The sequence below is a fragment of the Paenibacillus sp. T2-29 genome (assembly GCF_052921365.1).
This window is the reverse complement of record NZ_JBREVE010000019.1, coordinates 1-57,671: the sequence shown is the minus strand read 5'-3', so window position 1 is coordinate 57,671 and position 57,671 is coordinate 1. Positions and strand designations below refer to the sequence as shown.

The following is a 57,671-nucleotide window of genomic DNA, read 5'->3' as shown; positions in this document are numbered from 1 at the left end:
GAAGTGTCCAAGAATTTGGGAACTCCTATGAAAGGCATTGAAATTTCCAAACTGGCATCGCATGAGCGCATGCAGGATCGTGGTTGGTAAGAAAGAAGGGACCGGCATGAAAATAGGAGTATTATCGCTGCAAGGCGCTGTGGCTGAGCATATACGAAGCGTTGAACGTGCAGGTGCTGAAGGTATAGCAGTGAAGAAGATCGAACAGCTCGATGAGCTGTCCGGTCTTATCATTCCCGGTGGTGAGAGCACAACTATCGGCAAGCTAATGCGCAAGTATGATTTTATAGAGGCTATACGTCAATTTTCCAATCAAGGCAAGCCTGTATTTGGCACTTGCGCGGGATTGATTGTATTGGCCAAAACGATTCAAGGACAGGAAGAAGCACATTTGGGACTAATGGATATTACAGTATCGCGTAATGCTTTTGGTCGCCAACGAGAAAGCTTTGAAACAGACTTGAACATTAAAGGGATTGAGGAGCCGGTTCGTGCGGTGTTTATACGCGCGCCTTTAATACAATCTGTCGGAATGGGAGTAGATGTGCTGTCTGAGTATAACGGCGAGATTGTGGCAGCCCGTCAGGGTCATTTGCTGGCTTCATCCTTCCATCCGGAATTAACAGACGATTTCCGGTTACATCAGTATTTTGTGGATATGGTCCGCGGATAGCGGAAAGTCAGGTTTGTAGTGTAGGAGGGATCACCTGTGTTAGATATAAAGATTTTGCGTAATGAGCTTGGTCGGGTTGAGAAAGCTTTACAGAACAGAGGTAAATCTCTGGATCTGATTAATGGTTTTACAGATCTGGATGTAAGCCGTCGTGAGTTGCTTCAGGAAAGTGAAGGACTCAAAAATCGTCGGAATGTCGTATCTGGTGAAGTAGCCAAGTTGAAGAAGAATAAGGAAAATGCGGATGATCTTATTGCTGAAATGCGCCAGGTCTCCGATCGTATTAAAGAATTGGATGAGCAAGTGCGTGAACTGGAAGTTCAGATCGACGAACTGGTGATGTCGATTCCTAATATCCCCAATGAGACTGTGCCTGTAGGCGCTTCGGAAGAGGATAATGTGGAAATTCGTCGCTGGTCAGAGCCGCGCGAGTTTTCTTTTACACCCAAAGCACATTGGGAGTTGGCTCAGGATCTAGATATTCTTGATTTTGAGGCTGCAGCTAAGGTGACGGGTTCTCGTTTTACGTTCTATAAGGGACTGGGAGCGCGTTTGGAACGTGCGCTAATTAACTTTATGATGGATCTGCACAGTAGTGAGCATGGTTATGAAGAAATGCTACCTCCATACATTGTAAATCGGGACAGTCTGTACGGAACGGGTCAGCTTCCAAAGTTTGAAGAAGATTTGTTTAAATTGCGTGATACTGAGTATTATCTCATTCCTACGGCCGAAGTTCCGGTAACGAACTACCACCGTGAAGAGATTATGAATGCAGATCAGCTTCCTAAATATTATGTGGCATACAGCTCTTGCTTTCGCTCAGAGGCAGGATCTGCAGGACGTGATACACGTGGCTTGATTCGTCAGCATCAGTTCAATAAGGTGGAAATGCTCAAGCTGGTCCACCCGGATACCTCTTATGAAGAATTAGAGAAAATGACGAATAACGCTGAGCGTGTTTTGCAGCTGCTCGGACTTCCATATCGGGTGCTGGCACTTTGCACAGGGGATATGGGGTTTACGTCTGCCAAAACGTACGATCTGGAAGTATGGTTGCCTGAGAGCGGCATGTACCGTGAGATTTCTTCCTGTTCCAACACAGAAGACTTCCAAGCACGTCGTGCAAACATCCGGTTTCGTCCAGATGCGAAGGCAAAGCCTGAATTTGTACATACGCTGAACGGTTCAGGATTGGCTGTAGGGCGGACTGTAGCTGCTATTTTGGAGAACTATCAGCAAGAGGACGGAAGCATTGTGATTCCCGAAGTGCTGCGTTCATATATGCGAGGCATTGAGGTTATAACTCCTAAACAGTAAGCCTTGCATTCTTAAAAATTCTGTGGTAAAATAATTTTGTTGCGCCTGAGTTGTTTGATAGAGGGAAGCAGCTTTATCCATTTACCACCTGGAGAGGTACCGAAGCGGTCATAACGGGGCGGTCTTGAAAACCGTTAGAGTGCAAGCTCACATGGGTTCGAATCCCATCCTCTCCGCCATATTCTAAATAAAACCAAGCCATTCAAATACGATAGCTGGTACATTAGGTTCTATATGCTAATGATCAGGAATCGTGAAGAATGGCTTTTTTGTTGTATAAAAAGCCTGTTTTTTTCACACGTTATCAGATGTGGAGGTGCTGGCATGAATCGAGAAATGACAGTAGATCAGCAAAAGCTGGTAGAGGCCTGGCAGGAACAACTGCCGATTCTTTTGAATTCAGGGGATAAAACACAGGTACAGGCAGATGAAGCCGATAACCGGGCTATACGAATCCATATCGAGGTAGAAGGCCGACAAATGTACTCCTTTGATTTTGCGTGTACGTATGTAGATTCCCGGGAAGTACAGGTTAGCTTAGTCGATGTAGAGCGTGACGGGCGGTCTGTGGATGAACGAACAGATATCATTCAACAGCTGGTGTCCGATTATACTCGGCACATTCACCAATGTGCTCAAACATTACAATCATTGACACACTCGTAGTCATGAAGGAATGAGGAGGAAGGCTACATGACAAAGGCCAAAAATGGACTTGATAAAAACCTGTCCAACGTTGTCGATGATTTGGAGCAACGTCCAGTAAATAGTCATCAGGCACAGCAAGTGCAGCAGGATCGTAATGATCGTCGTCATCAGGATTCACTGAATCACGATAAAACGGAAGATCTGACCCATCTATAGTCCTATTTTAAATGGTAATAAACGGATTTGTTGATGTACCAATAATTTAGACTTAGAGTGGAGGATGCGTAAATGGGCAAGCCTAGAGCTGTTCCTGTTCCCGAGGCCCAGGATTCTGGCGGAAGTAATGAAAAGCGTGAGCGTAGTCATCAACAAGAGCCCCTATCCGGTTCCAAGAAGGTGAAACAGCGGAATCACGTCGATCACCACAACAGACAAGGTTCATAAGCAGTCAGACTTTTCTCCTAAAAATATTACAAAGTATAGTACACCCTGGTTAGAGAGCCAGGGTGTCTTTGTGCTTATTGTAAGAAAATTTTCCAATAAGTGTTTCGCCGTTTGTGAATATGAGTTAAAATAGAGGGTGTGTATTTTTTTATAGCATAAAAAAAGGGGTTAATTTGAGAGGAGAGAATCTACACAATGAGTAAAAAGTTATCCGTCTTGGTCCTCACTATGGTGTTGCTTATGACGGTAGCGCTGGTAGGTTGTAGCAAGAAGTTAGAACCGAAGGAAGCTGTTACGACCGGTACAGCAAATGCTATGAAGCTGAATTCCTATGAATCCAAAAGTCAATTTACCGTTAAGGAACTGACAATTACCTCCGCTTCTGTTCCAGCTGAGCAAAGTGCAATGGTAACTAGCATGCTGAAAAATGCTGATATTACAATGGATGGTGTATACCAAAAAGAGCCTTTCCAATCTGAAATGACGCTGGGCATTCATTTGAAAGGTGATCTTTCTACCAGCTTTACGATTCCAATGGTAATGACTAAAGATAAATTGTACGTTAAAATTCCTAATATTCCATTTTACCCGCTTCCACAGGATGTTGTAGGTAAATTCCTACTCATTGATCCACAAGAACTGGCTAAACAATCAGGACAAGAGTTTAACCCTGCAACTATGGATCAGGAAAAATCGCAAAAATTTGCGAACGAAGTGATTGCTGCGATTATGAATGAGTATGATCAAGCTACGTATTTCTTTGATATTGATCCTAAAGATGCTAAATTGCCACAAGGCGTTGAAGCTAAACAAGTGGTTCAGTTTAAAATCACGAACGACAATGTGAAGCAAGCGACTAATACATTTATTACTAAGGCGCTTCCTAAGGTCCTAGATATTATGTCTAAAGACGAATATGCTAGCATGCTTCAAGTGAAGAAGGAAGAACTGGCTGAAGCGAAGAAAGAACTGCAATCCAACACCAGCGAAGTCAGCAAAAAGCTGGATGAGTTGAAGAACTATTTGACAGTGAAACAGTTTGACATTAACACTGCTCTGAACAAGGATAACGTTCCTGTGTATCAAGATCTGAATGCGAACGTGGAAGTGAATGATCCTTCTACGAAAGACAATGTGAAATTGTCTGTAACAGGCTACTCGCAATACAGCAAAATCAATGAAAAAGCAGCATTTAAAGTGGGTATTCCAACAGCTGATCAAGTCCTGACTATTGAACAGCTACAACAAAAAATGCAAACTGTATCTCCTTAATTAGGAGGTAACATGATTACAAACATCATTACTTCGAATGTGATGTAAGAAAACCGCTCGGCGTAGGCCGGGCGGTTTTTTTTGTTTATGAATAAGTTATCCTCCGTGCGGTTATTGAGATTCGTCACACGTGATCCTCAGCTAGAATTCCGAACATCTGATGATCCTGCCATTCGCCCTGAATCTGTACCAGCTTGCGAGCAATACCTTCTGGCTGAAAGCCACACTTCTGTAATACGCGTTGTGAGCGATCATTATGGAGAAGGGTGCCCGCTTGGAGGCGATGTAGAGATAAGGCACGGAAGGCATACTGTATGATCAATTTTAAGGCAGCCGTCATATGCCCTTTTCCCTGCTCATGTTGATCCATCATATAGCCGACATCGGCGAATTGTCCAACTCCACGCACCAGATTGGAAATAGAGATATAACCTATCAGCCGTTCTTGTTTTAGGAGAAAGATACCAAACAAGTATCCTCTGTCTTCTTCCGCTTGGCGCAATCTCTCACGGATGTAATCCTGCTGTTTCTCTAAAGTGAAAATGAATCCTCATACAGCGGTTCATAGGGCGCATGAGAGTCCCTATTTCGAAGTCTAAGGGCGAGAAGAGCTTCTCCATCCTCCAAGCTTAGGGGACGTAAAAAGATACCTTGAGGCGTATTATACAAGCTCATAGGCATGGGGTGATCTCCTTTCATGAGGAATTAGCAGTGAGATGAAGAGCTTTAGACTTTCCTCCTCAGGATGATGAAGGAGGAGACAATTTGGCAGCCGCTCTTTTTTGCCGGAGCTGCCGAAAAAAGTTTGTTAGCATGGAGGCACATTCCTCCTGAAGTACACCACTGGTTACTTCTGTACAATGATTGAACCGAGGCTCCTGCAATAAATTCATTAGCGTGCCTGCGCAGCCCGCCTTGGGATCTGTGGTACCGTATATGAGATGGGGGACGCGTGATTGCACAATGGCTCCAGCGCACATCGGACACGGCTCCAAAGTGACATACAGCCTGCAATCCAGCAGGCGCCAAGCTCCCAAATGCTCACTGGCCTGCCGGATGGCAACCATTTCTGCGTGTGCAGTTGGGTCGGTGTCGGTCTCGCGCAAATTGTAGCCGCGACCGATGATTTCATTATCTTTTACAATGACAGCTCCGATGGGGACTTCACCCAACGCTTCTGCCTTATACGCTTCCTGAATGGCTTCTCTCATCCAATAGGCGTGATCCATAATGGTCACTGGGAAAATACTCCTTTCAAACGCGGAATTATCCAACGAACAAGTATTCCGTTGTTAACATGATGTGAATAAAATTGTGGATAACACCATACTTGTCCACAGGTTTATCCACAGTTTATAATAACATCTGTGTATTTGTGGACTATATGTGGATGATTATCTTAATACATTGTAGGTAAATGCTCGCCTATTGACAACATTGTTCACAGGATGTGTATTTATGTATATCCGGTAAATGTAAATGCTGGTATCCCAGGCACTATTACGGTATCATTGAGTTAGCAATTGCCAGTAATCGCCAGCATACGGCAAGAGGTGAGAAATCAGTGTGTCGATAAAAATCAGAATAACGATCATTTTGTCGGGGTCGGTCCTGTTTATCCTATTGTTAAACATCGCACTCAATTACTACACGACCCACGAAAATCTAAGAAGTGACAGTGAAACCAAAATGGTTCTGACGGCTAAAATCATCGGAGGAGCTATTGAACAAACCCGACATAGTTGGGAGGCTGTTGACAAGCAGCTCGGATATAATCTGTGGCTCTCTGCTACGTTGGCTGCCAATCAGCTTGATCCCGACATCCGAAATATCCAGCAGGAACAGCTACAACAGATAGCTACACTCCACAGGGATATTAATATCTCTTTGATGATCCGAGATGGACAGGGGTATAAGGTTGTCAAATCTTCGAATCCTAAAGAGCTAACGTCATCCGATCCATTAATGGGGTATTGGAAAAATGCAGTTGACCAATTATATGAGCATGGACAGGTGGCCATGGCGCATGGTCAGAATCTGGATCATTTTTGGACCAGTTCTTTTGATTACACAGATTCAGCCTCCTCACATATTAATAAATGGGGATTTTATTATGACCAAAAACGCAACTACTTAATTCGAGTATCCTTCCAGGATACTTCAGTCCAGGATTTTATACCTATCTTGAGTCCAGCTGAGATTGTGAAGCAGACTCAGCAAGTGGATTATCGCATTTTGGAGATAACAGGAATCAACCCTGCAACCTTTGGTGGCGCTACGATGGACAAGAACGGTAACGACCGAAAACACTATTACATGTACAACGAACCGATCCAATTCGGCACGTATCAACTAACGAGAGTGCCTGAGGATCGTTTGGCCGTGTCAAGGGCGATCCTTTCGGGAGAGAGTATCGTACAAGATTGCTATATTAAAGGCGAACGAGTGCTTGTCAGTTACATACCTTTTTATCCGACAAACCGTGATGCCTATGTCATTCGTATTGTCATGAATTATGATACAATCGCTTCTGTTATATCTAAGCAATTGATTAGTTTAGTTGCTATTTCCATTGTTCTATTGGAGGTTGTGATCATTGGAAGCTATGTGCTCGCCAGCCTATTTGTCCGTCCGATTCAGTCGATTTTGGGAAAAGTGAACGAGATGGCTGACGGCCATTTTGATACACGGCTAGAAATTAAGGGCGGCCATGAGCTTGCACGGCTGGGTGAGCGCATCAATGCGATGGCCTACAACCTGGGGATGTATACGAGAAGACTTGAACAGATGTATGAAGAAAACCGTTCTGTAAAGGAGCATCTAGAATCGGTTATTAATCAGACGGCAGATGCGATTCATGTAACCGATCAGGAGGATCGTGTTATTCGGGTTAACCATGCCTTCGAAGCTTTGTACGGATGGACTAAGAAGGAATTGGTTGGCCGTAAGCTGGAGTTTGTACCTCCGCAGCAACAGGAGGAGTATGAATTTCAGAAGGAGAGCCTGCTTCAGGGAGAAAGCATCGTATCAAGTGAGACCCTACGAATGCGTAAGGATGGAAGTACAGTAGAGATTAGTATGAGTACGTCCCCTATTCTGGATGAACAAGGCGAAATCTTAGGCTTTATCTGTGTTTCGCGTGATATTACGGGGCGCAACCGGATGGAAGAACTGCTGCGTAGATCAGAGAAGCTGACAACCGTAGGGCAACTGGCGGCAGGCGTAGCGCATGAGATTCGTAATCCATTAACCACGCTACGTGGCTTCCTACAACTACAGCAGCAAAATCAAGTGTTGAATATGAAACACAACGATATTATGATGTCTGAGCTGGATCGCATTAATTTGATCGTTAGCGAGTTTTTAATACTCGCGAAGCCACAGGCAGTGCATTTTCAGAAAAAAGATGTTCGTTATATTGTGAGTGATGTTATTTCTTTACTGGATAGCCAGGCGCATCTGTTGGGTATTGTATTCAACCTTCAGGTCACGGACGAGCCTGCCTTGGTATATGCTGAAGAAAATCAGTTAAAACAGGTATTCATTAATTTACTTAAAAATAGCATGGAGGCTATGAGTAAAGGTGGCATCATCACAATTCATTTGTTCTTAGAGGGAGAAAGCGTTAAAATCTTCATACGGGACCAGGGAACAGGTATTCCCGCAGAAATGCTATCCAAGCTGGGAGAACCTTTTGTCACAAACAAAGAAACAGGTACAGGACTAGGGCTTATGGTCAGCCAGCGTATTATACAGAGCCATAAAGGCACACTGGATATTGAAAGCACAGAGGGAGAGGGAACAACCGCCCTCGTGCAGCTTCCTATCGCCAAGCCTGAGTAATGAGCTGGGGGCAGAAGGAAGTGTGTTCGTAGAAATGGAGGGTACACAGGTTGCGCATTAACAAATTTATCAGCGAAACTGGCTTTTGCTCGCGCCGGGAGGCGGACAAGCTGGTAGAGAGCGGCCGCGTGACGATTAACGGCGAAGTGGCCGTGCTGGGCAGTCAAGCGGAGGAAGGCGATGACGTCCGTGTGAACGGCAAGCCACTGCGCGATAAGTCCGATCACGTCTATATTGCATTGAACAAGCCAGTGGGCATTACAAGCACGACAGAGAGCCACATTAGAGGCAATATTGTCGATTTTGTGGGGCACCCGCAGCGGATATTTCCAATTGGACGCCTGGATAAGGATTCGGAAGGTCTCATTTTATTAACCAATGATGGGGACATTGTGAATAAGATCTTACGGGCAGAAGGCAAGCATGAAAAAGAGTATATCGTAACAGTGGATCGTCCAGTCACACCATCCTTTGTGCAGGGGATGTCCAGCGGTGTAAAGATACTCGGTCATCGAACGCTGCCCTGTGAAGTAACACGTGTATCTGAGTATGTATTCCGTATTATCCTGACAGAAGGGAAAAATCGTCAGATCCGACGTATGTGTGCTGCCTTCGGTTATGAAGTTAAGAAACTGCAGCGCCTGCGAATTATGAATATTCGTTTAGGATCCCTTCAGAAAGGCGCCTGGCGTGATTTAACAGAGGCTGAAAAGCTGGAACTGGGCCAGATGCTTGATTATACACTTAGCTAATGCCAGAGGCCTTCTTATAGCCTACAGCGCTTGTCCCCGTATATGACAGGGCTAGAGAACAGAAATCCCTAAAGTAAAAGGCACCAGCTGCATAAAAAATGCGGCGGTGCCTTTGTTCATATAACATATTCATGATGATCAACCTTCATTCGAGCTTGAGGTAGGACTAATAACTTGTGTACCGTTCTGATATTTGCGAAGAACGGAAATTTCGACACGACGGTTTTTGGCGCGTCCTGCTCCAGTTTGATTGCCTGCCAATGGTCGATACTCGCCATATCCGATGGATACAAACTTGGTAGGATCGAGCTGCGGATTGAGCAACAAAATACGCAAGAAATTGAGCGAACGCTTGGCACTCAAATCAAAGTTGGACGGGAACTGACTATTGGAAATAGGTACATTGTCCGTATGACCGGATACGATAACATCATAACCAGGAAACTGCTGGAGCATGCTGGAAATGGATTTGGCCAGCTTTCTCGCTTCTGGCTTTACTTCGGCCTGCCCGGATGAAAACAGGGCATTATCACTAATGGTGATCATCAGCTGGGATTGGTTCAGCTTGGTGTTCAGTAGGGTGGACAGGCCGTTATTTTGAATATACTGATCCATTTGCTTTTTAAGCTTCTTTAAATCTTCTTCTTCCCGCTGGGCGAGTTGCTTTTGCAGATCAGAGGTGGAAGTGGCTTTCGATTTTAAGGGTTGTGATACCTCTTCTTTATTTTTGCCCATATCCATGGATTGTGACGACGGATTCGCGGCTGAGTGATCCAGCACGCCAGTACCGCCACTAAAAGCTGAACTCAGGGATTGAGCCATAGTTTCAAATTTTTTGGCATCGAGCGAGCTCATACCGAATAAGACAATGAAAAGAGCCAACAGAAGGGTCATTAAGTCGGAATATGGCAACAGCCAGCTTTCGTCAGCATGCTCTTCATGCGGTTCATGTCTCTTTTTACTCACTGGAATCGCCATCCTTCTGGGTCATCGAAGCCCGTTCGGTTGGAGTTAGGAAGATTGCTAGCTTCTGGCTGATGGCAATCGTCGAGATACCAGATTGAATGGAAAGCAGACCTTCGACCATCATTAACTTAAGTTCCACTTCTTTCTTGGATAGCCGTTTCAGCTTGTTGGACATTGGATGCCATAGGACATAACCTGTAAAAATACCGAGCAACGTTGCAATAAAAGCGGCTGCAATGGCATGGGACAGTTTTTCCATGTCACTAAGGTCGGCCAGAGCGGCGATCAGACCTACAACCGCACCAAGTACCCCGAGTGTTGGAGCGTACATACCGGCTTGGGAGAAAATCAGTGCGCCAGCGCGGTGTCTATCTTCGGTAGCGTTAATGTCTTCCATCAGAACATCGCGTACGAACTCCTGATCATTACCATCGATAATCATTCGCATACCGCCGCGCATAAAGGGATCGTCGATCTCTTCGACCTTGGATTCCAGCGCGAGCAGACCTTCACGACGGGTAATGGATGCCCATTCGGTAAATGTACCGATAAGCTCCTTGCGATCCAGCAATTTCTGCTGGGTGAAAATAATTTTAAACAGCTTTGGCACTCGTTTCATGTCATCCATCGGAAACGCCATGAATATACTTGCTGCTGTTCCGACGAAAATAATCATGTAAGCAGCGGGATTATTGACCAGATTGACGACTGGCGCGCCCTTCAGGATCATCCCGACGACCAGTGACAAAAGCCCGAGCACAAGTCCAATAATGGTTGTAATTTGCATGATACACCTCATCCATGAGAATAGATTTTGAATCCTTTCATGCCGCATGGGTCGTCCTTGCCCCAAGCGCGTCATTATGAGACGGATTATAGTATTTATCGACAAAACTCTCTTTTTTGTTAAGGGCCAATTTCCGGTATAATAAAGTGATTATGTATTGAATCGCTGAACCATTGGAGGAAATAGCATGGGAGTAAAGCATGGGCGCGAGTATGAACAAATTTTGAACGATTTGACAGAGGCTGTGGGACGCATCCCAGATAGCTATGAATTTTTTGAAATGGAAGCAGAAGATTGGGACAGGCTGAACCCGATGGGGCGTCAGGAAGTCAATGAAGCTTTGGCAGAAGACCTATTTTATGCACTGGGTACGGAGCCCATAATCACTGTAGGCAGCGGCGTTGTGATTTATGAGCCGGAGCAGCACCGGATCTATGTACTCATCGGAGATGAGGAGCTGACGTCGGTCCCTTTGATTTGAAGGCCGTCTTATGGATTTATCAACGGGGCCGTGGTAATATGTACACCAATATATCGTAGTTTTGGCCGCATGTAAGCGGCTAAAAGGCTTCCGTATAAACGGGGAGGAGTTCGTAACATGCCTTTTACACAAGAAGAGATTGAAGCACATCTGGAGAAACTGGAGGGCTGGGAACTGGAGGAAGGACGTTGGATCGTTCGGAAATATAATTTTTCCAGTTTTATGAAGGGAATTGCATTCGTGGATGAAGTTGCCGCTATATCTGAGGCATTCAATCACCATCCATTTATTACGATTGATTACAAGACCGTGACTCTGCGTTTGACCTCTTGGGACGATGGCGGTATTATGGCCGTAGATATTAAGGAAGCCCAACAATATAATGAAGCTTTTGAAAAAATGCGCAGCAGTCATTGATTTTATAATGATCTGTTGTATATATTAAGAGCGCCTTCGCTATACAACATCGCGGTTGTATAGCGAAGGCGCTCTTATTTATAGAACCCGGTTCTGTTGTTCAGGACGATATACCATACAATAGAACGGTTTTCTGCCATCTGGAGTCTGACGTTCATAGGTATCCGTCAGCTCAAATCCAGCTGTCTTGTAGGCTCGTATAGCCCGCTGATTCCAGGTGAGAACCTCTAGGTCAATTTCATTCTGTGGATGACGTCGTCTGGCTTCCTCCGCAATGGCCCGGACAAAATCGGAGCCTGTGCCATGTCCGCATCTTTCGGGATGCATTCCAAGACCCAGCCGGGTCACACCGACCATAGGAAAATATTGAGCAAATCCCGTCAGCTCATTCTCTTCGTCCAGAACGGCAACATATTGCTCTTGGCGAAGCGTGGGACTTCCAAATTCGACTTCAAGTGCCTTCATTTGTTCCCAGGGAAGCCAGCCGTATATGTTGTAGGGAGGATCATAGCGCCACTCACAGATTTCAGCCGCTTGATGCTCGTCCATCGGTACAATCCGGTAGTTGGATATTGAGGCCGGCACTTTTCCATTCCTCCTTATGCAGGTACTTCAATCATTAACCACAGATTGTAGACAAGTTGTAGGAGAATGGCAAGCGTGTTTATTTCGTACCTAAGTCGGGTATACATTCAATAAGAAGGATTTACTGCTCATATGCTCCCCCAGCGGTGGCGGTAAAACCGACGGTGTTCGCTAAAACTGAAACCTTTTGAGGTGTCAGTTCGTCAGTAATGATAATAATTACTGATGTAGTGGACATAAAAAACCGCAATTCGATTCCGGCCAGAATCAAATTGCGGCTAGGGTTAGCTTGCTGTGCGGTAGTTATTCTACGTTGTCGTCATCAGGAATATCTGAAGCTACAGAATGGTAAGCGTCTGTGCTCATAATTCTTTTTGCACCGACATAACGGTTAGCGTAATAATTTTCGTTCAGTGAGCTAACTACTACACCACGTGAAGTCGAGGAGTGGGCGAATTTCCCTTCACCTACGAAGATACCTACATGGGAAACGCCTCTTCCTGTGGTGTTGAAGAACACCAGGTCGCCTGGTCTCATTTCATCGCGGGATACAGAAGCTCCCATTTTGAATTGTGATCCAGATTGATGCGGCAGTTTAATTCCCAGTTTGTTGAATACATACATTGTGAAGCCGGAGCAATCGAATCCCTCGAGTGTAGTACCTCCGCTTCTATAGTTCGTTCCTTTGGCATCTTGGATGACCTGGTCCATCTTAGAGTCTGCAAATGCACTGCTGCCACCGAATGTAAAAGATGTAAAGGCAATGGCGAGACCCATGGCTGCGATCGTTAGCTTCTTCTTCAAAAAAAATATACCCCTTCCAATGCCTGCGAGGTTAGCTTAAGGATTCGGTAGAAGGTTCCCCTATGACCACTCTGTTGCGAGATCAATTCACCCAAACTGGTTCCCCCGCTTCCTAGGTGCCAGGAATTAGGCTTAACTTAAGATGTGCACCTTGGAGAGCAGTATTCACGACAACGATGTTTTTAAGATAAAGGTTACAATAAAGATTACAAAGTTGTTACTATCAGTTCACTGCGATTATTGTAACAAAGACAGCAGGCTTTGGCAAATGTTTCATCGCAAAAAGTTACAAAAAAAATCTGTTCCTAACGCCCTAGGAACAGATTCTGTTAACAGTATTCAGTTATGTGCCGTTTGCACGGGAAAGAAAAAAGTTTTTTCGACAGCTAAAAATGCAGGAGAAAGCATAAAGAGAGGGATTAGCCTCTGCTGGAGATATCGATGTGCCATAGACGATACTGCGAACTGATATGCCACAGCCTGACCAGACTGGTAACAAAATGATACGATTGCTGGAGAATTAGCGCCAACATACCAGTCCAAATCATCGCTACGGTGCCAAATAGACCGAAGACCAGCAGCACACAAGCACCAAGCAAGAGAGATACGCTTACAGCCGGAAGAAGCTGGCGAAAGAAGGCGAGCAGGGACGATAGTATGGCGTGACCACTGACCGTGCCCAGTTGCATATACAGGATGCACTGCCGAATGAACCAACCGTAAGCCACCCACCCAATGGCATAGGGCAACAAATGCAACAGGTAAGAGGAAGATTGCAGCGTTCCTGCTACAATAGGATAGAGTCTCGGTACCACCCAGAAGGCGGGAAGCAGCAGCAAACCCAACTCGATGATGTAATACAACAGAGATGACATACCGTGACGTTTCATCCCCTTGAAGAAGGACAGGCTTTGCGGTTCAGACGCATCGGTATACAGGCTTTGATATATGCCAGCTCTAATGAAGGGAGTGATTAGGACGCGCAATACGGTCGCCCCTAATAGTATCCATAAATACACATGTACTTCCTGGCTGTCCATCAAGGCGATCTGCCCCTCCATCCAAAACAAGGTCTTTCCCAGCTCGTTTTGGCTCTGATCAGGATAACGCAGCAGCAGCGGGACAACGGCCGACTGTACCAGCCGATAGAGAAATACTCCCCACAGCAGACGATACAAAAATAAAATGATAACGATATAAAAGCGTATGCGCACTAGCGCCCAGCCTTCTTTTAAAACAGTCCGCATCTATAGACACCTCACCATGACAGACTTCCAAGCAGTGTCTCCAACAGCTTGGTTACACTCACACTCCAACGGGTTTGTTGCTTTTCGTCCAATTCAGCCTTCAGGCTATTATTAATATGCTTGTTCTCCAGTGCAATAGTGTATAGAGGATCAACGGTCACATAGGACACGGGAGAGGTGCTTTTGAGTCGGAAAGATGTACTTTTGCCCGTACCGTCCCATGCCTTAAATATTGTGGTGCCATCCTTGAAGGTAAATTGAACAGGGATCTTGGGATAATCCGCTCCTTTTTTGCTAAGCGTCACGATTGCTTCATATCCATTCTCCAACTTGCGGTTCGTGATGCGATCGACAGAAAAGTCCGCCATCTGGCCGTCATATACATATTGTTCAAAATAGTGGCTCCATGAGCGTCCAGTCACCCTTTCCACGACACGCTGAAAATCCTGTGAGGTCGGATGCTTGAATCGGTAGGTCTGGACATAGGTTCGCATAATCCGGTCCATTTTTTTCGTACCCACCTGACGTTCAATACCTCGTAGTACCAGCTTGCCTCGTGAGTAGGCATTTTGTGCATACTCAGCCGACGATCCGTACTTCCAGGATTCGCGGTTTAGGGGCTGTGGAGAAGCTACCTGTCCGGATTGTAATGGCAAGTTGGGGATAAGCCCATATTCTTGCTCCATGAGCCGTTCTTCTGCATAGGAGGTGAAGCCTTCATCCAGCCAGGGCTCCTCAAATTCATTATTGGCTACCATTCCGTAGAAATATTGATGCCCAATCTCATGAACCAGCGTCCGTTCCAGATTATAGCCGGGATTCAGTTGGTCCGCAGCTGCGGCCGTGATGAGTGTCGGATATTCCATGCCGCCGGCTCCACTGCCTGTTTTGGGTGGAACGACGATAGATAGAGTGGAATATGGATAAGGCCCGTACCATTTGCTGTAGTACGAAAGGGCGGCCTTGGCTGCGCTCATATAACGTCCTTTGAGTTCCTTATGGGACGGGTCTAGATAGAGCTTGATTTTGACACCAGGAACTTCAGTAGAAGAAAAGGGTTCTTCTACGGCTACAAAGTTGGGTGAAGCGGACCAGGCAAAATCGTGTACATCATCGGCATAAAATTGATATATTTTCTGGCCGTTCTGTCGTACTGCACCACGGGTGGGAAATCCGGTCGCTGCTACGATGTGTGTTTCAGGCACCCGAATTCGTATGCTGTAAATTCCAAAATCGGCATAGAACTCGGAGTTGCCATGATACTGATGGAGGTTCCAGCCCTCGTCGGCGCGTCCACGTTGTCCTGCAGTCTCATAGACGCTGAGCTTTGGAAACCACTGTCCAGCCATTACAAAATCATCTGTCGCACCCATACGAGCAAAAATGCCAGGCAGTTTGACTTCAAACTTCATATATAGTGTGATTTCTTCGCCACCTCGTACTGGCTTGGGCAGACGTACCTTCATGAGCGAACGGTCACTTGCGTTACCGTCATCTGGTTGTACATATTGAGTACGGTGCATGAGAGATAAACCATCTTCTGTTTTTAGTTCGGTCAGCGTCATGGAGCCAAAGCCGTCCTTGGGCATGGTGTCTCCGCGCAGCTTTCCCCCGGATTCTTTCATAAAGGTGGTTTCCATAGAAGAGAAGGCATTCGGGTATAGATGAAGATACAGATCATTCACAGTTTTCTTGCCCGGATGTCTCCAGGTCAGTGTCTCAGTGCCTCGCAAAACCCATCCTTTTTCCAGAGATACATCAATGTGATACTCCACCACCCGTTTGCTGAGAATTTCCGAAGCGGGCTGTGGAGGGTTCTTGGGCAGGTCGGGCATGATGTTGGCCCCTAGAGGCTTGCCCATATCTGGCGCAAGCGCAGACTCAGACTCGGAGCCGTATAGTGGTTTGCCTGCAGACTGAGGGGCGGATTGCGATTGGGGTTGCCAGGCAAACCATAACGTCCCTGCGAGGAGTCCGAGGGCTAGTGTAGACAATAAAACGATTTTGGCGCGTGCTGGGGTCATACAATGGATACCTCCCGTTGACAAGCATCTACAGCATGTATATGTTTGCTTTCGCGAGATTATTAGTTAAAATATTTATAGTGTAGAATGAGTGTGAAGACGGAAATTGGAGGCCTAGTGACGCATGAGTGAAAATCAGCCGGACGGCAAAAAGCAGATTGCACTGAATATTGTCAGTGGCAAGAGTAAACATAAGGGCTTCGGCGCAGGCTCGATCGACCTGAACAGCATGTCCCCGGTCATCATTGACCGAGGAGAGGCAAAAATTGATATCGGTGCCATGCATGCCAAAAGTAAAGTAGAACGTGGAATCAAGTTCTCTACGAATAAAGAAGACGTACCGAACGGACGCCAGGTATGGCTGGTATGGGTAGCTGTGGACCGTACGCCTGAAGGACGTATGTACGGTGGCGCGACGGCCTGCGAGATGCTGATTGACGACGAAGCTAAACGCGGCTGGAAAATTCTTGCCGATCATGTTAATCGTATGGATTATGCACTCAAGCGCCGTTTCATGCTGGATGATCTCGGCAGCGAAGATAAAGCAGCGCTCAAAAGCCTGCTGATTTCGCATAATCAGGAATGGTGGGACGCTTCGCCAGAGGAATTGAAGCAGGCGCTCGAAGGGTAAGCCTAGCGTTAACAGTGCACACAACTGCTTAAAGAGCAGTCGGCAGTAAGGTTCAGAAGTAGACCGATACCTTGGTTGGGGTCGGTCTACTTCTTTTTCATGTAAGTTATGAACATCATCGCCTTGACATCATAGAAAGGCATTCACTATAATTCAAATAGAAATCGGTTTCACTCCGGTTTTTATTTAATGAATTCGTGGAACCGGTTCCTGAAAGGATATAGTTTTTTTCCTATCGCTGTTTATGAATGTAATCTCTAAATAAGGTGGCATCGTTATGTTTAAATGGTTGAAAAAGAAGGCGGCTCCCCGTATTGAAGAATTCGACATGGTAGCGCCAATTAAAGGAAAAGTGGTTTCTCTAGAAGAGGTTCCAGATCCTGCGTTCTCTACAAAAGCTATGGGGGATGGCATCGCTATTCATCCATCTGAGGGTAGGGTCACCGCTCCTTTTGCCGGAAAAGTTGCCCATGTCATGGAGAAAAGCAAACACGCTCTGATTATTGAACATGAATCTGGCGTACAAGTTTTGATACATGTCGGGATTAATACCGTCTCTCTCAAAGGGCAGGGGTTTAACCCTCATGTCAAAGTAGGAGATAGCATTAAAGCTGGACAATTATTGATGGAGTTTGATCTGGATGCGATTCAACAGGGTGGATTACCTGTAATTACTCCAGTAATCGTTCCAGACGGGCAAGAGATGATCAGTCATGTGGAGATATTAGAAAGCTCATCTGCTACTTCAGATGTACCTGTATTAAGGGTTCATTTAAAAGCCTAGCTTTCATTCAGAAAAGACTAACCAGGAATTCCTGGTTAGTCTTTTCTTTAGATGATTCACTGACTGGTCAAGGGACTGGTATGAACATGTGAACAAAAGCTAGGATTCACATATTTCAGATATCCGCTGATTACAATTGCCTTCGTATAGCCCTCCATGAAAACAAATCACTTTTTTAATATCATATGGCAGCAGGTTTTTAAGAGATTCTTTGGCGATATTGAAATCACAGCAGTATTGCGGGTCTGGAGCCAGTAATTTGCCGCTTACTACACGTAGAGCATCTCCTGCAATCAGGGTTTGACTGGATTTATGATAGAAACTTAGGTGTCCTGGTGTATGACCAGCAGTATCTATAACTAAGATCCCCCCACAGAAGGGCAATTCCTCTCCAGCAACGATGGTGGAGTTTACAATAGCCTTTGGGGGATTTTCAAGTGTACGCCGGAATGCATGTCTCCACTCTACCGGAACGGATTCAGGCATGGAGCTTACAGCTTGATCTATTGCTTCTGGGGTTAGCTTTATAAGCTGTTTTTCTCCCTGTATATAAGGCTTTTCGATAGAACTGGCTAATACTTGAACTAGGGAGGAAGAAGCCCGGATTATATCTGCTAAACTGCCAATATGGTCAAGATCCTGGTGTGTTATTAATATGGAGGTAAGTTTATGGATTGCTAATCCGGTATCTAGAATAGCTTCATTTAAAAGTGAGAGTTGCCCGGGGTAAGCTGTATCAACTAAAATCATGTTGTCTTCGTCCCACATTAAAGTGGGGTGAATGCTCTCTATACTTCCCATGATATTAGCAGAAACCTGGAGCATGTGTATTCCTTTGTCTAATTGCATCGAATCCCTCCCATAAGAGTTGATATAATACAAAGGAATCTTATCATGAAATTCAAGTATGTAAAACTATATTATAGCATAAAAATAATTATTTGTAAATATATAAAATACTACATTTGTGTGACGGTTAGGAGCGATGACGTGAAGAAAATTTATTTTGTTAGACATGCCCAAGCAACCGGACAGGAACCAGATGCCCAACTCACCGATGAAGGTGCCCGACAAGCTGAGCAGTTGGCTGATTTTATGGAGAATATAGGTGTGGAATATATTGTGTCCAGTCCATGGAAACGAGCCGTACGAACTATTCAGCCCTTGGCTGAGCGTAGACATTTGCAGGTATATACTGATCTACGTCTTCAGGAACGTGTACTATGCCGTGATCATCTGGATCATTGGCTGGACGTGCTGGAACAGACATATCTGGACGAGGACTTGAAGCTGGAAGGAGGAGAATCATCCCGTGAAGCAGCAGATCGAGGAATCCAGCTTGTTCAGGAGCTTATAGAGCGGGCGGAAAAAACGGTTATCATTGTAACTCATGGAGCTTTACTCTCTCTTCTCATTCGACATTACGATCCGCAGTTTGGTTTTGAGGAGTGGAAAAAACTATCCAATCCCGACGTGTATTTGCTAGAACTGAATGAAGCAGAAGCCAAGATTCACAGAGTGTGGAATATAGATTGAAATAAGTAGGATAGGTTCACTATAAGTACAGAATGGTTTCAAAAGGGGAGACGTGTATTGAATACAAATCGTTTTGTAGAATTAGAAAAGGCATTGTTTCAGGCTTGGTCTTTGGAGTCTAGCTCTAAATGGACAGCTAATAATCCTGCAGCCGGACAATGTGGAGTCACAGCGCTTGTCGTTCAGGACAGGCTTGGTGGTGATATTTTGAAGACCTGGCTGGATAGCGGCTGGCATTATTACAACCGAATCGGTGAGGACATTATAGATTTTACAAAGTCGCAATTTTTAAGCCTTCCACAGTATCAGCATGTACACTCTAACCGGGAAGAAGCATTTTCAGACACCAATGCAGAGCAGTATGCAGCCTTAAGCCGGAGACTAGAAGAATCTCTTAACGAAAAGGTATAAGTGTATTTAAGATGTATCCATAGCCAAATAGTTTTTAGGGAGTAAGGAGGGAGTGCAATTAATAAATATTTAGCAGTTGCGGTGATCCTTCTTGCGATTGTGTGTGGCTTGCTACTGAATACTTCTAAACAAAACCCAATAATATTGGATCAACAGGAATCAACCCCACAAAGTAAAAAGTATTCAGGCGAGAAGTATGTATCGAAATATAGTTATAAAAAAGTTAATGATCCAAAGGCTGCATTGATGACATCCAATATTCTTCATGCTACATCGCTGGAGGAGGAGAGCAGTGCTCAGTTTAGAGGAGCGCTAATTACTTTATTCGGACAGCCTCAAAGGACATCGCAGAATTTCGAAGAGGCATATGGGTACATAATTAAGGCAACAAATTCGACTGGACAAAGATGGATATTGACTGCATACGAAGGACCAGGCGGTCCGGCTATAGGAGGGGACACCGAGAAAGATTCTATAGAAGAAGTCGCGCAGGACTTGTTGAATCTAATTGAGGCCACAAAGCCCGCAGATTTCGAAGATGTGGGTTATTATGAGGATACTGGATCTACTATTCGTTATGGATGCAAGGCACAAGTCTGTTTTTATCAGGAAAGCACTACAGAGCAGCATGCGACGGATGAGTAGAATGACGGAGTAAACAGTAAAATTCAGAAGTAGATCGGTACCTTGTCGAGGGCGGTCTACTTCTTTTTTCATATAGGTAAGCAATGTTGCTTTAGGGTAAAATCTAATTTAGCCAATGGCTGGGAAAGCTTAGAGAAGGGGGCAGTTTGGTTTTGCTATTGCCTTTAGCCGAATTTAACTGCGCTTGTGTAAGAAAGATACTTCCTTCCAGATTAGCCCCACTTAAGTCAGCATCTCTAAAATCTGCACCGATAAGGTCAGTCATACTCAAATCAGCCTCACGTAGGTCAGCAGCAATCAGTAGAACGCCTCTCAGGTTGGCACCTCTCAGATTCACGCCTCTTAAATTAGCCCCGATAAGGTCTCTATTCTTGATTTTTTTACTGAGTTGGTTCTCCATGTTTTTCTTGAATTTTTCTCGCACTAACTCACTTGTTTGTACAAGTAAATCATTGACTAACGCCCTATGGGTGGGTACATGAAGATCTATAAGGGATTTTGGATCTTGATCTGTAAGCTGCTCGGTTTTTTCCATCGCTTTATGTAACTCGGTATAAATGGAGTGAGTTTCTTTTAAGCTAAGGGCTTCATTTAGGTAATACAGCATTTCATGAAGCTGTTGCATGATGGGAAATAGATTGAACATTTCATCAGCTATTGCCGGGTTGTCTCGCCAGCTTTTTCCGTTGTATACAACTTGGGAAATTTTTTGACCTGCCCCAAAGCAATCATATACTGTACAGCCTCGCAAGCCGTTATTTCTTAGGTTCTTATGAATGTCGCAGCGATAATCCGCATTTAGGTGTTGACAGGGAGTTCCTCCATCCTTGTTAAAGGCAAAATCAGCAGATTTGGCATAAGGCAAGGCAACACAGCATAAACCAAAACATTTTTCACAATCGGCAGTATACAATAAACACACATCCTTTTATTAGCACCTACTACATGTAATAGTACCAAAAAAAGATGAAGGAGTGTATTGCTAAGTAAAATAGTCGGTTACCCTTTTGCTAAATTCAATTGCCATGAAACTCCATACTTGTCTTCTACCCAGCCAAATTGTTGGCTTACGGGCGAGGCTTCAAGGGGCATTAAAACTCGGCCTTCCTGAGACAGCTGACCAAACACGCGATAGATTTCTTCTTCCGAATCACAAGTGACGAATAGCGATAGAGCTGGGGTAAAAGGGTGTTTGTCCTGATGGTTATAGTCTATGGCCATAAAGGTTTGCCCTTTGAGGTTGAACACGGCATGTAGCACGGTCCCATCTTCCTGATGAAAAATACTCATGATACCAGACGGCTTAAATACAGAGGTATAATATTGCATGGCTTCCTCTGCTTGACCGGGAAACATGAAGAACGTTGTGATTTTTGGACTAGAATCCTGCATCAGATCAGCTCCCTTGAGTGGATTATAGATGATAACATTTTTTCTCTTTTATAATAGAAATATTCACGATTAGAGAAGTACTTCATAAAGAAAGATAGGCATAACTGAGAAAGGGGAAAACTGGATGATAGACGCGACAGCAAGGATTATTGATATGTTGGGCTCAGGCAATAAAGTGGATGCCAGCATCATTTCTGCCTATACGGATGTAGTTGCCCAATATGGAACCGTGAAGGATGCCTGGGAGTTATATAGGCTTTTTGTAGAAGATCCTCATCATTATATTAGGGGGCTGCTTCTTCAGCCGATCATGAGATGCGGAGATGTTGCTTTGGCGCAGGATATGTACGAGCGTTATGTTCGAAATCAGACATCCTCGGAACATATACCTGATGGTGTGCTGCATGTGTTAGGTTATTTGGGTTATGTGGAAGCTGCGGCTGATCTCGTCGCATGGGTGAACGGGCCATATGGGGCAGCATCTGTGGATGCTTGTTTGGGGCTCGTACATCTTCCATGCGAATCGTTCCGTGAACGACTGGCGACTGAATTGGAACAAGCAGTGGATCAGCATCTGTTTGATGAATTCTTACCCCTACTAAGCTTTAAATGTACTACTGAAGATATGATTCCACGATTGGTGCATTGGGGAGAGCGACATGCTTCCGTAGACTGTAATGCAGGAATTATTGCTGGAATTTCTTTGTTTGGAGAAGAGCAGAAGGATACAATTCGGTCTATTTTGTGGAATCCGCTTTGGGAGGCTCATGGAACAGCTACGGGAAGTTGTGTGTGGTCCTATATTGCTATGCAGCATGTAGGGTTGACCTTTAGAGAGCTTATTCAGGATATAAAAAGCTACGATGCATCCAAAGCAGGTGTACAGGACTTGGAGTACCGTTTGGAAGTGTTGTATGAAATGTTGGAACTGAAGCTCAGCTATAGAGTTCAACCGATCCGGTTCGCTCGCCGTAACGAGGAATCATTTGCTCAAATCTATAGCGATTTGTTTAGCTGGTCCACGGAGCATAAGGATGACTCTATTATAGGCTGGATGAACGACAATTTAGGGTATAAGCACCGGCTGCTGAAACAGTATGATGAGCTCAGGAAACGAGTCGAGATTAAAATGGTGCATGAAATTGAGCTGGAGCATGTCCAGACGGGGAGTTAATCGGGGCGAGATATAAGAAGTTTTGGTATAAAAGGACGAAATGACGGAGTTTGGCGGCGATATGGGGATTCGCCCAGTCCACGGGCTGATGTCCCGCATAGGATACATCAGCCTAGAACACAAGGAGTGAAACACATGTCTTTACTGCCACAAGTTCCTTTCGGAACGCAACCGGGTACTCCGGGTCCATTCACACCGTCGGGTCCTTCAATTCCACAATTTCCTGATATACAGGATTCGTTCCCGTCCCCGGTAGGTCCGCCACCAGGCCCAGGCTCCTTTTCGCCACAGCCGTTCTCACCGCCGCCGCAAGGGCCGTTCGGTCCGCAAGGTGGGCAGCAAGCTCAAGCACCAACTTCTCCACCACCGCAATTTACGCCACCGAAACCGCTAGTTTCGGCCTATGCGGTTGACCCAGGAGCCATTTTCGGTTGTTTGTACCGCAACACGTTTGTATGGCTGACGAACGGAGAGCGCTTCTGGATGTACCCTGTCTTTGTAGGCAGAACATCCGTAGCAGGTTTTCGGTGGAGTGGCCGCTTTTGGTTTTACTATGGTGTAGACACCAACCGTATTGAGTCATTTAGCTGTTTTTGGTAATAGCGCTGCTTTAGGAAAGAACGGGGCTTAACTGTGTAATGGCTGATGGCACTGGCAAGAGAGCTAAAATGGGCGAATAAGATAATTGAAGTAAAGATAAAAAAGACTGGGAGAGCGCATCATGGCGTTTTCCAGTCTTTTTTTTGCTATTACTCCATCCACCATCGCTTAAAATTGCCCCACCAGGATTTTTTTTCGGCCTGTCGTTCCGCTTGGTCAGTAGGTGTCGATGCCTGTGGGTTATTCTGCCCCGATAGGGTCTCTTTCGGCTCGGTACCGCTAACGAATACCTCCAGCCGCTTGTCGGGACTGTCCGGCGCAGCAAGCTTGCCGCTAGCCGGATCAATATAGGCGCTGACTACGCCGTCAGGGATCGGGAATATTTTGGGCGGCACATTCTCCAGCGCTTTTTCCGTATATTGTGCGAAAATTGGTGCCGCCCGCCGGGCATCCTGGGTGCTGATGGCCTTGCCCTTGTCATATCCGACCCAAACAGCGGTGGATAGCTCCGGGGTGAAGCCGACCATCCACGCGTCCGTGTTGGTCGTGCCGCTCTTGCCGGCAACCGGGCGCTTGATCAACTTCGCGACTCGGTTGCCGGTGCCGCCTTCTTCGAACACGCCTTCCATGAGGCGTGTGAGGACATAGGCAGAGGCGGGCTTCACCACCTGAACGGGTGCGGCTTGCGGCGCTTCGTACAGCGATCGCCCAGCCGCATCGGTGATGCGCAGCACCGCCACCGGAGCTACCTTTTGCCCGCCACTGCTGATAACCGAGAAGGCCGAGGCCATCTCGAACGGGCTGACGGGCGACACGCCCAACGCCAGCGAAGGCACGGGCTTGAGCTCGCTCGTAATGCCCATTTTGCTGGCGAGGTCCATGACCTTATCCGCTCCTACCTGCAGAATGGTGCTGACGGCATAAATATTATCAGATGCCGCAATGGCGCGCCGCAGATCTATTTCACCCAAATATTTATCTCCAAAATTTTTGGGCTTATAAGTTTTGCGGTTGTTGTCGTAGTGGAACAACGTCGGTCGGCTTTCGAATTTGGACGTACTCGTCAATTGGCCGGAATCCAGCGCGCTGAGATACATAATCGGCTTGAAAGACGAGCCTGGCTGCCGGGTTGTGGCCAGTGCATGGTTGTATTGATTCCCGACATAGTTCGTTCCGCCGACCATGGCCTTGACATGTCCATTGCGCGGGTCCATGGAGATTAGTGCAGTTTCCAGTCCGTTGCTGTTCTTCATGCCCTCATTGACAGCCGCCTCGGCTGCCTGCTGCATGTGCATGTCCAGCGTCGTATAAATGCTCAGCCCGCCATGCTCAAGCACCGCTTCGCTAATCCCAAATTGATGAGTCGCTAGCTGGCGAACATAATCGCGAAACCAGGGAGCAGCTTCCACTGTCCGACGCTGGCTCTCGGGCCGCAGGGCCAGTATTTCCTCATAGGCCTTGCTGGCTTCAGCCGGTGTAATTTTACCGATGAGTGCCATGGAGTCCAGTACAATTTTCTGCCGATCCTTTGCGTTTTTCATATGATTATATGGTGAATAGTAGGTCGGACCTTTCGGAATACCTGCCAATAGGGCGCTTTCGGCCAAGTCCAGATCCTTTGCGGATTTACCGAAATACATCTGCGAGGCCGCCTCAATGCCATAGGCGCCATGACCATAGTAAATTTCATTTAAATACATTTGCAGCAGCTCATCCTTGGAATACTTCATTTCAAGCTGTGCAGTATAGATGGCTTCCTTGGCCTTGCGCGTCCACGTTTTCTCGTGAGATAAGTACAGATTGCGCGCAAGCTGCTGAGTCAGTGTGCTGGCCCCTTGCGACATATCCCATCGGGTCAAATTAACGATTACCGCCCGGCCCAGACCTTTGAAATCAAAGCCAAAATGATCGTAAAACTTCCGGTCTTCCACAGCCAGTGTAGCTGCTATTAAATCGGGCGAAATGTGATCAAGCTGGACAGGAATAGATTCCTTTCCTCCGGCAGAGAAGGTAGCAATGACTTGCCCCTGACTATCGAGCAGACGTGAATTCCGGTCTGTATCGGCGAGCGGAAGGCTGGTTGTGTACAAATAGGCGAGCAGAATGCAGGCGGCGATGACCGTCAGAATCGTGAGAGACATCAGGCCTTGAAAGCATCGAAGCCAAAGCGGTTTACGCTTGGAGGATCGCCCGGTAGTATCGGTCATCATGCCACCTCCTTCCATAGTTGATGTTCTCAGTATAGTCAATCCGAAAGTGTCTATTCATCAGATGCATATACGTATCTATTTTAAACAAGATTAAGCCCTAAAAATGCTTTTACAGTCCATTCGGGTATCGCTTATAATGCAAAAAGTGTGAAATTCAAGTGTGTTTGGTACAATAAATATAGCAAACTCGGCGTTTGCGTGTTGCAGTTATAAGGAAAGTCCATGTTTATGCTACCGGATTGCCGGACACATACTTTGATCAGAAAGAAGGTTGGAATGATGGATTTGTGGTTTACGGAGAAGCAGACTCCCTCTTTCGGCATTACAGCAAAAATCAAACAAACCTACGTCTCTGAGAAAACAGATTTTCAGGATCTGGCAATGATCGAGACGGAGGAATTCGGCAATATGCTTGTTCTGGACGGCATGGTGATGACAACGGTTAAGGATGAATTTGTATATCACGAAATGGTAGCACATCCGGCTTTGAATACACATCCGAATCCGAAAAAGGTTTTGGTTGTGGGCGGCGGGGATGGCGGCGTTATCCGTGAGGTCATCAAGCATCCTGAAGTGGAAAAGGCTGTATTGGTGGAGATTGACGGTAAAGTCATTGAATATTCTAAAAAATATTTACCTGAAATTGCCGGGAAGTTGGACGAGCCCAATGTGGAAGTACTGGTGAATGACGGCTATATGCATATTATCGAACACAAAAATGAATACGATGTGATTATGGTCGATTCGACGGAGCCGGTTGGTCCGGCAGCACCGCTGTTCGAACGTGGGTTTTACCAAGGTATTTTTGAGGCGCTGAAGGAAGACGGCATTTTCGTGGCGCAGACGGATAATCCTTGGTTCAAGGCTGACCTGATTCAGAAGGTCAACAAAGATGTAAAAGAGATTTTCCCGATTGTGCGTGTGTACGGTGCAAACATTCCAACCTATCCAAGCGGTCTTTGGACATTCACATTGGGCAGCAAGAAGTATGATCCGCTCGAAGTGGACGAGAACCAAATTCCAGAAATGGACACCCGATATTACAGTCCGCGTCTGCACAAAGCGGCATTTGTATTACCTAAATTTGTGGAAGATTTAACAAAGTAAACATTTTAAGAAGCGTCTTAGTGATCTTTATCGCCAGTATAGAGCGAAAAGAGCGCTATAGACGCTTTTTTTGTGTTAAATCAGATTGTAGTAGGCATGAAAATATAGTGGACACTGAATTTCCTTTTAAAATAAAAGAAGGAAATTTAAGGGTGTATGTAGAACATACAAAAAACCGGACATTTAACAGATTTGTAATCGACAGGGGAGGTTTGGTTATGAAAATACATAAATTGGCGATATACCAAAGAGGGGGGAACTTTTTTGATCAGACGCTCTTTTTATTACCTGTGGGGGTCTCAGACGATTTCCAACGCAGCAGATATCATCTACATGTTGAGTGTGGTGGTGTTGGTATTTAGTTCAAGTAATTCCTTAATGACGACTATTTTAATCCCGTTGTTTCGTTTGTCAGCTCAAGTGATTAGTGGGCTTGTTGCACCGATCGTGCTCGGTCGATTTCGGCTGACGCAGGTTCTGCTATTTTCCCAGTTTGGGCAGTTTATCATTTTTACGTTGCTGCTGCTTTATTTGTGGATCGTATCTGAGCAGAGGTCGTTTCTGTTTATTTTTGTGATGGTATTTGGTATGTCTTTTTTGGATGGATGGACCAATCCTGCGCGTAATGCGCTTGTACCCCGTTTGGCCACTGGTGAAGGACTTATGCGGGCTAACGGCATGGTAGCGGTCAGTGATCAGGTGGTCAAGTGTGCAGGCTGGGCGTTGAGCGGAATGATTGTCGCTTGGCTGGGCTCCCTGAATACGCTTGCAATTGCCTCCTGTTGTTATCTCGTGGCTGTAACTGTCACGTCCTTCATTCGTGATCCGCTGGATCAAAGGGAATCAAACCCCGAATCTCCAGAGTCCTCAACAGATGCAGTAAAACCCGCAAAGGAAAAAGGCTCCCATTGGAAAGAGCTTGGGGAAGGATGGAAAATCATATGGCATAACCGTCGTATTCGTTCTCTAATGATTGTCGACAGCGTGGACAGTATTGGGGGAGTCTCCTGGCTAGGCGTATTTATTTTGGCGTACGTCAGTCAAGTGCTGCATCGGGATGCGAGCTGGTGGGGCTTTATGAATGCGTCCTTTTTCTCTGGCACCATTTTGGGTGGATTGATTGTGGTTGGCTTGGTCAAGCGATTGCAAAAGAACAGCTTTTTGTACATGCTCGGAGCGTTGCTGGTGTATGTACTGATTACCATTGTATTTGCGCTGAATACCATTCCCGTGGCTGCGCTTGTTCTTTTTGCTGTGTCAGGCTTACCTGTTCAAATGGCAGGCATTATTCGCCGCACCTTGCTGCAAACCAGTGCACCGCCAGCCCAGCTGCCCAAAGTGATGGCGGGGATTGATGTGCTTACAAATCTTGCTTTCGGCCTGGCTTTATTATTCATGGGCTGGTATGCTGACCGATTCGGTATGGTGCAGGTGTATTTGCTCGCTGCGGCAATGACTACCATTGCTGTTCTGATCGGCTGGTGGTATCGACGTGACTTTCAGGAAAATGAACCTGTTGATCATCCGACCGCTACGGGAGCAGGGATTTGAACTGGACTATCTCCGATAAGCCGATTATGTTTTATTTCGCTCGATTACATAAGCAATAGCTTCTCCCTGTGCCACAACCAAAAAGTCGGTTGCATAAAAGCAACCGACTTTTAAGGAGAACATGTTTGCGAATGAAGGTAACGATTTTTCCTAACTGCAATGTTAGGCCGTAGTGAACTGGCTGTTATAGAGCGAGGCATAATGGCCACCGCTTGCGAGCAGTCCTTCATGAGTACCGCTTTCGACGACATCGCCGTTTTTCATGTATAAAATCAGATCTGCTTCGCGGATGGTTGATAGCCTGTGGGCGATGACAAAGCTGGTGCGTCCGTCGATCATTTTCATAAAAGCCTTTTGGATCCGGGCTTCTGTAAGGGTGTCTATACTGCTGGTTGCTTCATCCAGAATGAGCATAGGTGGATCGACGAGGATCACCCTTGCGATAGTGAGCAGCTGCCTTTGCCCTTGGGACAGGCTATCGCCCGATCCGCTGATGACCGTATCGTAACCATGAGGCAGGCGCTTGATAAAGCTATGCGCATTGGCAGCCGTCGCAGCCGCAATGACTTCTTCGTCCGTGGCCTCTGGCTTTCCGTAAGCGATATTGTCCCGGATCGTTCCGCTGAACAGCCATGTATCTTGAAGCACCATACCAAAGTTAGTACGTAGGCTGTCCCGGCTCATATCGTTTATATTCACTCCGTCGATGGAGATCGAACCGCTGTCCACATCGTAAAAGCGCATGAGCAGGTTAACGAGTGTTGTTTTGCCTGCTCCGGTCTGTCCGACAATAGCTACGCGAGTGCCTGGCTTGACCTCCAAACTAAAGTTCGTAATGAGTGTTCGTTCCGGATTATAGGAAAATTTCACATGATCAAACAGAATTGTACCTTTACTGCGCTCCGGCTGCACGGCGTTCGACTTTTCCGGTTGCTCCGGCGGTGAATCCAAAATAGCAAATATACGCTGAGCAGAAGCTGTAGCGGCCTGAAACTGAGTCAGCACACCTGTAATTTCATTAAAGGGCTTGGCGAACAAATTGGTGTAAATGAGAAAACTCGATAAACCGCCTACCGAAATCCCGCCCAAAATGATCGAAATACAGCCAATCATAGCGGTGACGGAGAAAGTCATGTTGTTGACCAATCGAGTGGAAGGGTTGGACAAAGATCCATAAAACTGCGATTTCACTCCGGCTTGATATAATTGTTCGTTTCTGGCGGAAAATTCCTCAAGCGAGCGGTTTTCATAGTGAAAGGCAGTAACTACCCGCTGTCCGCCGATCATTTCCTCCACATAACCGTTCAAGCTTCCCAAAATTTTAGCCTGTTCACGGAACATGCGTTGCGATTTTGTAGTAATGAACCGTGCAACGACATATGTGATTGGGGCAGACACCAATACCACCAACGTCATCACTGGGCTGATATACAACATAAGTACAATCGAACCAATAATGGTAATCAACCCGGTGATCAAGGTGGAGAAGCCCTGCAACAATCCATCCGACACGGCATCCATATCGTTCACAAAACGGCTAATGCTATCTCCTTGCGGATGATTGTCATGAAAGCTTAACGGAAGGATATTAAAATGATCGAATAACTCGCGCCGCATATCATTTACAGTCTGAAAAGCAATGCGGTTCGTTAAATATGTGAGCAACCAGCTAAATAGACTGCCTACAACATATACAACGCCTAGTCCATATAGAATCTGTGCAATACCTCTAAAGTCTACCGCCCCCTTATTTACCATATGGTCGATAGCCCGGCCAATCATAAAGGGTCCGACCAGACTGGCAAGCACGCTGAGAATCGCACTGATGATGACCCAAAATGTTGTTGTTTTATATTGACCGACATAGGTTAACAATCTTCTCCAGGTTTCCTTGCCACTCATTGGTCCACCTCCTGCGTTGAGAGCTGAGAGTGATTAATTTCCTGATATACCTCCGAGCTGCTCATCAACTGATCATGTGTGCCGATTCCGACAATCCGGCCTTCATCAAATACAATGATTTTATCGGCATGCTGTAAACTGCTTACTCGTTGCGAGACCAGCAGGACAGTCATGCGGGTGCTATTTTCCCGTAGCGATTTCCGAAGGGCGGCGTCAGTTGCAAAATCAAGTGCGCTTGAGGAATCGTCCAAAATCAGAATTTCCGGATTGCCTACAATAGCTCTGGCAATGGTAAGTCGCTGCTTCTGGCCGCCTGATAGATTAAGTCCTCCTCGGGTGATCGGGGCATCGAATTTTTTCGGCAAGTTGGAAATAAACTCATCCGCTTGCGCGATGGCTGCGGCCCGAGCGACCTCCTCATCGGTGGCATGTTCATGTCCCCAACGGATATTATCCGCTATCTTCCCAGTGAACAGCAGTGCTTTCTGTGGAACAATCCCGATTTTCTGCCGCAATTGCTCCAGCTTATAATGCTGTACGTCGATGCCATCGACCTGTACACAACCTTCTACTGCATCATAGAAGCGGGGAATCAGATTCACGAAGGTAGATTTTCCCGAGCCTGTTCCTCCTATGATTCCAACCGTTTCACCGGGATAAATGTCTACAACTACATCGCTAAGTGCCAGTTGTCCTGTCTTATTGTAGCCAAAGGAGACATGGTCAAAGGAGATGGCCGGTACAGAGCCGGTCTTACCCGTTCTTTCCTGGTCTAATGATGCAGGATTGGCAGTGTCGGAAATCGAAGCTTCGGTGTCCAGAACCTCCTGAATTCTCGCTGCTGAAGTGGCCGCCTTGGTGAACAGAATAATGAGATTCGTCACCACAATCAGGGCCAGTAAAATCTGCGTAATGTAATTAATAAATGCAATAATCTCTCCTTGTGTAAGAGATCCATATTGGATATGGATACCGCCGATCCACAGAATGGCGATAATAGCTCCGTTGACCACCAGTAAGGTGGCTGGGCTAAGTAGAGCAGAAATCCGGCCGACACGAATAGCGGTTTGGGTCAAGTCATCTGAGGCGGTATTGAACTTTACTCGTTCAGCTCCTCTTTTGGCAAATGCACGTATAACCCGTACACCTGTAAGATTCTCGCTTAGCACCAGAGCAATTTTATCGAGCTTTTTCTGGTATAGCCGGTACAGCGGAGAAGCCTTCGTAATGACCACATACAGGATCAAAGCCAGTACGGGTGTAGCCGCCAACAGCACCAAAGCAAGGCGGAAGTCCAGAATCATGGACATGATGATCGCTCCGATACAAATAAAAGGAGCACGAATAACCAGACGAATCAACATCGCTACAGCTGTTTGCAGCTGATTGACATCATTCGTAATTCGGTTGATGAGAGAGGCCGTACCAAATTTATCGAGATCTGCATAAGAAAACGATGAAATATGCTTAAACATCGTATTGCGCAGTGTGGTTCCGAATCCTTGGGAAGCACGGGCTGCGTAAAACTGACACACTAGAGAACTGCCAAAGCCCAGTATAGTCATGAGCAACATCAAAAGACCCATTTGCCAAACATAATGGGTGTCTCCCTTACCGACGCCATGATTAATCATTAAAGCCACCATAGTAGGCAGCAACAATTCCAGAATGGCCTCAATTAGTTTAAACAGAGGCCCAAGAATCGTTTCCTTTTTATAAGGTTTCAAAAAAACAGCAAATTTCAGCAAATAAACCATCACCTAACCTAAATATTGTATAAAGTTTCCTATTATAATTGCATATCTGAATATGATTATGGCATATCCCCAACCATATGAATAATATTTAATATATATTAGAGATATAGGCTTTACATATATCAGAACCGGAGGTTCATGATGGAATTGAGACATCTCAAGTATTTTTTAGCGATTGCAGATGCTGGACAGATTACAGCGGCAGCCAAAAAACTGCAAATCGCACAGCCTCCCTTAAGTCAACAGCTTATGCAGCTGGAGGAAGAGCTTGGTGTAAAGCTTGTGCATCGAGGCTCACGAAGCATTCAATTGACAGAGGCCGGAATCATTTTACGGAACAGGGCCAAGCAGATTTTGGAGCTGACGGATGCTACGACAAGGGAAATAAACGATTTTGCCATGGGGATGAAGGGGACGCTCACCATTGGGACGGTTTCTTCCTCTGGAGCGACCCTGATGAAAGACAGGCTTTCCGAATTTCATAAAACCTATGCGGGTGTAAAATTTGAAATACATGAGGGAAATACCTTCAGGATTCTCGATCTTTTGAACAAAGGAATTGTAGAGGTCGGTATCGTCAGAACCCCTTTTAATACCGCCGGTTTAGGGTGTAGATATGCGTCCACTGAGCCGATGGTAGCAGTGATGACGGAAGAATATGATTGGAATCCCGAACAGAAGACCATTTCATTGGCTGAGTTGAAGAACAGACCACTCATTATATATCGCCGTTTTGAGCAATTGATTCACGATACCTGTATGAAGCATGGTTTTGAGCCCAATATCTTTTGCAAAAATGACGATGCCCGCACTACGCTTCATTGGGCCAACGAAGGGCTGGGTATTGGCATGATTTCGCGCTCCGCTTTATCTTTAGGCAGCAATAATCATTTAATCGTTAAGGAAATTAGTTGTGAAGAATTGCACACTCGTGTGGCGGCTGTCTGGTTGAAGGATAAATACATGTCTTCATTGGCTTCCCGGTTCATTGAAAGTTTTAGCCAGGCATCCAGTGCTACTGACCTACAGTAGTTGAATTTTTTAAGTGTGAAAGCATCTTTTTGTAAAAACTCATTTGAATTGCAATCGGGAACTGGATATAGTAGTACAGTAGGATAGCGATAGAATGGAGTTTGAACACATGCCACACAATGCAAAGGTTCGAATCCGTCTTCATAGTCATCATGACGGAGAAGATGTGGTACAGGAGCTTCCTGGAGAAGCAATCGTTCGCGGGAAGCATCTATATATAAGGTACGAAGAGCCGCAAGAGAGTCCTGAGGGCGGTACGACACGGAACACAGTCAAGATCGGACCAGATGAGCTAAAGCTGATTCGTCACGGTGAGGTACAATCGGAGCAGTCGTTCGCGCTGGGACGCAGGTTGCCTGGATTTTACCGCTCGCCTTATTTAAACCTGAACATGTCTGCGCATACGCAGAAGCTCGATATTCGGATGGATGGATTCACCGGACATGTGAGCTGGACTTATGATCTGTACGTATTTGAGGATTTCTCGGGGCATTTTGCCATTAGTTTGCATATACAGGAGGAGCAACAATCATGACAAGCAATCCACTGGAACTTATTAATCAAAAGGTGACCTCAGCAATCGAGGCAGCGGTGCTGGCTGCCGGAATCGTGAGCCGTGAAGAGCTGCCGACGATTACGCTGGAGGTGCCTAAGGACAAGTCACACGGTGACTTAGCTACCAACGTAGCAATGCAGCTCACTCGCATTGCGAAGAAGAATCCGCGTCAAATCGCTGAAGATTTGATCGCAAATATGGACTTAGCTTCCGCTTCTATTGAAAGTGCAGAAATCGCCGGACCGGGCTTTATTAACTTTCGCCTGAACAAGAGCTACCTCTATGCAGTGATTGGACAAGTACAGGAGCAAGGAGCAGATTACGGTCGTGTACAGGTAGGTGCAGGCAAAAAGGTACAGATCGAATTTGTCAGCGCCAATCCGACGGGGAGTCTTCACTTGGGTCATGCACGTGGTGCAGCCGTAGGGGATGCGCTCTGTAACGTGCTTGATTTTGCAGGATATCAAGTCACTCGTGAATATTACATTAATGATGCGGGGAACCAGATTTACAATATGAGCCGTTCCATTGAAGCGCGTTATTTGCAGGAGCTGGGACAGCCTGCAGAGATGCCGGAGGACGGATACCATGGTGAGGACATCATCGGGTTTGCGAAGGAACTGGTTGCTGAGAAGGGCGATTCTCTGTTGTCCATGGAACCGGGAGATCGTGCCGCTTATTTCCGTGAATACGGTTTGGAAAAGGAACTGAATAAGATCAAGCGTGATCTGGAGCGGTTCCGTGTACCTTTTGATTCCTGGTTTAGTGAAACATCACTGTATGATAACGGTGAAGTGCTTAAAGCACTGAATGAGCTGCGTGACCGTGAGGAAATTTATGATAAAGACGGAGCTACTTGGCTGAACACGACCAAGTATGGCGACGATAAAGACCGTGTATTGATCAAAAATGACGGCACTTATACGTACCTGACTCCGGATATCGCCTATCACCGCGACAAATATGCTCGTGGGTATGACACGATCATCAACATCTGGGGAGCGGATCATCATGGCTACATTCCACGGATGAAAGCGGCAATGGAAGCACTGGGCAATGACCCGGATAAGCTTAAAGTACTGATTGCCCAAATGGTCAGCTTGTTCCAAAACGGGGAAAAAGTAAAAATGTCCAAGCGTACTGGCAAGGCCGTAACGATGGAGGATCTGATGGAAGAAGTGGGCGTAGACGCGATCCGTTACTTCTTCACCATGCGTAGTATGGACTCACATCTGGATTTTGATATGGATTTGGCGATTTCCACTTCCAATGAGAATCCGGTATTCTACGTGCAATATGCACACGCACGTGCATGCAGCGTATATCGTCAAGCCGAAGAGCAGGGTATTGCTGTACTGCCATTGGCAGAAGTTGACTTATCGAAGCTGACGGCTGAGCATGAATACGATCTGTTACGCAAAATTGGCGAGTTGCCAGAGGAAGTATCGGTGGCAGCTGCAAACTTTGCGCCGCATCGCATGATTCGCTATGTCTACGAGCTGGCATCCATGTTCCACAGCTACTATAAGGCAGAGCGTGTCATCACGGAGGATGCCGCTCAAACGCAAGCTCGCTTGGCCTTGTTTGGCGCGGTCCGCACGACCATTGCCAATGTACTGAAGCTGGTGGGCGTGTCTGCACCGGAACGTATGTAAGTAAACAATTGCAACATAATGACCCTGTAGTCATATGTATAATAGTAAAAAGGAACCGTTCGTGCTGCCCTCTACAGGGAGGCCCGTTCGGTTCCTTTTTTAGGTTTGAGTACTTTTTAGGTTCGAGTGCTTAATAGCGTTCCAGTACCAGATTCGTTTTCAGAGAATCGGCAGGAATCAGCCATCCTTTGGATTGTAGCAGGTTAATCAGCTTGGCGCGGTTGCTTGCGGCAGTATTGTAATCCGAAGTTTTGAAGGAGATTTCGATGATATTGTCGGTACCCGATCCGTTTGCGCTACGAATAGGCCATACTTCAACGTCAGTATCCAAGCCCTGAAAGCTGCCCTCATATTTGCTGACCTGTACAGGACCGCGTACTCTGGAGTTTGCCAAGGTATGTTTGCCCCAGTTGCTGCTTTTCCAGTTTTGCAGCTTGCCCGGAAGATTGTCCTGCAATTGTTTTAACGCCTGATTCGGGGAAGGCAGAGCTAATCCTTTGGAGGCGTTTGTTTTCTTGTCATTAGAAAAGCTTAATGTCTGCTTGCTGTATCCCCAATCCACCTCAGCCTCATAATTATCATCAGAGGCACTGAAACCTTCTTTATTCGCTTGAGTGAGTGCTGCATCAATATTCCCGTTTGTGATCGCATAGCGCTTTTTGTAGGTTAACTCATAGTTTTTTTTATCCTCTTTTTTGCGAAATCTAACGTTCCAGCCCTCGTCATTCAATTGCAAGGAGTCTGTATCAAAAAACTCGACGCTTAATCGTTGCGCATCTTCGCTAATTCCGAACTCATTTACGATGCCGCTTTTTAAAGAGCCATCCGCATTGAGGACCTGAGCTGTATCCAGCAGCAGCTTTACCTCATAGCTTGGCGTGGCATTGGCAGCGGCTTGTACGGGCTCTGCACCTTTCCATCCTGTTGCGAGCAGTACTGCACTCAGAGTTACTACTGACATGAATTTAGTGATACGCAAGCTTGTTTTCATTTCATCCTCTCCTGTTCGTCCGAATAGGTTACACGCTTCACTTTACGGGTATTTTGTCAGTCGTATGTCAAGGCAAGAGGGTACTCTGGTTAAAAAATTCCATAATTTTTATATGACAGCTAAGATTTAATCTTGGTTCCATCATAAATATTCAGTGAATTTGTGGATCAGCGCAGAGCGATGACGATCTCTGTTGCTAACCATATAAATGTGCCTTTCAACAGTCTGTCCCGGAATAGGCTTTACAACCAGTAACCCTCGTTCAACCTCTGATTGAACAGCAATACGAGAGACAAAGGAGATGTGTTCTCCCAGCATAACCGCCTGCTTGATGGCCTCCAGTGAATCCAATTCCAGATAGGATGGAAGCCGACGCCTCCCGCGCTCTAGCCATTTGTCAGTCGCGTGGCGTGTGCTGGAATCCTTTCCATGCAATACAAAAGAGGAAGAAGCGATACGCTCGGATGTCAAATCGGTTTCGCTAGCGAGCGGATGAGTGGGTGAGCAGATGAGCACCAGTTCATCTTCCCCCAAGGATTCTGAGAGCAGCGTGGGGGATTGAAACGGCTCTCCCGAAATAATGCCGAGGTCAATTTCGTGGCGAGCAAGCATGTCCTTGATCACGGGCGCTGTTTTCACGGATAAGGCGATGTGAATGCCCGGATGCTCGCGGGCAAACCGATGCAGCACGGCAGGAAGCAGATAGGTAGCAGGTACATAGCTTGCGCCAATACGTATGCTGCCTCGTTGGAGTGTATCGAACTCACGGACAACCCGCTCGGCCTCAGCCGCAAGTGCATTAATCTTGGTGGCATAGTGCAGTAGGGCATTTCCGGCATCCGTCAGGATGATTTTGCCCATACGTGTGTCAAACAGCTTTACTCCGAATTCACGCTCCAGATTTTTCATATGAAAAGTAACAGTAGGTTGCTTTAGGCCGAGAAGCTCGGCTACGGTGGTAATTTTATGGTGCTTGTTCAGCAGCTCTACAATATGTAACTTTAGAAGACTTAAGTTCACTTAGAATGCCTCGCTTTCAGATTGGTCGAACAATCGTGCTTATTCATTGGGCATCAGCATCAATTGCCTCTATATAGATTAAATCTATGAGTGTTAACACAATTCATTGAAATAATTAATTTTGTTTTAACTTTCCAATAACACAGGTTGCGAATTCAAGTTTTACACTGGGGTCAGTCATAAGAATAGGCAGGTAATGCGATGAATCAGGATCTATATATTCGCGGAGTAAGTAAAACCTTCGGACAAACCACCGCGTTGCATGAGACGAATCTGGTCGTACGACAGGGCAAATTCACCACATTGCTCGGACCGTCCGGCTGTGGGAAGACGACGCTCTTGCGCTTGATTGCTGGTCTGGAGACACCGGATATCGGCACAATCACGATGGGAGAGGAAATTCTCTTTTCAGCTGAACGCAAAAAGGATGTTCCCACACATCTCCGCCACTTTGGTATGGTCTTTCAAGATTTCGCGTTGTGGCCGCATATGACGGTGTTTGAAAATGTAGCCTTCGGCTTGCGAGCGAGCAAACGGGGGAAAAGGGCTGTTAGCGCTCAAGGCAAGGAACTGCGGGCAGTGGTGCTGGAGGCGCTCGATAAGGTGAGGTTGTCAGGGCTGGAGGATCGTTACCCTCATCAACTATCCGGTGGCCAGCAGCAGCGGGTTGCTTTTGCAAGAGCAGTTGCTATCCGGCCTCGACTGGTTTTGTTCGACGAGCCGCTTAGTGCACTGGATGCCGTACTACGGGAGGAGATGCGCATTGAGATGATATCGCTTGTGCGCGATTTGGGGCTAACCGCCCTATACGTCACCCATGATCAGATCGAGGCCATGTCCATGTCTGATGAAGTGGTCGTTATGAAAAGTGGACATATTTTGCAGACCGGAACACCAGAGGTGATCTATAGTCGCCCAGCTCATTCAGAGGTGGCAAGGTTTATCGGTAAATCCAACTGGATCGAGTTGGAACGGACACTTTTTCGGCCTGAACATGTCCGTTGGGAACAGGAGCAAGCGGATCAGCACACTTTTACAGTAGAGATCCTGCATGTCAGCTATGTTGGCGATCGCTATGAAATCCGTCTATTAGCCGAAAACGGTGAGCAATGGACTGCGTATCACTCCACCCGCTTGCCCATAGGCGAACAAATGCATATTTGGGTATCACCGCAATACATCCACCAACTTGAAACATAGGGAAAAGGGGTTATATAAGATGATGAATAGGCGTGTTTTTCGTACAGGATGGAAAAAAGGGGCTATGCTTGCTTTAACATTGACTTTTGGACTGGCTGTGGCAGGCTGCGGAACGGCTACGACATCCAAGGATGGGGCACAAGCAGATGGAACAGCAAAACCAGCGGGAGCAGCGGCGTCCACCGATCAGAAGCTGGTTGTTTACAGCGCAGGCCCGGATGGACTGGCGAAAAAGCTGGTAGCGGGGTATGAGGCGCAGAGTGGAGTTAAGGTAGAGTTATTCCAGGGAACGACAGGTAAGATTTTAGCCCGCATGGAAGCGGAGAAGGCGAATCCGGTAGCGGACGTGGTTGTGCTGGCATCGCTTCCGTCTGTACAAGGCTTGAAAAAGGAAGGACTCACGCTCCCCTATCCGAATGCCAAAAATGCCGACAAGCTAAACCCAGACTGGTCCGATAAGGAGGGTAACTATTTCAGTACTAGTGCTTCTGCTCTAGGCATTGCATATAACACGAAGTTAGTGAAGACACCACCTACTTCATGGGCCGATTTGGCGAAGCCTGAGTACAAGGATCAGGTTAACATCCCCGACCCATCGCTGTCCGGCTCAGCGTTGGATTTTATGACAGGCTATCTGAGCGCCAAGGGCGATGGAGGCTGGACGTTGTTTGAGCAGTACAAGGCAAACGGTGTGGCCATGGCCGGTGCCAATCAGGAAGCGCTAGATCCAGTGATTACGGGGGCTAAAGGTGTAGTCGTCGCTGCGGTCGATTACATGACCTACAAGGCTAAAGCCAAAGGTGAGCCGATTGACATCGTTTATCCGACAGAGGGAACGGTTATTAGTCCGCGTCCTGCCGCAATCCTCAAGTCCACACAGCATGAACAAAATGCCAAAGCGTTCATTGACTATCTGTTGTCGGACGAGGCACAAAAACTAGTAGCAGATGCTTCCCTACTCCCTGGACGCACGGATATCAAAGCTGACAAGCGTGCCAACCTGGACGAGATCCCGTTGTTGAAAACCAATTGGGAATGGATGGGTGAGCACGGATCAGACGTGACGGAAAAGTTCACGCAAATGTTCAAATAAGCCGATGGGAGGTTTGTCTGTTAAACACATCAGGGGATGGTCCCTGACACTTGCTCTGATCGCGCTTCTTTTCCTAATTTTGCTGCCATTGCTGCAAATCTTCATCCAAAGTGTGTATGTTGAAGGAAAATTTCAATGGGCAGCGCCTTTTCGAACGTTAGCTGCTTCTCAATTTGCAGGAGTGCTATTCAGCTCAATTTGGCTAGGCATCTGCGTAATTGCAGGAACGACTGCCCTTGCACTTCCGCTAGCCTGGATCATGTCCAACACCCGACTTGCACACTGGCGCTGGTTGGATGTCGTGCTGCTGATTCCGTTTATGACTCCGCCCTATATCGGGTCCATGGGATGGATTCTGTTTATGCAAAAAAACGGGTATCTGGAACAGTTGTTCCCGGACCTGCATTTCTTAACGGCTTCCTTCTTCAGCCTTGGTGGCATGGTGATGATCATGAGCCTGCATCTGTTTCCATTCCTGTACCTGCTGCTGCGCGGGGCGCTGGTAAGGATTGGCGGCAGCTTGGAAGAGGCAGGTGCGGTCATGGGCGGGGGATTTCTGTACAGGTTCCGTCGAATCATTTTACCTTTGCTGTTATCGGCATACGGAATGGGTGCACTGCTCATTTTCGTTAAAACGATTGCTGAGTTTGGCACACCCGCTACCTTTGGGCGCCGTATCGGGTATGAGGTCATGACTTCTGAAATTCACAAATATATTTCCAGCTGGCCCATTGATTTTGGCAAAGCAACATCAATGGCTTCGGTGTTGTTAACGGCCTGCCTGCTTATGTGGTATGTGCAATCGGTGATCAATCGAAAGTTCACATACAGGCTGGTAGGGGGTAAAGGTTCGCGACCTTCCCGTCTTCGTGTATCCAGCTGGACTACAGCACTGAGTGTCGCATTCATCCTATTGCTGCTCATCGCAGCTATTGGTATCCCTTATTTTTCAATTATCGCGGCCTCCTCTATGAAGCTGCGGGGAATCGGACTGGCATGGAACAATCTTACACTCGACTATTACAAGGAACTGCTGTCGTGGGGCTCAGAAAGCATGGAAGCGCTACTGAACAGTGTATTTCTCTCTTTGGGTGCATCGACGATTGCTGTGGTGCTGGGCACCTGGTTTGCGCTTGTTATCGGTGGATCACGCACGAAGATCCAACGGACAGTTGATGCATTCAGCTTGCTTCCGAATACAGTGCCGGGAATTGTTATGGTGGTGGGTCTGATTTTGTGGTGGAACTCGCCGTGGATGCCGATTCCGTTGTATAACACATACGGCATGGTTATTCTGACGTATGTAATTTTGTTTGTCCCTTATACAGTTCAGTATGTTAAAAGCGCTTTTACACAGGTGGATCATACTCTTTTTCAGGCGGGACAAGTATTTGGCGGGCGACCGTCTTACATATTCCGCCGGATTGTATTGCCGCTGATTGTACCGGGGATGCTCGCTGGTTGGATGATGACCTTTACCATTGCTTCACGGGAGCTGGTAGGATCATTGCTGATTTTACCGCCGTCCGTCCAGACGTCTGCAACCTATATATTTGCCCAGTTTGAGCAGGGACAGGTGTCGCTTGGCATGGCGATGGCTGTTATATCGGTTGGATTGACCACACTGCTACTAATCTTAATGGAAAGCTTAAACTCGCGAAGAAAGTGGAAATGATGATGACCAAGCTTAGGATTTGGGGCGGAGCGGGCGAACATGGCCGCTCCTGTTATGTTTTTGAAGGAAAGCAGCATCGTATCATGCTGGATTGTGGCGTAAAAAAGGAAGGAATCGGGCAATATCCGATTTTTCCGCCACAGAAGGTGAAGGAGCTAACTACTGTTTTGCTGTCTCATGCACATGAGGATCATTCCATGGCGCTCCCCTTACTGTACAAGTATGGATACCGGGGAGAGGTTTGGACGACCAAGGCCACCGCTGAGCAGCTGGGCTCCTATTTTCGCTCCTGGCAGACTTATGTTGAATCGAGAGGTGGTGAATTGCCTTACAGTGAACAGGATATCCAATCCATTACCTATCGCTATCTAGAAGATGGAGCGCCTTCAGGAGTGTGGTGTGAAGCTTGTCCGGGTGTGAGAATGATGTGGGGACGCAGTGGACATTTGGCTGGTGCAGTGTGGTATATCATAGAAATGGAAGGGAAGCGGTTGTTCTTTTCTGGAGACTATAGCCGTGAGTCTGAGCTGCTTGCTGCCGATGCACCGGACTTGTGTATGGGGGAGGGGATAAATGACCTTCCTGAATGCAAGCCACAGTCCTATCTAGTGGACATATCTATCATGGACAATGCCTATGGCATGGATATAGACCCGCAGCCTGTTAAGCTGGAGCGGCTGAGGGTCGAGATGGAGCAGATATTATGGTCTGGCGGTCATGTGTTGTTGCCAGTGCCTGCCTTTGGCAGAGGACAGGAGTTGATCGTATGGGCCAGTGAGCAATTCCCCGAACAAGCAATAATTGTAGAGCCTGACCTGTGGCACGGATTGAAACAGTTAAATCGCTGGAGAGAGTGGCTTCGGCCGGGAGCTTCCACGCGAATAAAACATGTGTTAAACAGTGACAGGGTGTTCGTGCCTCGTGATGCTGCGGAACGAATAAGTCTGCTAGAACGGAACACGGCCACTATTATTGTAACAAGGGACGGCATGATGGATTCCCCGCAGGCACGTTGGTATTATCAATATCTGTCGGATAACCGCCATATGCTGAATGATATGGACAGCGGAGAAAACATTAGGAACAGTGTGATATTGACCGGTCATGCTTCCAATGGTTCTTTTGGAAAGCATCTGTTGGAACGTGCGGACTCCAATGACATCTGTATAGCTCGGCATTTGACTTACAAGGTGCATCAGGGATTATCGGATGTGAGGCAAATGTTGAAGGATCTGCCTAGCAAACAGGCTGTACTCGTTCATGCACCAAAACCGCAGACCGACCTTGTACGAGATGTGTTGATAAGAGAAGAAAATAATGCACATGGAGGTCCTGCCAGAGAAGTTCATTCTGTGGAGCCAGGTTCAACGATAGAGGTCTAGCATCATCAGATCGTGGTTCACTTTGTGCCCTCCTGCATCAATCGGAAGGCATCCACTTCTCCAAGCTTGGTGGAGATGGAACTGCGTCCGGCGCTTTTACGAAGGCGTAGCGGTGTGGCGGTGCGTTTAAGCAGTGCTTTAATTTCTCCAGGCTCCAGCTCCGGTTTCAGTGAAAGGAGAAGTGCGATGCTCCCGGTCACATGGGAAGTAGCCATAGAGGTGCCGCTCATTTCATGATGCTTTCCATGAATCCAGGAGGATCTGATCTTCTCACCAGGTGCATACACGTCTACGAATTGCCCCCGATTGCTGAAAGGAGCGATACGTCTGTATTTGTCGGTAGCTCCGACTGAAATCGTCTGGGAATAGCGGGCTGGATAGTCAATACTTCGACGCTTGCCCTCATTTCCCGAGGAAGCTACGATTACAATGCCGTTATGATATGCTTTATTCACCATATCAAGTAGTGCCTTGCTGCGCGACTTCATGCCAAAGCTCATATTAATAATATCGACACGATTTAATACGCACCAGTCGATACCGAGAATGATGTCAGAGACATAGGCGGCTCCATTATGATCAAATGCTTTTACAGGATGAATTAAAGCCCGTGGTGCTACGCCAACCATACCTTCATCATAGTTGGATGCCGCGATGGTTCCAGCAATATGGGTACCGTGGCCATTGTCGTCATAGGGTAGCATGGTCCGGTTCAACAAATTGATACCTCTGGCGAGGGAATGGCGAAGATCAGGATGATGAAAATCCGCTCCTGTGTCGATCACACCGATTCTGACCCGATTCCCTGTCGAGGAAGGCCAAGCCTTGTATGCACGTACCTGTTTAACTCCCCATGGCATGGAAAGGTTTTTCTCTGCTTTCGGCATATAAGCCGTTTCTGCGTGAACCTTTATGCGGGTATCTTCTTCAACGGTAACACCGTGGTGATATTTGCCCAGCCTGTCTCCCCCTGAAAGCGGAGCGATGAGAGCACGGATTAGCCTAGCCGGTTGTACTTGCCGTAATCCCACAAGCTCAGGTTTCAGCTTCCTGAGATAGGACAGACATTCCCGGTATTGGTGAGGCTTATCGAATGTGATAATCTGTTTGTTCCGTCCACTGCCGGACGGCTCCGAAATACCCTCATGCAAACGCTGCAAAAAATCCGGATAGTCCATTTGAGACGGTCCCCCTCCGATGAGCCATGCTGAGGTATTGTATGAGCAAGCGTCAGCTACGGCATGGGAAACTTGCCCCTTTTTTATGGAAATAGGCCTGCTTGTCGTGTCAAAGTAGCTGTGGACACATACGATACATGGAGGGCATAAGCTCTTGTGCAACAACTTTGGGAGGCCTCTCCCGGAGCGGGTACAGTCGGAGGCGGGGGGAACCCCGTCTTTTTACGTGTGCCGTCTTGTGCAGAGGGATATTCTTGGAAATTATGACGATACCCATGTTTAACTTGCAATTTGCTTCCAAATAGGTTTTACTTAGTTTTGATAATGGATATGTTAGTATTGCATGTATCGTGTATGCTCTGAAACATGTTCTTGTGAATTACGTGTGAGAGGAAGTGTCCCTAGGTGAGTACACCACTCAACTTGAAGATTGACCCGGAGAAAGTCCACGAGACTCCAATGGTGGATTTGGCATTTATGGTATTGAAAGCAGCCAATACTCCATATTATTACCGTGACCTGATGAATGAAGTCGCCAAATTGCGCGGCTTGTCCGACGAAGAAATTAATGACGTTATTGCTCAGCTATATACTGAAATCAACATTGACGGGCGTTTTGCCTGTGTCGGTACGAATTTGTGGGGCTTGAAACGTTGGTATCCGGTAGATAAATCCGAAGATGCCCTGACAGGCGCCAAGCGTCCTCGTATTATTAACGATGAAGACGATGACGATGAAGATGACTATCATGAGGAAGAAGAAACATACAACTCCGATGACGACTTCGATGCAGATAGCGAAGACGAGGATGGCGAAGACGAGCTGTTCGACGGAGAAGATGACGATGATAGTGACGATGACGTAGTTATTGACGATGAAGACCTCAGTGATGAGGAAGATACAGATGATGAAAATGATGATGAGTCGATCGAAGACGACGACGATTCACTTCGTTAGGAACAGGTTGAAAGGGGAGATACGCTCTCCCCTTTTTCATGACCGTTTTCTTGAAAACCCTGCTGATTTATAGCTTTCAGATAGATTTATTCCAATCTGGTTCAATGGACAAATTAACACAGATAACTTCCTTGACAGCGGATTGGACACGGGGTAAACTATTGCTTGGGCTTATGATTGATTCACTTATATGTTTGCTTTTTGTATAAAAGTGCCCCGTACTACGGGAGTGCTTTTTTGTTTTTTATAGGGGTGTTTTCACTCATGAAAGAGGGCTAAGGGCGGCGGATTGGAAAATATAACCGCTGCCTTCTTCATGGATGATAATCCGTGCAAACGGGTTACGATAACATCATAATGTCGCCTGAATTTTTGCATCTTATCTAGGAGGGTTTTGAACAGTGACGAAGTATATTTTTGTGACAGGCGGGGTTGTGTCTTCCTTGGGCAAAGGGATTACGGCAGCTTCACTGGGGAGGCTTTTGAAGAACAGGGGACTGAAGGTAACGATTCAAAAATTTGATCCTTACCTGAATGTCGATCCGGGTACTATGAGCCCTTACCAGCACGGTGAAGTGTTTGTAACGGATGATGGTGCGGAAACGGATCTTGACTTGGGACACTATGAACGCTTTATTGATATTAATCTGTCCAAGAACAGCAATGTCACAACAGGCAAGGTATATTCCAGCGTAATCAGCAAAGAGCGTCGCGGAGAATATTTGGGCGGTACAGTACAGGTTATCCCTCATATTACGAACGAAATCAAGGAGCGCGTGTACCGTGCAGGCCGTGAAGCGGGTTCGGATGTCATTATTACGGAAATCGGCGGTACTGTAGGCGATATTGAAAGCTTGCCATTTTTGGAAGCCATTCGTCAGCTCAAAAGTGAAGTTGGGCGCGAGAATGTGATGTACATTCACGTAACGCTCATTCCTTATATTAAAGCTGCTGGTGAGGTTAAAACCAAACCAACTCAGCACAGTGTAAAAGAACTGCGCAGTATCGGCATTCAACCGAATGTTATTGTTTGCCGTACAGAGCATGAATTGTCCTCCGACATGAAGGCTAAAATTGCATTGTTCTGCGATATTGATGCGAATGCAGTGGTAGAATGCCGCGATGCTTCGACTCTCTACGAGGTTCCGTTGAACCTGCGTGAAGAAGGTTTGGACGAAATCGTAGTTAACCACCTGAAGCTGACAACACCTGCACCAGATATGACCGAATGGGAAGGGTTAGTTGATCGAATCAGCAAGTTGGACAAAACGGTTGAAATTGCTATTGTTGGTAAATATGTTGCGTTACATGATGCGTATTTAAGTGTTGTGGAGTCACTTTCCCACGCTGGATTTGATGCAAATGCGGACGTGAAAATCCGTTGGGTGAACGCTGAAGAAGTAACGGACGAGAACGTAGCTGACATGCTGGGCGGCATTGGCGGTATTCTCGTACCGGGTGGCTTCGGCGATCGCGGAATTGAAGGTAAAATCAGCACCATTCGTTATGCACGGGAGCAAAAAATTCCGTTTTTCGGTATTTGCCTGGGTATGCAGGTATCTGTTATTGAGGTTGCTCGTTCCCTGGCTGGTCTTGAAGGAGCCAACAGCTCGGAAATTAACCCGGCTACCGATTATCCTGTCATTGACTTGCTTCCTGACCAAAAAGACATCGAAGATTTGGGCGGTACCATGCGTCTTGGCTTGTATCCATGTAAACTGGTGGAAGGTTCCCTAGCATCGGCTTGCTACAACGACGAGCTGGTATACGAGAGACATCGTCATCGGTACGAATTCAATAACGAATATCGTGAGGTTATTGAAAAAGCAGGCCTTCGTATTTCTGGTACTTCACCGGATGGACGTTTGGTGGAAATTGTGGAGCTTCCTGAGCATCCATGGTTCCTGGCGGTACAATTCCATCCAGAATTTACTTCCCGTCCGAATCGTCCACAGCCTTTGTTCCGTGAATTTGTAAAGGCGGCATTGCAGCTTCAAGGTTAATGCTTCAGCTTGAAAGACCTCCTTTGGGAGGTCTTTTTTTATCCCATGCTTCCTGATTATGAAAGAATATTCCACAATTATGTATATGAGAAGGATTTTCTTTTTGCAGGAGCGAATATAGTTTTAGGTATGGGACGGATATTGTACGTCATCGGACGCTGTTATGGCAATAGCTGCATGATCCTCGTTTTAAGATCTTAGGAGGTTAAAACATTGGAAAAGAAAAAAGTATTAATCGTCGATGACCAGAATGGAATACGGATTTTACTGATGGAAGTGTTCGGAAGTGAGGGTTATGAGACCTTTCAGGCAGCGAACGGGAAAATTGCTCTTGAGATTGTTGAGAAGGAACCACCTGATCTGGTTCTGCTCGATATGAAAATTCCAGGTATGGACGGACTCGAAATTCTGAAGCACCTAAAAAGCATGAATCCCGATATCAAGGTTATTATGATGACAGCGTATGGAGAACTGGACATGATTAAAGAGGCGACGGAGCTAGGTGCACTTATGCATTTTACCAAGCCCTTTGATATTGATGAAATGCGGATCGCCGTGAACAAACAACTCAGAGGTGACTAGGTAAGTCATTTTGGTTGAGAACTCTGTTAACAAAACAGGGTTTTTTGTTTGTGATTATGGGAAATACTGAAAGTAAATCCTCTCCTTATACAATTCTATGGAAAAACGGCGTCCTGGGCGTGATTTTTGTATGTGTTGATATGCAAAAGCTTGTTTAGTATTTAACATGGGTTGTGGTATAATAAGCCCGTATGTGATGTCGGCTAAAAATATAGACAAACCCAAACACCTTTAGGAGGACTGTAACCATGCCATTGGTATCTATGAAAGACATGTTGAACAAAGCACTCGAAGGAAAGTATGCAGTAGGTCAATTCAATATTAATAACCTAGAGTGGACTCAAGCTATCTTGGGCGCTGCTGAAGAAGAAAAATCCCCAGTAATCTTGGGTGTTTCTGAAGGCGCAGCACGTCACATGGGCGGATTCTACACTGTTGTTAAAATGGTAGAAGGTCTTATTCATGACATGAAAATTACGGTTCCAGTTGCAATTCACTTGGACCACGGTTCTAGCTTTGACAAATGTAAAGAAGCGATCGACGCTGGTTTCACATCCGTTATGATTGACGATTCCCACAGCCCAATCGAGAAAAATATTGAAACAACGAAGAAAGTTGTTGAATATGCACATTCCAAAGGCGTTTCCGTTGAAGCTGAAGTTGGAATGGTTGGCGGTCAAGAAGATGATGTTGTAGGTGACGTAATGTACGCTAAGCTGGACGATTGTGTACGTATCGTTAAAGAAACAGGCATCGACACACTGGCTCCTGCACTGGGTTCTGTTCATGGACCATACAAAGGTGAGCCAAACCTGGGCTTTAAAGAAATGGAAGAAATTCGCAATGCCGTGAAACTGCCACTCGTTCTTCATGGCGGAACAGGTATCCCTACACATGACATCCAAAAATCCATTTCCCTGGGTACTTCCAAAATCAACGTAAACACTGAAAACCAAATCGCATTTGCGAAAGTGGTTCGTGAAGTGCTTGCTGCAAAACCAGATGCTTACGATCCACGTACATTCATCCAACCAGGTCGTGAAGCGATTAAACAAACTGTTATCGGTAAAATCCGTGAGTTCGGTTCCAACAACAAAGCGTAATAATGTTCCAACTAGTCATGCGACTGCATAGACTGAATGCATTTTTTTCATTGTAGCTGTATTTATGCTGCACAAAACATTTAAATCTGTACAGTTGAATAGTTTGGTATGGAAAGCACACCGCTTAGCCGGTGTCTTTCCATTTTAACCACTTAAAAAGTTGAAAATTTATGGTTTCAGTTCATTGTTTGACCGACTGCAAAACACGTAGGGGGACCCTCAAGCTTATGGAAAAATTGATGATCACCGGTGGACGGCCGCTTCAGGGTACAGTTTCCATCAGCGGTGCCAAAAACAGTGCCATCGCCTTGATTCCCGCAGCCATTCTGGCAGAGTCGGAAGTCATTTTGGATAATTTGCCGCTGCTCAGTGATGTGGCGGTGTATTCCGAGATATTGGAGGAGCTTGGCGCAAAGGTTGCCTGGGAAGGTAGCCAGATGAAGATAGACCCTTCCTCCATTAAATCCATTCCTATGCCGAATGGACCTGTTAAGAAATTACGAGCCTCTTATTATATGATGGGGGCCATGCTGGGCAGATTCAAGGAAGCGATCATCGGTTTGCCAGGAGGATGTAATTTTGAACCCCGGCCCATTGATCAGCATATCAAAGGTTTTGAGGCGCTGGGTGCCACGGTTACGAACGAGCACGGCGCTATTCATTTGCACGCCAAAGAACTGCGCGGCACCAAGATTTATTTGGATGTCAGCAGCGTAGGAGCAACCATTAATATTATGCTGGCGGCCGCACGTGCCAAAGGCGCCACAACTATCGAAAATGCGGCTAAAGAGCCTGAGATTATAGATGTAGCAACTCTGTTAAACTCCATGGGGGCGATTATTAAAGGCGCTGGAACGGAGACGATTCGTATTGAAGGTGTGTCGGAGCTGCATGGCTGCCGTCATTCCATCATACCTGACCGTATACAAGCAGGCACATATATGATTGCTGCTGCGGCAACCCGTGGAAATGTATTGATTGACAATGTAATCCCCAAACATATGGAGGCTCTCACTGCCAAAATGCAGGAAATGGGTATCGGCATCGAGGAATATGATGAAAGTATTCGCGTACTGGGTGCACCTTCCTATGGGCATGTCGACGTTAAAGCCTTGGTATACCCCGGCTTCCCCACGGATTTACAATCTCCCATGACCAGCTTGCTAACCCAGGCTCAGGGTGTCAGTGTGTTGAGCGATTTTGTGTACAGCAATCGTTTTAAGCACGTCCCTGAACTGGTGCGAATGGGGGCTAAAATTCGCGTAGAGGGTCGGTCTGCCATTATTGAGGGTGGTCAACTGAATGCGGCTAAAGTGAAGGCTGCAGATCTGCGCGCTGGAGCGGCCCTTGTCATTGCTGGACTTACAGTAAGCGAAGGGGTAACCGAGGTGGCAGGTGTCGAGTATATTGACCGTGGTTATGATCACCTCGTCTCCAACCTGCGCCTTCTGGGCGCAGATGTATGGCGGCAGACTGAGTAATTAAACCATGTCTGTCCTTTGTATGAACTCGTCGTAACCAAAGCGATAAAACGGGTAACACCTATGCAGCCGCTGCTTGATATAAGATTTGGTTCATACCTAACAATCTTTTATCAAAAAACCGGAATAATTCGGTATAATTCAGGCAGTTGGCTGCATAACTTTATTTGTTTTGGTTAAAATTATGTTGATGGTGTTTATGATATCATTGTCTATCATTTAAATGTATGAATGGACTTAATAATTGAATAGGTGGTTATTATATGGATCTGCAAATTTCCGATCTGGAAGAAATGAAGCTGACCGACCTGTACAAGCTGGCCAAGCAATACCAGATCCCGTACTACGGAACGCTCAAGAAGAAAGAATTAATTTTCGCCATCCTGCGCGCACAAGCTGAGAAGAGTGGATTAATGTTTATGCAGGGTGTTCTGGAAATACTTCCTGAAGGTTACGGCTTTCTGAGGCCGATCAATTATCTCCCGAGTACCGAAGATATTTACATCTCTGCTTCACAAATCCGCAAGTTTGACTTGAGAACAGGCGATCTTGTTTCCGGTAAGTGCCGAACGCCAAAAGAAAATGAACGGTATTTTGGATTGCTTCAAGTTAACGCCGTCAATGGAAGAAGTCCTGAGCAAGCTGCTGAGCGGCTACATTTTCCTGCACTGACTCCACTGTATCCGCAAACCAAATTAGTCCTTGAAACTTCCCCCAACCATTTGTCTACGAGAATTATGGATGTACTGGCCCCTGTCGGACTTGGACAGCGCGGACTTATTGTGGCACCTCCCAAAGCTGGGAAGACGCTTCTCCTCAAAGAAATTGCCAATAGCATTTCTACCAACAATCCCGAGATTGAGCTATTTGTCTTGTTGATTGATGAACGCCCTGAAGAAGTGACGGACATGCAGCGTTCTGTAAAAGGTGAAGTTGTAGCCTCTACATTTGATGAACTTCCTGAAAATCACATCAAAGTGGCAGAACTGGTGTTGGAGCGTGCACTGCGTCTCGTAGAACATAAAAAGGATGTTGTCATCCTGTTGGATAGTATTACACGGTTGGCTCGTGCGTACAATCTCGTTATCCCTCCTTCTGGTCGTACTTTGAGTGGGGGTATTGATCCGGCAGCATTTCACCGTCCAAAACGCTTTTTTGGTGCAGCTCGGAATGTGGAGGAAGGCGGTAGCTTGACGATTCTTGCCACAGCGCTGATTGATACAGGATCTCGTATGGACGATATCATTTATGAAGAGTTCAAAGGCACAGGTAACATGGAGCTGCATTTGGACCGCAAACTGGCAGAACGTCGTATCTTTCCTGCGATTGATATTCGTCGTTCCGGTACACGTCGTGAGGAAGTACTGTTGAAAAAAGAAGAATTAGATACGATCTGGGCTATTCGTAAAAATATGACGGAAAGCCATGACTTTGTGGAAGGCTTCCTCAAAAAGCTGCGTAACAGCAAAACTAACGCTGAGTTTTTAGCTTCGTTTGATTTGACGGCACCTTCTTCCAGCGGTTCGCAAGGTAGCTCTGGTGGTCAACAACGAAGAACTACGCGTTCTACCACAGCGTCGGTTCCCGCCACAACCAATTAAACCCAATTCATGTATTTTATCTGTTCTGTAAGTAGACAGCCATTACCATTCTTTTGGTTAATGGTGCGCTTAATGGAACGAAAGGAGCTCCATAATGTATTTGGTGTATGCCGACGAAAAAGGCAATGTATATGATCATGCTTCTTTGTATGGGCTTGCCCGTAGTGCAGACATGATTGTTGAAATCATGGAGGATGAGCTTATTCCGTTGCCGGAAGGAGCCACACTGGTAAGCCTGCCCAGCACCCGCCCGGTCGGTATGAACCCTGAAACAGGGGAAATGATCTCTCTTCCGGGAGATATGCAGGCAGTAGGGGCTTTGTTACCGCAAGGTTTTACACGCCTGTGTCTGCCGGGATATGTGAAGACGGATAAGGAGTATAAACTCCCCTTGTTCGGTTATTCGGCCGTTGTCTGGAAAGATGGGGCATTTTATGTAACAGCAGAGCAGAGTGACAGTCCTTCCAAATGGAATCCCGAAAACTGCGACCGCAATCAAGTTAAATTGGGAGTTCAGCGAATGACAGAACAGTATCCCGAAAATAGGCTGTACCAGCATTTGTCTAACTGTGCGCTGGGGTACGAATGTCTTACTTCTTCGAATACGTTCCTGAATCGCTGGGAAGGGGGAGTTCCGGTATCTTATTCTTGTAATGCGGGTTGCTTTGGCTGTATATCTGAACAGCCGGATGACAGTGGTTTTGTATCTCCGCAGACAAGAATGAACTTCCGTCCCCGTGTGGAAGAGATTGTAGAAGTTATGTTGGAACATTTGAAGACACCTGAGTCTATCATCAGTTTTGGGCAAGGTTGTGAAGGTGAGCCCTCCACTCAAGCCAAACTGATTATTGATGCGATTAAAGAAGTACGTTCCGTTACAGATATGGGGTATATTAATATCAACACGAATGCGGGACTGAATGATCATATCCGGGGAATTGTGGATGCGGGTCTTGATCTTATGCGAGTAAGTACAATTAGTGCATTGGACGACCATTACAATGCGTATTACAAGCCGCGCGGATACACGCTTGCTAATGTGGAAAAGTCGCTCCGTTATGCGTCAGAGCAGGGAGTGTATACGTCCATCAACTATTTGATTTTTCCGGGTGTAACAGACCGGGAGGAAGAAATTGAGGCAATGATTGAATTTGCCAAACGCACTAAGCTCAAGCTGATTCAAATGCGTAATCTGAATATTGATCCTGAAAGCTATCTGGAATTGATTCCACCGGCTCAAGGGGAGATACTTGGTATGAAGCAAATGCTTGAGATTTATCGTGAGGAACTGCCGGATGTGGTTATCGGTTCTTACACTCATGTGCCGCCGCAAGGGCTGGCACGTCCCAAATTTGCCAGAACCTAAACGGTCGGAAGATATTTAAAACACACTGATCTTACACTGTTTTGTGTACTAAAAAGATGTTGAAACACTTATATTCAAGTGCTATAATTTGAACATGTGTTCATACAACTCTGGGCTGATAGGACGTTCAGGGCGGAAAGAGGTGAAAGTTAATGCAACAGGCTATTCAACCGAAGTATAACGTAACTAATGTTACTTGCGCTTGCGGGAATACGTTTGAAACTGGTTCTGTAAAAGAATCTCTGCGTGTGGAGATTTGCTCCGCTTGCCATCCGTTCTTCACAGGTAAGCAGAAGTTTATTGATGCTGGTGGACGTGTGGATCGTTTCAAAAAGAAATACGGTATTTAATAAGTTGCCGCAAAAGATAAAGTTATTAGAGCCTTCTGCAATTGCAGGAGGCTCTTTTTGTCGTTATTTGCTATTTGCATTTTGTGCAACCATGAGATATACTTATTTTTACCGTGCTAGATGGGGAGGTAGCGGTGCCCTGTAACTCGCAATCCGCTATAGCGAGGTTGAATTCCTGTTAGAGGTGTTGTTGATGTGAGGCTGGTCCCTGCGCACAATGTTGACGGTTGGGTCCTCCGCAATGAGTACTTGTGAACCTGGTCAGGTCCGGAAGGAAGCAGCCATAAGCAAGCCCACTCTTGTGCCGGAGGGTTGCCTAGCCCGAGTTGTTGTTCAGGGTTACCGCTCGGATCACAACGATCAATAACAGGTGCACGGTATATACTTGGGAATTAGAACATCTTGGCAATTATGCGAAGATGTTTTTTTGTGCTTATAAATTGAAATGTGTCTGGTTTAGATTCGGACGGGAGTATAGTATAATGAAGTGACCATAAATGGTCATGAAAGTGAATGGGAAAGAGGGAACGCGCATTGGAACATATAGCGTTGTACCGTGCTTGGCGGCCGCAGGCTTTCAAGGACATGGTAGGACAACAGCATATTATCCAGACATTGCAGAATGCCATCCGCGAAAATCGCACGTCCCATGCCTACCTGTTCAGTGGTCCGCGAGGAACGGGTAAGACCAGTGCGGCCAAAATTTTGGCCAAAGCAATTAACTGTGAGCATGGACCTGCGCCGGAACCTTGCAACGAATGCGAAGCCTGTAAACGGATCACGGCCGGAGCGGTCATGGATGTACAGGAGATTGACGCAGCCTCTAACCGGGGTGTTGAAGAGATTCGTGATTTGCGCGATAAAGTCAAATATGCGCCCACAGAAGTGCGGCACAAGGTTTATATCATTGATGAAGTGCACATGCTGACGACGGAAGCGTTCAATGCGCTGCTCAAGACGCTGGAAGAGCCGCCGCCACACGTAATGTTTATATTGGCTACGACAGAGCCGCATCGGATTCCCGCGACAATTATTTCGCGTTGTCAGCGTTTTGACTTCCGGCGAGTATCGCTGGAGGAGCAGACAGAGCGGCTTGACCTGATATGCCAACAGGAGAACATCCAAGCTGATTTGGATGCACTGCAATATATTGCACGTCTTTCAGATGGCGGGATGCGAGATGCGGTTAGTGTTTTGGATCAGATATCCTCGTTTACTGATGGCCGGGTTACGTATCAGCAGGTGTTGGATATGACGGGTGGGATCGCATCCGAGCAATTCGGTAAATTGGCCTTGGCATTACTGAAAGAAGATGTAGGCACAGTGCTCCAATTGATCGAGAACTTTATGCAGGAAGGGAAAAGTGCAGATAAGTGTATGGAGAATCTTCTGTACTATTTCCGAGACCTGCTAATGATCAAGATGGTGCCGCAGGCGACCAAAATGACGGAGCGAGTGCTGAATCCGGAGCAGTTTAAGGAAGTGGCAGATGCTTTTACCAAGGAGCAGCTCTTTGCAATGATCGACACCCTTAATCGTTATCAGGGCGAGATGAAATATGCGGTTCAGCCCCAAACTTTATTTGAGGTAGCTCTATTGAAGTTATGCAGCATTCCGGGGGAAGTGGGAACTGCTGCTCAGCCGACTGTACAGCGCTCTGGTGCTGCTGGTCAGGAAGAAGTGGCCATGTTAAAGCGCCAGCTTGCTGAGCTGGAAAAGAAGCTGGAACGTGCAATGCAAGGTGGCTTGGGCGCTGGAGCGGGTCAGGAGGCATCGTCAGGCGGTCGTCAGGCTTCTGCTAGTCGTGCCCCTGCTCCACGTCTTTCAGCGCCGGCCAAACTCCCTTCTCAGTTGGATCGCTATATTGCTGAGAAGTCAAGCGAAGCATTCGCAGCGGTGGGGCGTAAGTGGAGCCAGATTTTGCAAGGGGTAAAAGAGGCGAAAGTTACGGTTCATGCTTGGTTTATGGATGGTGAGCCGGTTTCTGTGTTAGAGGACAGTGTACTGGTCGCGTTTAAGAACAACATTCATCGTGAAACTACCGAAAAACCTGCCAATAAGCAGGTCATCGAGAAGGTTTTACATGAGCAGTTGGGGCATCCTTATCGTTTGGTAACGATGATGCAAAAGGATTGGAATGCTGCGATTGAAGGAGTTTCTGACCAACCTGCCGAAGAATTGCAACTGGAGCCGGAGCATGATGCGCCGGGAAAGTCCAAGGAGCCCTGGATTGATGAAGCGATTCAGCTTTTCGGGGAAGATCTGGTAGTCATTAAAGAATAATCAAATGTAGATGTATACTTCATTAAAGGAGATGATTGAAATGAACAATATGAACCAAATGATGAAGCAAGTGAAAAAAATGCAGGAACAAATGCTGAAAGCCCAAGAGGAGCTTGGTGGGAAAGTAATTGAAGGTTCTTCTGGTGGCGGTGTGGTAACTGTAGAGGTAAGTGGACATAAAAAAGTATTGTCTATCACAATCAAACCGGAAGCTGTAGATCCTGATGATGTAGAAATGCTGCAAGATCTCGTACTCACTGCAGTCAATGATGCTTTGTCCAAAGCGGATGAACTGGCTAATGATGATATGGGTAAATTTACAGGTGGTATGAAAATTCCGGGCTTGTTCTAGTCTGCTCATAAAGGAGAAACACGCTATTGCATTATCCCGAGCCGATTGCAAAGCTGATTGATGCTTTTACGCGCCTGCCGGGAGTAGGCCCCAAAACAGCTGCCCGGTTGGCTTTTCACGTACTGAAAATGAAGGAAGATGATGTGATTGATTTTGCCAAAGCGCTGGTCAATGTAAAACGCAATCTTCACTTTTGTTCAGTCTGCGGTAACATTACAGATACGGACCCTTGTAGGATCTGTCAGGATAAGACGAGGGATGCTTCCGTCATTTGTGTTGTTCAGGATGCTAAGGATTTGGTCGCTATGGAGCGTACCAAGGAGTTTGAGGGTTTGTACCATGTACTTCACGGGGCAATCTCTCCGATGGAGGGAATTGGCCCTGAGGATATCAAACTCAAGGAGTTGCTGACCAGGCTAAGTGATGAACGTGTCAAGGAGTTGATCCTGGCTACGAATCCGAACATTGAGGGAGAGGCCACGGCTATGTACATTTCGCGGCTAGTGCGTCCTTTTGAAATCAAGGTTACTCGTATTGCTCACGGTTTGCCCGTGGGCGGGGATTTGGAGTATGCCGACGAGGTCACCCTGTCCAAAGCGCTAGAAGGCCGCAGAGAGCTTAATTAGTAGGTGTAGTTATACGTTATAATTTATGAGTCTGAAATGTCCTTGGGACATCCTTGACTCGCTTAGGGAGCCGTTATGGCTCCTTTTTTATTTGCAGTAATAGATGCCTTTATAGACGTTCCCAGTTCTAAGTTTGTCCTCTACTCAATAAGTATGAATAAGGTGGTCTTGCAGACTGTACACATAATTCAGCTTGTGAGGAGGATGAATGAATGTGGGAACGGATGAAACAAAATTTCCGTCGTCAGGAGAATGGAAAATCAGAAGCAGAGTATCGCCAGGAATTGTTTGCTCAGATTCGAGCTTCGCATGCGGAATGGTTAAGAGCGCATCGTTTATTTCATGAAGCTACGGGTAAGGATGAAATCGACTACGCCATTTTTGTTCTGGAAGCTGCGGAGCGTAAATATCAAATACATTTAAAAAGCGCAAAGCAACAAGGGTTACATCGTTTTCACCTGCCAGCAGATGAACCGGGGTATGCCAATGATACTGACCGGGTTCACAAACGGAGAGCGGAATGAGAGGGGTAGTCTGGCTTGTCTTGATTGCTTGTGCCGGAATACTGATGTATCTAATCCTCAAAAAACATCTGGGGATCGGTTGGTTTGTAGTATTCGGCGCGCATATGGCTCTGGCAGCCATTGCACTGTATGTTATCAATTATTCAGGATGGATTACACAGGTGTACATTCCGATTAACCCAGTGACGATGGGAGCAGTAACGATATTAGGCTTGCCAGGCATTGCGCTTTTACTGGGATTGAAAATAATATTGTTCGGACAGGCTGTGTGAAACGTTATTGTAGGAAAGGGAGAGTATGCAAAAAAAAGTGGGTATTGGTGAGTCCGATGCGGTATTGTTTTATTTTTTAAATTATAGTTGACGACGAATTCAAAAATGTGATACATTAATTCTCGGCCTTTAAAGCCCGGGAATTTTTTTGTGTGAGCAATGCTTAAATGAAATTGAAAAATAATTTAAAAAAGTGTTGACTTAAATCCCGAGTGTGTGTTATATTAATTAAGTCGCCGCTGAGATGCGGTGATGAAGCGAAGTAAGACATAGCGAAGGTTTGATCTTTGAAAACTGAACAACGAGTGAGTAAATTGATTTTGTTCGCAAAATCAACAATGAGATATTTTATCTCGTCAGTTTCAACATGAGCTAATCGCTCTTTCTATAACCAACTTCGGTTGGTCTTTAATGGAGAGTTTGATC

At 46.3% G+C, this 57,671-nt stretch carries 56 protein-coding genes, 1 tRNA gene, 1 other RNA gene, 1 pseudogene and 1 riboswitch (1 of these 60 running past the window's edge); of the genes and pseudogenes, 42 read left to right on the top strand and 17 right to left on the bottom strand.

Translation table 11 applies throughout. The features are described from left to right. The 8 genes from pdxS to ACU1JV_RS27825 all read left to right on the top strand — a co-directional run. On the top strand, window positions 1–90 hold the final stretch of the coding sequence (gene pdxS / locus ACU1JV_RS27860) for a pyridoxal 5'-phosphate synthase lyase subunit PdxS (protein WP_013368723.1). The gene continues 792 nt to the left of window position 1, outside the view; only the last 90 of its 882 coding nucleotides appear in the window; the start codon falls outside the window, past its left edge; the stop codon is at window positions 88–90. Between the two features lie 16 nt (window positions 91–106). Further along, window positions 107–673, top strand: a complete 567-nt coding sequence (gene pdxT, locus ACU1JV_RS27855; protein WP_013368724.1) for a pyridoxal 5'-phosphate synthase glutaminase subunit PdxT — start codon at window positions 107–109, stop codon at window positions 671–673. A 36-nt stretch (window positions 674–709) separates the two neighbouring features. Further along, the gene (gene serS / locus ACU1JV_RS27850) at window positions 710–1,993 is read left to right on the top strand and encodes a serine--tRNA ligase (RefSeq protein ID WP_013368725.1); all 1,284 of its coding nucleotides are present in this window, start codon (window positions 710–712) and stop codon (window positions 1,991–1,993) included. 90 nt (window positions 1,994–2,083) lie between these two features. Then, window positions 2,084–2,172 (top strand) — tRNA-Ser (locus tag ACU1JV_RS27845). Window positions 2,173–2,317: 145 nt separating this feature from the next. Continuing rightward, a complete protein-coding gene (locus tag ACU1JV_RS27840) occupies window positions 2,318–2,659 on the top strand; it encodes a hypothetical protein (protein ID WP_013368726.1) in 342 nt (113 codons plus the stop codon). Window positions 2,660–2,686: 27 nt separating this feature from the next. After that, the gene (locus ACU1JV_RS27835; protein WP_216976932.1) at window positions 2,687–2,857 is read left to right on the top strand and encodes a hypothetical protein; all 171 of its coding nucleotides are present in this window, start codon (window positions 2,687–2,689) and stop codon (window positions 2,855–2,857) included. 72 nt (window positions 2,858–2,929) lie between these two features. Further along, on the top strand, window positions 2,930–3,085 hold the full coding sequence (locus ACU1JV_RS27830) for a small acid-soluble spore protein P (RefSeq protein ID WP_014599349.1): 156 nt from the start codon (window positions 2,930–2,932) through the stop codon (window positions 3,083–3,085). A 195-nt stretch (window positions 3,086–3,280) separates the two neighbouring features. Continuing rightward, a complete protein-coding gene (locus tag ACU1JV_RS27825; RefSeq protein ID WP_014599350.1) occupies window positions 3,281–4,357 on the top strand; it encodes a hypothetical protein in 1,077 nt (358 codons plus the stop codon). 124 nt (window positions 4,358–4,481) lie between these two features. Here ACU1JV_RS27825 and ACU1JV_RS27820 read toward each other — a convergent pair. Both ACU1JV_RS27820 and tadA read right to left on the bottom strand, forming a co-directional pair. Beyond that, window positions 4,482–5,038, bottom strand: a pseudogene (locus ACU1JV_RS27820) (GNAT family N-acetyltransferase). Window positions 5,039–5,097: 59 nt separating this feature from the next. Continuing rightward, a complete protein-coding gene (gene tadA / locus ACU1JV_RS27815) occupies window positions 5,098–5,595 on the bottom strand; it encodes a tRNA adenosine(34) deaminase TadA (RefSeq protein ID WP_013368732.1) in 498 nt (165 codons plus the stop codon). 328 nt (window positions 5,596–5,923) lie between these two features. Between tadA and ACU1JV_RS27810 the strand changes: the two genes are divergently transcribed. After that, on the top strand, window positions 5,924–8,200 hold the full coding sequence (locus ACU1JV_RS27810; RefSeq protein WP_025677178.1) for a PAS domain S-box protein: 2,277 nt from the start codon (window positions 5,924–5,926) through the stop codon (window positions 8,198–8,200). Window positions 8,201–8,250: 50 nt separating this feature from the next. Then, window positions 8,251–8,952, top strand: a complete 702-nt coding sequence (rluF, locus tag ACU1JV_RS27805; protein ID WP_014599354.1) for a 23S rRNA pseudouridine(2604) synthase RluF — start codon at window positions 8,251–8,253, stop codon at window positions 8,950–8,952. A 138-nt stretch (window positions 8,953–9,090) separates the two neighbouring features. On the opposite strand, the gene motB is transcribed toward rluF, so the two are convergent. Together motB and motA are read right to left on the bottom strand one after the other, a co-directional pair. Next, window positions 9,091–9,918: a flagellar motor protein MotB gene (gene motB, locus ACU1JV_RS27800; RefSeq protein ID WP_013368735.1), complete on the bottom strand. Its 828-nt coding sequence runs from the start codon at window positions 9,916–9,918 to the stop codon at window positions 9,091–9,093. Continuing rightward, window positions 9,911–10,705, bottom strand: coding sequence for a flagellar motor stator protein MotA (gene motA, locus ACU1JV_RS27795; RefSeq protein ID WP_013368736.1), 795 nt, complete (start codon window positions 10,703–10,705; stop codon window positions 9,911–9,913). The genes motB and motA overlap by 8 nt, the downstream gene beginning before the upstream one ends. A gap of 187 nt (window positions 10,706–10,892) precedes the next feature. Here motA and ACU1JV_RS27790 point away from each other — a divergent pair, with 187 nt between their 5' ends. Together ACU1JV_RS27790 and ACU1JV_RS27785 are read left to right on the top strand one after the other, a co-directional pair. Beyond that, window positions 10,893–11,186 (top strand): hypothetical protein, encoded by a 294-nt coding sequence (locus ACU1JV_RS27790; RefSeq protein ID WP_013368737.1) that lies wholly within the window; start codon window positions 10,893–10,895, stop codon window positions 11,184–11,186. Between the two features lie 117 nt (window positions 11,187–11,303). Then, entirely contained in the window at window positions 11,304–11,603 is a 300-nt protein-coding gene (locus ACU1JV_RS27785) for a 4a-hydroxytetrahydrobiopterin dehydratase (protein ID WP_007428083.1), read from the top strand. 78 nt (window positions 11,604–11,681) lie between these two features. On the opposite strand, the gene ACU1JV_RS27780 is transcribed toward ACU1JV_RS27785, so the two are convergent. From ACU1JV_RS27780 to ACU1JV_RS27765, 4 genes are all read right to left on the bottom strand, one after another. Continuing rightward, complete coding sequence (locus tag ACU1JV_RS27780; protein WP_413987288.1) at window positions 11,682–12,188, bottom strand: GNAT family N-acetyltransferase; 507 nt, start codon at window positions 12,186–12,188, stop codon at window positions 11,682–11,684. Between the two features lie 303 nt (window positions 12,189–12,491). After that, entirely contained in the window at window positions 12,492–12,992 is a 501-nt protein-coding gene (locus ACU1JV_RS27775) for a C40 family peptidase (RefSeq protein WP_013368740.1), read from the bottom strand. Between the two features lie 5 nt (window positions 12,993–12,997). Beyond that, window positions 12,998–13,135: riboswitch (cyclic di-AMP (ydaO/yuaA leader) on the bottom strand. A 276-nt stretch (window positions 13,136–13,411) separates the two neighbouring features. Continuing rightward, window positions 13,412–14,239, bottom strand: coding sequence for a hypothetical protein (locus ACU1JV_RS27770; RefSeq protein WP_165084152.1), 828 nt, complete (start codon window positions 14,237–14,239; stop codon window positions 13,412–13,414). Between the two features lie 11 nt (window positions 14,240–14,250). Further along, a complete protein-coding gene (locus ACU1JV_RS27765) occupies window positions 14,251–16,263 on the bottom strand; it encodes a M1 family metallopeptidase (protein ID WP_413987289.1) in 2,013 nt (670 codons plus the stop codon). A gap of 124 nt (window positions 16,264–16,387) precedes the next feature. Between ACU1JV_RS27765 and ACU1JV_RS27760 the strand changes: the two genes are divergently transcribed. Beyond that, entirely contained in the window at window positions 16,388–16,894 is a 507-nt protein-coding gene (locus ACU1JV_RS27760; protein ID WP_040102431.1) for a YwhD family protein, read from the top strand. Between the two features lie 277 nt (window positions 16,895–17,171). Then, window positions 17,172–17,678 carry a PTS sugar transporter subunit IIA gene (locus tag ACU1JV_RS27755; RefSeq protein ID WP_013368744.1) on the top strand — a complete coding sequence of 169 codons (507 nt, stop codon included), beginning with the start codon at window positions 17,172–17,174 and terminating at the stop codon, window positions 17,676–17,678. 99 nt (window positions 17,679–17,777) lie between these two features. On the opposite strand, the gene ACU1JV_RS27750 is transcribed toward ACU1JV_RS27755, so the two are convergent. Then, a complete protein-coding gene (locus ACU1JV_RS27750; protein WP_346834995.1) occupies window positions 17,778–18,527 on the bottom strand; it encodes an MBL fold metallo-hydrolase in 750 nt (249 codons plus the stop codon). Window positions 18,528–18,668: 141 nt separating this feature from the next. Here ACU1JV_RS27750 and ACU1JV_RS27745 point away from each other — a divergent pair, with 141 nt between their 5' ends. The 3 genes from ACU1JV_RS27745 (at window position 18,669) to ACU1JV_RS27735 (ending at window position 20,270) form a co-directional block, all read left to right on the top strand. Continuing rightward, window positions 18,669–19,214 (top strand): histidine phosphatase family protein, encoded by a 546-nt coding sequence (locus tag ACU1JV_RS27745; RefSeq protein ID WP_413987290.1) that lies wholly within the window; start codon window positions 18,669–18,671, stop codon window positions 19,212–19,214. Window positions 19,215–19,271: 57 nt separating this feature from the next. Then, the gene (locus ACU1JV_RS27740) at window positions 19,272–19,625 is read left to right on the top strand and encodes a YunG family protein (RefSeq protein WP_013368747.1); all 354 of its coding nucleotides are present in this window, start codon (window positions 19,272–19,274) and stop codon (window positions 19,623–19,625) included. Between the two features lie 246 nt (window positions 19,626–19,871). Then, entirely contained in the window at window positions 19,872–20,270 is a 399-nt protein-coding gene (locus ACU1JV_RS27735; RefSeq protein WP_413987291.1) for a hypothetical protein, read from the top strand. A gap of 103 nt (window positions 20,271–20,373) precedes the next feature. Here ACU1JV_RS27735 and ACU1JV_RS27730 read toward each other — a convergent pair whose 3' ends face one another. Together ACU1JV_RS27730 and ACU1JV_RS27725 are read right to left on the bottom strand one after the other, a co-directional pair. Then, window positions 20,374–21,183, bottom strand: a complete 810-nt coding sequence (locus ACU1JV_RS27730) for a pentapeptide repeat-containing protein (RefSeq protein WP_413987292.1) — start codon at window positions 21,181–21,183, stop codon at window positions 20,374–20,376. 86 nt (window positions 21,184–21,269) lie between these two features. Then, on the bottom strand, window positions 21,270–21,662 hold the full coding sequence (locus tag ACU1JV_RS27725; RefSeq protein WP_090737455.1) for a VOC family protein: 393 nt from the start codon (window positions 21,660–21,662) through the stop codon (window positions 21,270–21,272). Between the two features lie 124 nt (window positions 21,663–21,786). Here ACU1JV_RS27725 and ACU1JV_RS27720 point away from each other — a divergent pair, with 124 nt between their 5' ends. Next, window positions 21,787–22,836, top strand: coding sequence for a hypothetical protein (locus tag ACU1JV_RS27720; RefSeq protein ID WP_413987293.1), 1,050 nt, complete (start codon window positions 21,787–21,789; stop codon window positions 22,834–22,836). Window positions 22,837–22,971: 135 nt separating this feature from the next. Next, complete coding sequence (locus ACU1JV_RS27715; protein WP_413987294.1) at window positions 22,972–23,436, top strand: transporter; 465 nt, start codon at window positions 22,972–22,974, stop codon at window positions 23,434–23,436. A gap of 149 nt (window positions 23,437–23,585) precedes the next feature. On the opposite strand, the gene ACU1JV_RS27710 is transcribed toward ACU1JV_RS27715, so the two are convergent. Beyond that, window positions 23,586–25,643 (bottom strand): transglycosylase domain-containing protein, encoded by a 2,058-nt coding sequence (locus ACU1JV_RS27710; protein WP_058831461.1) that lies wholly within the window; start codon window positions 25,641–25,643, stop codon window positions 23,586–23,588. Between the two features lie 282 nt (window positions 25,644–25,925). On the opposite strand from ACU1JV_RS27710, the gene speE reads away from it, so the two are divergent. Beyond that, window positions 25,926–26,753: a polyamine aminopropyltransferase gene (gene speE, locus ACU1JV_RS27705; RefSeq protein ID WP_017427232.1), complete on the top strand. Its 828-nt coding sequence runs from the start codon at window positions 25,926–25,928 to the stop codon at window positions 26,751–26,753. 264 nt (window positions 26,754–27,017) lie between these two features. Beyond that, window positions 27,018–28,304, top strand: a complete 1,287-nt coding sequence (locus ACU1JV_RS27700) for an MFS transporter (RefSeq protein ID WP_216976949.1) — start codon at window positions 27,018–27,020, stop codon at window positions 28,302–28,304. A 162-nt stretch (window positions 28,305–28,466) separates the two neighbouring features. On the opposite strand, the gene ACU1JV_RS27695 is transcribed toward ACU1JV_RS27700, so the two are convergent. Further along, a complete protein-coding gene (locus ACU1JV_RS27695) occupies window positions 28,467–30,206 on the bottom strand; it encodes an ABC transporter ATP-binding protein (RefSeq protein WP_413987295.1) in 1,740 nt (579 codons plus the stop codon). Then, on the bottom strand, window positions 30,203–31,954 hold the full coding sequence (locus ACU1JV_RS27690) for an ABC transporter ATP-binding protein (protein WP_413987296.1): 1,752 nt from the start codon (window positions 31,952–31,954) through the stop codon (window positions 30,203–30,205). Before ACU1JV_RS27690 ends, ACU1JV_RS27695 begins: the two co-directional genes overlap by 4 nt. A gap of 150 nt (window positions 31,955–32,104) precedes the next feature. On the opposite strand from ACU1JV_RS27690, the gene ACU1JV_RS27685 reads away from it, so the two are divergent. From ACU1JV_RS27685 to argS, 3 genes are all read left to right on the top strand, one after another. Beyond that, window positions 32,105–32,995, top strand: coding sequence for a LysR family transcriptional regulator (locus ACU1JV_RS27685; protein ID WP_413987528.1), 891 nt, complete (start codon window positions 32,105–32,107; stop codon window positions 32,993–32,995). A gap of 94 nt (window positions 32,996–33,089) precedes the next feature. Next, window positions 33,090–33,530, top strand: coding sequence for a DUF1934 domain-containing protein (locus ACU1JV_RS27680; RefSeq protein ID WP_013368761.1), 441 nt, complete (start codon window positions 33,090–33,092; stop codon window positions 33,528–33,530). Continuing rightward, window positions 33,527–35,206, top strand: coding sequence for an arginine--tRNA ligase (argS, locus tag ACU1JV_RS27675; RefSeq protein ID WP_013368762.1), 1,680 nt, complete (start codon window positions 33,527–33,529; stop codon window positions 35,204–35,206). Before ACU1JV_RS27680 ends, argS begins: the two co-directional genes overlap by 4 nt. Before the next feature lie 130 nt (window positions 35,207–35,336). Here argS and ACU1JV_RS27670 read toward each other — a convergent pair whose 3' ends face one another. Together ACU1JV_RS27670 and ACU1JV_RS27665 are read right to left on the bottom strand one after the other, a co-directional pair. Continuing rightward, window positions 35,337–36,197 (bottom strand): hypothetical protein, encoded by an 861-nt coding sequence (locus ACU1JV_RS27670; protein ID WP_025676291.1) that lies wholly within the window; start codon window positions 36,195–36,197, stop codon window positions 35,337–35,339. Between the two features lie 141 nt (window positions 36,198–36,338). After that, window positions 36,339–37,217 carry a LysR family transcriptional regulator gene (locus tag ACU1JV_RS27665; RefSeq protein WP_413987297.1) on the bottom strand — a complete coding sequence of 293 codons (879 nt, stop codon included), beginning with the start codon at window positions 37,215–37,217 and terminating at the stop codon, window positions 36,339–36,341. Between the two features lie 201 nt (window positions 37,218–37,418). Here ACU1JV_RS27665 and ACU1JV_RS27660 point away from each other — a divergent pair, with 201 nt between their 5' ends. Genes ACU1JV_RS27660 through ACU1JV_RS27645 form a run of 4 tightly spaced genes read left to right on the top strand, consistent with a single transcriptional unit; the run spans window position 37,419 to window position 42,567 of the window. After that, the gene (locus tag ACU1JV_RS27660) at window positions 37,419–38,417 is read left to right on the top strand and encodes an ABC transporter ATP-binding protein (RefSeq protein WP_058711744.1); all 999 of its coding nucleotides are present in this window, start codon (window positions 37,419–37,421) and stop codon (window positions 38,415–38,417) included. A gap of 19 nt (window positions 38,418–38,436) precedes the next feature. After that, window positions 38,437–39,510 (top strand): ABC transporter substrate-binding protein, encoded by a 1,074-nt coding sequence (locus ACU1JV_RS27655; protein ID WP_129548515.1) that lies wholly within the window; start codon window positions 38,437–38,439, stop codon window positions 39,508–39,510. 4 nt (window positions 39,511–39,514) lie between these two features. Then, entirely contained in the window at window positions 39,515–41,185 is a 1,671-nt protein-coding gene (locus ACU1JV_RS27650) for an ABC transporter permease (protein ID WP_013368767.1), read from the top strand. Further along, window positions 41,182–42,567 (top strand): MBL fold metallo-hydrolase, encoded by a 1,386-nt coding sequence (locus tag ACU1JV_RS27645; protein ID WP_014599365.1) that lies wholly within the window; start codon window positions 41,182–41,184, stop codon window positions 42,565–42,567. Before ACU1JV_RS27650 ends, ACU1JV_RS27645 begins: the two co-directional genes overlap by 4 nt. Before the next feature lie 17 nt (window positions 42,568–42,584). Here the strand turns inward: ACU1JV_RS27645 and ACU1JV_RS27640 are convergent, their stop codons facing one another. Beyond that, window positions 42,585–43,745, bottom strand: coding sequence for a S8 family peptidase (locus ACU1JV_RS27640; RefSeq protein ID WP_013368769.1), 1,161 nt, complete (start codon window positions 43,743–43,745; stop codon window positions 42,585–42,587). A 405-nt stretch (window positions 43,746–44,150) separates the two neighbouring features. Between ACU1JV_RS27640 and rpoE the strand changes: the two genes are divergently transcribed. The 14 genes from rpoE to ACU1JV_RS27570 all read left to right on the top strand — a co-directional run bounded on the left by rpoE (window position 44,151) and on the right by ACU1JV_RS27570 (window position 57,245). Continuing rightward, a complete protein-coding gene (gene rpoE / locus ACU1JV_RS27635; RefSeq protein WP_013368770.1) occupies window positions 44,151–44,702 on the top strand; it encodes a DNA-directed RNA polymerase subunit delta in 552 nt (183 codons plus the stop codon). A 401-nt stretch (window positions 44,703–45,103) separates the two neighbouring features. Then, window positions 45,104–46,705, top strand: a complete 1,602-nt coding sequence (locus ACU1JV_RS27630; RefSeq protein WP_013368772.1) for a CTP synthase — start codon at window positions 45,104–45,106, stop codon at window positions 46,703–46,705. A 213-nt stretch (window positions 46,706–46,918) separates the two neighbouring features. Beyond that, a complete protein-coding gene (locus ACU1JV_RS27625) occupies window positions 46,919–47,287 on the top strand; it encodes a response regulator (RefSeq protein WP_014599366.1) in 369 nt (122 codons plus the stop codon). Window positions 47,288–47,535: 248 nt separating this feature from the next. Then, on the top strand, window positions 47,536–48,390 hold the full coding sequence (gene fba / locus ACU1JV_RS27620) for a class II fructose-1,6-bisphosphate aldolase (RefSeq protein ID WP_013368776.1): 855 nt from the start codon (window positions 47,536–47,538) through the stop codon (window positions 48,388–48,390). Window positions 48,391–48,617: 227 nt separating this feature from the next. After that, complete coding sequence (locus tag ACU1JV_RS27615) at window positions 48,618–49,871, top strand: UDP-N-acetylglucosamine 1-carboxyvinyltransferase (protein WP_013368778.1); 1,254 nt, start codon at window positions 48,618–48,620, stop codon at window positions 49,869–49,871. 263 nt (window positions 49,872–50,134) lie between these two features. Further along, window positions 50,135–51,472: a transcription termination factor Rho gene (gene rho / locus ACU1JV_RS27610; protein ID WP_013368779.1), complete on the top strand. Its 1,338-nt coding sequence runs from the start codon at window positions 50,135–50,137 to the stop codon at window positions 51,470–51,472. A 94-nt stretch (window positions 51,473–51,566) separates the two neighbouring features. Continuing rightward, window positions 51,567–52,838, top strand: coding sequence for a radical SAM protein (locus tag ACU1JV_RS27605; protein ID WP_413987298.1), 1,272 nt, complete (start codon window positions 51,567–51,569; stop codon window positions 52,836–52,838). Window positions 52,839–52,990: 152 nt separating this feature from the next. Then, entirely contained in the window at window positions 52,991–53,188 is a 198-nt protein-coding gene (gene rpmE, locus ACU1JV_RS27600; protein ID WP_013368781.1) for a 50S ribosomal protein L31, read from the top strand. Between the two features lie 111 nt (window positions 53,189–53,299). After that, window positions 53,300–53,566, top strand: an RNA gene (gene ffs, locus ACU1JV_RS27595) — signal recognition particle sRNA large type. Between the two features lie 156 nt (window positions 53,567–53,722). Next, the gene (gene dnaX, locus ACU1JV_RS27590) at window positions 53,723–55,471 is read left to right on the top strand and encodes a DNA polymerase III subunit gamma/tau (protein WP_413987299.1); all 1,749 of its coding nucleotides are present in this window, start codon (window positions 53,723–53,725) and stop codon (window positions 55,469–55,471) included. 40 nt (window positions 55,472–55,511) lie between these two features. Beyond that, the gene (locus tag ACU1JV_RS27585; protein WP_013368784.1) at window positions 55,512–55,823 is read left to right on the top strand and encodes a YbaB/EbfC family nucleoid-associated protein; all 312 of its coding nucleotides are present in this window, start codon (window positions 55,512–55,514) and stop codon (window positions 55,821–55,823) included. A 26-nt stretch (window positions 55,824–55,849) separates the two neighbouring features. Then, complete coding sequence (recR, locus tag ACU1JV_RS27580) at window positions 55,850–56,449, top strand: recombination mediator RecR (protein WP_013368785.1); 600 nt, start codon at window positions 55,850–55,852, stop codon at window positions 56,447–56,449. A 212-nt stretch (window positions 56,450–56,661) separates the two neighbouring features. Continuing rightward, window positions 56,662–56,973 carry a DUF2508 family protein gene (locus tag ACU1JV_RS27575; RefSeq protein ID WP_025676300.1) on the top strand — a complete coding sequence of 104 codons (312 nt, stop codon included), beginning with the start codon at window positions 56,662–56,664 and terminating at the stop codon, window positions 56,971–56,973. Further along, complete coding sequence (locus ACU1JV_RS27570) at window positions 56,970–57,245, top strand: pro-sigmaK processing inhibitor BofA family protein (protein ID WP_013368787.1); 276 nt, start codon at window positions 56,970–56,972, stop codon at window positions 57,243–57,245. The genes ACU1JV_RS27575 and ACU1JV_RS27570 overlap by 4 nt, the downstream gene beginning before the upstream one ends. Window positions 57,246–57,671 lie beyond the last annotated feature (426 nt).

Bases quoted from the DNA above. Each gene is read 5' to 3' on its own strand.
- ACU1JV_RS27570 (WP_013368787.1), top strand. From the start codon at position 56,970: ATGAGAGGGGTAGTCTGGCTTGTCTTGATTGCTTGTGCCGGAATACTG.
- pdxT (WP_013368724.1), top strand. From the start codon at position 107: ATGAAAATAGGAGTATTATCGCTGCAAGGCGCTGTGGCTGAGCATATA.
- ACU1JV_RS27660 (WP_058711744.1), top strand. From the start codon at position 37,419: ATGAATCAGGATCTATATATTCGCGGAGTAAGTAAAACCTTCGGACAA.
- ACU1JV_RS27655 (WP_129548515.1), top strand. From the start codon at position 38,437: ATGATGAATAGGCGTGTTTTTCGTACAGGATGGAAAAAAGGGGCTATG.
- ACU1JV_RS27685 (WP_413987528.1), top strand. From the start codon at position 32,105: ATGGAATTGAGACATCTCAAGTATTTTTTAGCGATTGCAGATGCTGGA.
- rpmE (WP_013368781.1), top strand. From the start codon at position 52,991: ATGCAACAGGCTATTCAACCGAAGTATAACGTAACTAATGTTACTTGC.
- ACU1JV_RS27680 (WP_013368761.1), top strand. From the start codon at position 33,090: ATGGAGTTTGAACACATGCCACACAATGCAAAGGTTCGAATCCGTCTT.
- ACU1JV_RS27605 (WP_413987298.1), top strand. From the start codon at position 51,567: ATGTATTTGGTGTATGCCGACGAAAAAGGCAATGTATATGATCATGCT.
- speE (WP_017427232.1), top strand. From the start codon at position 25,926: ATGGATTTGTGGTTTACGGAGAAGCAGACTCCCTCTTTCGGCATTACA.
- ACU1JV_RS27840 (WP_013368726.1), top strand. From the start codon at position 2,318: ATGAATCGAGAAATGACAGTAGATCAGCAAAAGCTGGTAGAGGCCTGG.
- ACU1JV_RS27640 (WP_013368769.1), bottom strand. From the start codon at position 43,745: ATGGACTATCCGGATTTTTTGCAGCGTTTGCATGAGGGTATTTCGGAG.
- ACU1JV_RS27720 (WP_413987293.1), top strand. From the start codon at position 21,787: ATGATAGACGCGACAGCAAGGATTATTGATATGTTGGGCTCAGGCAAT.
- ACU1JV_RS27715 (WP_413987294.1), top strand. From the start codon at position 22,972: ATGTCTTTACTGCCACAAGTTCCTTTCGGAACGCAACCGGGTACTCCG.
- ACU1JV_RS27725 (WP_090737455.1), bottom strand. From the start codon at position 21,662: ATGCAGGATTCTAGTCCAAAAATCACAACGTTCTTCATGTTTCCCGGT.
- ACU1JV_RS27755 (WP_013368744.1), top strand. From the start codon at position 17,172: ATGTTTAAATGGTTGAAAAAGAAGGCGGCTCCCCGTATTGAAGAATTC.
- ACU1JV_RS27650 (WP_013368767.1), top strand. From the start codon at position 39,515: ATGGGAGGTTTGTCTGTTAAACACATCAGGGGATGGTCCCTGACACTT.
- ACU1JV_RS27585 (WP_013368784.1), top strand. From the start codon at position 55,512: ATGAACAATATGAACCAAATGATGAAGCAAGTGAAAAAAATGCAGGAA.
- ACU1JV_RS27670 (WP_025676291.1), bottom strand. From the start codon at position 36,197: ATGAAAACAAGCTTGCGTATCACTAAATTCATGTCAGTAGTAACTCTG.
- ACU1JV_RS27750 (WP_346834995.1), bottom strand. From the start codon at position 18,527: ATGCAATTAGACAAAGGAATACACATGCTCCAGGTTTCTGCTAATATC.
- ACU1JV_RS27785 (WP_007428083.1), top strand. From the start codon at position 11,304: ATGCCTTTTACACAAGAAGAGATTGAAGCACATCTGGAGAAACTGGAG.
- argS (WP_013368762.1), top strand. From the start codon at position 33,527: ATGACAAGCAATCCACTGGAACTTATTAATCAAAAGGTGACCTCAGCA.
- ACU1JV_RS27615 (WP_013368778.1), top strand. From the start codon at position 48,618: ATGGAAAAATTGATGATCACCGGTGGACGGCCGCTTCAGGGTACAGTT.
- fba (WP_013368776.1), top strand. From the start codon at position 47,536: ATGCCATTGGTATCTATGAAAGACATGTTGAACAAAGCACTCGAAGGA.
- ACU1JV_RS27645 (WP_014599365.1), top strand. From the start codon at position 41,182: ATGATGATGACCAAGCTTAGGATTTGGGGCGGAGCGGGCGAACATGGC.
- motA (WP_013368736.1), bottom strand. From the start codon at position 10,705: ATGCAAATTACAACCATTATTGGACTTGTGCTCGGGCTTTTGTCACTG.
- ACU1JV_RS27575 (WP_025676300.1), top strand. From the start codon at position 56,662: ATGTGGGAACGGATGAAACAAAATTTCCGTCGTCAGGAGAATGGAAAA.
- ACU1JV_RS27790 (WP_013368737.1), top strand. From the start codon at position 10,893: ATGGGAGTAAAGCATGGGCGCGAGTATGAACAAATTTTGAACGATTTG.
- ACU1JV_RS27770 (WP_165084152.1), bottom strand. From the start codon at position 14,239: ATGCGGACTGTTTTAAAAGAAGGCTGGGCGCTAGTGCGCATACGCTTT.
- rho (WP_013368779.1), top strand. From the start codon at position 50,135: ATGGATCTGCAAATTTCCGATCTGGAAGAAATGAAGCTGACCGACCTG.
- ACU1JV_RS27825 (WP_014599350.1), top strand. From the start codon at position 3,281: ATGAGTAAAAAGTTATCCGTCTTGGTCCTCACTATGGTGTTGCTTATG.
- ACU1JV_RS27735 (WP_413987291.1), top strand. From the start codon at position 19,872: ATGACATCCAATATTCTTCATGCTACATCGCTGGAGGAGGAGAGCAGT.
- ACU1JV_RS27695 (WP_413987295.1), bottom strand. From the start codon at position 30,206: ATGAGTGGCAAGGAAACCTGGAGAAGATTGTTAACCTATGTCGGTCAA.
- ACU1JV_RS27835 (WP_216976932.1), top strand. From the start codon at position 2,687: ATGACAAAGGCCAAAAATGGACTTGATAAAAACCTGTCCAACGTTGTC.
- ACU1JV_RS27760 (WP_040102431.1), top strand. From the start codon at position 16,388: ATGAGTGAAAATCAGCCGGACGGCAAAAAGCAGATTGCACTGAATATT.
- ACU1JV_RS27830 (WP_014599349.1), top strand. From the start codon at position 2,930: ATGGGCAAGCCTAGAGCTGTTCCTGTTCCCGAGGCCCAGGATTCTGGC.
- ACU1JV_RS27765 (WP_413987289.1), bottom strand. From the start codon at position 16,263: ATGACCCCAGCACGCGCCAAAATCGTTTTATTGTCTACACTAGCCCTC.
- ACU1JV_RS27710 (WP_058831461.1), bottom strand. From the start codon at position 25,643: ATGACCGATACTACCGGGCGATCCTCCAAGCGTAAACCGCTTTGGCTT.